The organism is Duganella paludis, from assembly GCF_054461335.1.
This window is the reverse complement of record NZ_CM136922.1, coordinates 6,702,768-6,760,438: the sequence shown is the minus strand read 5'-3', so window position 1 is coordinate 6,760,438 and position 57,671 is coordinate 6,702,768. Positions and strand designations below refer to the sequence as shown.

Annotated in this window: 48 protein-coding genes (2 of these 48 cut by a window edge); 28 read left to right on the top strand and 20 right to left on the bottom strand. The window is 64.4% G+C overall.

Annotated elements, in window-relative coordinates; all coding sequences use genetic code 11:
• From ACXZ1M_RS29675 to ACXZ1M_RS29630, 10 genes are all read left to right on the top strand, one after another.
• A protein-coding gene (locus ACXZ1M_RS29675) for an FAD-dependent oxidoreductase (protein ID WP_459051185.1) crosses the window boundary here: on the top strand, positions 1 to 102 show its 3' end. The gene continues 1,029 nt to the left of window position 1, outside the view; the window shows 102 of its 1,131 coding nt (coding positions 1,030-1,131); the start codon falls outside the window, past its left edge; it ends in the stop codon at positions 100 to 102.
• A gap of 11 nt (positions 103 to 113) precedes the next feature.
• Entirely contained in the window at positions 114 to 923 is an 810-nt protein-coding gene (locus tag ACXZ1M_RS29670; RefSeq protein WP_459051184.1) for an SDR family oxidoreductase, read from the top strand.
• Between the two features lie 8 nt (positions 924 to 931).
• Positions 932 to 2,515, top strand: coding sequence for a methyl-accepting chemotaxis protein (locus ACXZ1M_RS29665; protein WP_459051183.1), 1,584 nt, complete (start codon positions 932 to 934; stop codon positions 2,513 to 2,515).
• Between the two features lie 90 nt (positions 2,516 to 2,605).
• Positions 2,606 to 3,544, top strand: a complete 939-nt coding sequence (locus ACXZ1M_RS29660) for a VOC family protein (RefSeq protein ID WP_459051182.1) — start codon at positions 2,606 to 2,608, stop codon at positions 3,542 to 3,544.
• Positions 3,545 to 3,548: 4 nt separating this feature from the next.
• Complete coding sequence (locus ACXZ1M_RS29655; protein ID WP_459051181.1) at positions 3,549 to 3,899, top strand: Rieske (2Fe-2S) protein; 351 nt, start codon at positions 3,549 to 3,551, stop codon at positions 3,897 to 3,899.
• An 11-nt stretch (positions 3,900 to 3,910) separates the two neighbouring features.
• Positions 3,911 to 5,260, top strand: coding sequence for an aromatic ring-hydroxylating oxygenase subunit alpha (locus ACXZ1M_RS29650; RefSeq protein WP_459051180.1), 1,350 nt, complete (start codon positions 3,911 to 3,913; stop codon positions 5,258 to 5,260).
• Positions 5,257 to 5,763 carry an aromatic-ring-hydroxylating dioxygenase subunit beta gene (locus tag ACXZ1M_RS29645; RefSeq protein ID WP_459051179.1) on the top strand — a complete coding sequence of 169 codons (507 nt, stop codon included), beginning with the start codon at positions 5,257 to 5,259 and terminating at the stop codon, positions 5,761 to 5,763. Before ACXZ1M_RS29650 ends, ACXZ1M_RS29645 begins: the two co-directional genes overlap by 4 nt.
• A 29-nt stretch (positions 5,764 to 5,792) precedes the next feature.
• Complete coding sequence (locus tag ACXZ1M_RS29640; RefSeq protein ID WP_459051178.1) at positions 5,793 to 6,332, top strand: VOC family protein; 540 nt, start codon at positions 5,793 to 5,795, stop codon at positions 6,330 to 6,332.
• Between the two features lie 63 nt (positions 6,333 to 6,395).
• Complete coding sequence (locus ACXZ1M_RS29635; protein WP_459051177.1) at positions 6,396 to 7,586, top strand: MFS transporter; 1,191 nt, start codon at positions 6,396 to 6,398, stop codon at positions 7,584 to 7,586.
• Positions 7,587 to 7,610: 24 nt separating this feature from the next.
• Positions 7,611 to 8,243, top strand: coding sequence for a nitroreductase family protein (locus ACXZ1M_RS29630; RefSeq protein ID WP_459051176.1), 633 nt, complete (start codon positions 7,611 to 7,613; stop codon positions 8,241 to 8,243).
• A 13-nt stretch (positions 8,244 to 8,256) separates the two neighbouring features.
• On the opposite strand, the gene ACXZ1M_RS29625 is transcribed toward ACXZ1M_RS29630, so the two are convergent.
• The 12 genes from ACXZ1M_RS29625 to ACXZ1M_RS29570 all read right to left on the bottom strand — a co-directional run bounded on the left by ACXZ1M_RS29625 (position 8,257) and on the right by ACXZ1M_RS29570 (position 18,437).
• Positions 8,257 to 9,204 (bottom strand): PDR/VanB family oxidoreductase, encoded by a 948-nt coding sequence (locus ACXZ1M_RS29625; RefSeq protein WP_459051175.1) that lies wholly within the window; start codon positions 9,202 to 9,204, stop codon positions 8,257 to 8,259.
• Between the two features lie 10 nt (positions 9,205 to 9,214).
• On the bottom strand, positions 9,215 to 10,348 hold the full coding sequence (locus ACXZ1M_RS29620) for an FAD-dependent oxidoreductase (RefSeq protein WP_459051174.1): 1,134 nt from the start codon (positions 10,346 to 10,348) through the stop codon (positions 9,215 to 9,217).
• 24 nt (positions 10,349 to 10,372) lie between these two features.
• On the bottom strand, positions 10,373 to 11,389 hold the full coding sequence (dmpG, locus tag ACXZ1M_RS29615; protein WP_459051173.1) for a 4-hydroxy-2-oxovalerate aldolase: 1,017 nt from the start codon (positions 11,387 to 11,389) through the stop codon (positions 10,373 to 10,375).
• Positions 11,386 to 12,324 carry an acetaldehyde dehydrogenase (acetylating) gene (locus ACXZ1M_RS29610; protein WP_459051172.1) on the bottom strand — a complete coding sequence of 313 codons (939 nt, stop codon included), beginning with the start codon at positions 12,322 to 12,324 and terminating at the stop codon, positions 11,386 to 11,388. Before ACXZ1M_RS29610 ends, dmpG begins: the two co-directional genes overlap by 4 nt.
• A gap of 19 nt (positions 12,325 to 12,343) precedes the next feature.
• On the bottom strand, positions 12,344 to 13,135 hold the full coding sequence (locus tag ACXZ1M_RS29605) for a 2-keto-4-pentenoate hydratase (protein ID WP_459051171.1): 792 nt from the start codon (positions 13,133 to 13,135) through the stop codon (positions 12,344 to 12,346).
• Positions 13,136 to 13,137: 2 nt separating this feature from the next.
• Positions 13,138 to 13,959 (bottom strand): alpha/beta fold hydrolase, encoded by an 822-nt coding sequence (locus ACXZ1M_RS29600; protein WP_459051170.1) that lies wholly within the window; start codon positions 13,957 to 13,959, stop codon positions 13,138 to 13,140.
• Positions 13,956 to 14,417 (bottom strand): lipocalin-like domain-containing protein, encoded by a 462-nt coding sequence (locus ACXZ1M_RS29595; protein ID WP_459051169.1) that lies wholly within the window; start codon positions 14,415 to 14,417, stop codon positions 13,956 to 13,958. The genes ACXZ1M_RS29600 and ACXZ1M_RS29595 overlap by 4 nt, the downstream gene beginning before the upstream one ends.
• Entirely contained in the window at positions 14,414 to 15,316 is a 903-nt protein-coding gene (locus ACXZ1M_RS29590) for an alpha/beta fold hydrolase (protein ID WP_459051168.1), read from the bottom strand. The genes ACXZ1M_RS29595 and ACXZ1M_RS29590 overlap by 4 nt, the downstream gene beginning before the upstream one ends.
• Positions 15,313 to 16,287 carry a VOC family protein gene (locus ACXZ1M_RS29585; RefSeq protein WP_459051167.1) on the bottom strand — a complete coding sequence of 325 codons (975 nt, stop codon included), beginning with the start codon at positions 16,285 to 16,287 and terminating at the stop codon, positions 15,313 to 15,315. Before ACXZ1M_RS29585 ends, ACXZ1M_RS29590 begins: the two co-directional genes overlap by 4 nt.
• A gap of 108 nt (positions 16,288 to 16,395) precedes the next feature.
• Positions 16,396 to 17,328, bottom strand: coding sequence for a LysR family transcriptional regulator (locus ACXZ1M_RS29580; protein ID WP_459051166.1), 933 nt, complete (start codon positions 17,326 to 17,328; stop codon positions 16,396 to 16,398).
• A 19-nt stretch (positions 17,329 to 17,347) separates the two neighbouring features.
• A complete protein-coding gene (locus ACXZ1M_RS29575) occupies positions 17,348 to 17,950 on the bottom strand; it encodes a TetR/AcrR family transcriptional regulator C-terminal domain-containing protein (protein WP_459051165.1) in 603 nt (200 codons plus the stop codon).
• A gap of 76 nt (positions 17,951 to 18,026) precedes the next feature.
• The gene (locus ACXZ1M_RS29570; RefSeq protein WP_459051164.1) at positions 18,027 to 18,437 is read right to left on the bottom strand and encodes a DUF2061 domain-containing protein; all 411 of its coding nucleotides are present in this window, start codon (positions 18,435 to 18,437) and stop codon (positions 18,027 to 18,029) included.
• A gap of 222 nt (positions 18,438 to 18,659) precedes the next feature.
• Between ACXZ1M_RS29570 and ACXZ1M_RS29565 the strand changes: the two genes are divergently transcribed.
• Both ACXZ1M_RS29565 and ACXZ1M_RS29560 read left to right on the top strand, forming a co-directional pair.
• Positions 18,660 to 19,973, top strand: coding sequence for an endo-1,4-beta-xylanase (locus ACXZ1M_RS29565; protein WP_459051163.1), 1,314 nt, complete (start codon positions 18,660 to 18,662; stop codon positions 19,971 to 19,973).
• A 27-nt stretch (positions 19,974 to 20,000) separates the two neighbouring features.
• Positions 20,001 to 20,993: an aldo/keto reductase gene (locus ACXZ1M_RS29560; protein WP_459051162.1), complete on the top strand. Its 993-nt coding sequence runs from the start codon at positions 20,001 to 20,003 to the stop codon at positions 20,991 to 20,993.
• A 3-nt stretch (positions 20,994 to 20,996) separates the two neighbouring features.
• Here the strand turns inward: ACXZ1M_RS29560 and ACXZ1M_RS29555 are convergent, their stop codons facing one another.
• Positions 20,997 to 21,905 carry a CE1 family esterase gene (locus ACXZ1M_RS29555; RefSeq protein ID WP_459051161.1) on the bottom strand — a complete coding sequence of 303 codons (909 nt, stop codon included), beginning with the start codon at positions 21,903 to 21,905 and terminating at the stop codon, positions 20,997 to 20,999.
• Positions 21,906 to 22,088: 183 nt separating this feature from the next.
• Between ACXZ1M_RS29555 and ACXZ1M_RS29550 the strand changes: the two genes are divergently transcribed.
• Both ACXZ1M_RS29550 and ACXZ1M_RS29545 read left to right on the top strand, forming a co-directional pair.
• Positions 22,089 to 24,386 carry a TonB-dependent hemoglobin/transferrin/lactoferrin family receptor gene (locus ACXZ1M_RS29550; protein WP_459051160.1) on the top strand — a complete coding sequence of 766 codons (2,298 nt, stop codon included), beginning with the start codon at positions 22,089 to 22,091 and terminating at the stop codon, positions 24,384 to 24,386.
• A gap of 28 nt (positions 24,387 to 24,414) precedes the next feature.
• Positions 24,415 to 25,218 (top strand): DUF4198 domain-containing protein, encoded by an 804-nt coding sequence (locus ACXZ1M_RS29545; RefSeq protein ID WP_459051159.1) that lies wholly within the window; start codon positions 24,415 to 24,417, stop codon positions 25,216 to 25,218.
• A gap of 6 nt (positions 25,219 to 25,224) precedes the next feature.
• Here the strand turns inward: ACXZ1M_RS29545 and proX are convergent, their stop codons facing one another.
• A complete protein-coding gene (gene proX, locus ACXZ1M_RS29540) occupies positions 25,225 to 27,228 on the bottom strand; it encodes a glycine betaine/L-proline ABC transporter substrate-binding protein ProX (RefSeq protein ID WP_459051158.1) in 2,004 nt (667 codons plus the stop codon).
• Positions 27,225 to 28,436 carry a glycine betaine/L-proline ABC transporter ATP-binding protein ProV gene (gene proV, locus ACXZ1M_RS29535; protein WP_459051157.1) on the bottom strand — a complete coding sequence of 404 codons (1,212 nt, stop codon included), beginning with the start codon at positions 28,434 to 28,436 and terminating at the stop codon, positions 27,225 to 27,227. The genes proX and proV overlap by 4 nt, the downstream gene beginning before the upstream one ends.
• A 296-nt stretch (positions 28,437 to 28,732) precedes the next feature.
• Here proV and ACXZ1M_RS29530 point away from each other — a divergent pair, with 296 nt between their 5' ends.
• Positions 28,733 to 29,404: a hypothetical protein gene (locus tag ACXZ1M_RS29530; RefSeq protein WP_459051156.1), complete on the top strand. Its 672-nt coding sequence runs from the start codon at positions 28,733 to 28,735 to the stop codon at positions 29,402 to 29,404.
• Between the two features lie 3 nt (positions 29,405 to 29,407).
• Here ACXZ1M_RS29530 and ACXZ1M_RS29525 read toward each other — a convergent pair whose 3' ends face one another.
• Genes ACXZ1M_RS29525 through ACXZ1M_RS29505 form a run of 5 tightly spaced genes read right to left on the bottom strand, consistent with a single transcriptional unit; the run spans position 29,408 to position 38,266 of the window.
• Positions 29,408 to 33,205 (bottom strand): ATP-binding protein, encoded by a 3,798-nt coding sequence (locus ACXZ1M_RS29525; RefSeq protein ID WP_459051155.1) that lies wholly within the window; start codon positions 33,203 to 33,205, stop codon positions 29,408 to 29,410.
• A gap of 49 nt (positions 33,206 to 33,254) precedes the next feature.
• On the bottom strand, positions 33,255 to 35,063 hold the full coding sequence (gene kefC, locus ACXZ1M_RS29520; protein ID WP_459051154.1) for a glutathione-regulated potassium-efflux system protein KefC: 1,809 nt from the start codon (positions 35,061 to 35,063) through the stop codon (positions 33,255 to 33,257).
• Positions 35,064 to 35,105: 42 nt separating this feature from the next.
• Positions 35,106 to 36,470: a Dyp-type peroxidase gene (locus ACXZ1M_RS29515; protein ID WP_459051153.1), complete on the bottom strand. Its 1,365-nt coding sequence runs from the start codon at positions 36,468 to 36,470 to the stop codon at positions 35,106 to 35,108.
• Positions 36,470 to 37,168 carry a hypothetical protein gene (locus ACXZ1M_RS29510; RefSeq protein WP_459051152.1) on the bottom strand — a complete coding sequence of 233 codons (699 nt, stop codon included), beginning with the start codon at positions 37,166 to 37,168 and terminating at the stop codon, positions 36,470 to 36,472. Before ACXZ1M_RS29510 ends, ACXZ1M_RS29515 begins: the two co-directional genes overlap by 1 nt.
• Positions 37,169 to 37,180: 12 nt before the next feature.
• Entirely contained in the window at positions 37,181 to 38,266 is a 1,086-nt protein-coding gene (locus ACXZ1M_RS29505; protein WP_459051151.1) for a catalase family protein, read from the bottom strand.
• Positions 38,267 to 38,656: 390 nt separating this feature from the next.
• Here ACXZ1M_RS29505 and ACXZ1M_RS29500 point away from each other — a divergent pair, with 390 nt between their 5' ends.
• From ACXZ1M_RS29500 to ACXZ1M_RS29440, 13 genes are all read left to right on the top strand, one after another.
• Positions 38,657 to 39,367, top strand: coding sequence for a response regulator (locus ACXZ1M_RS29500; protein WP_373987244.1), 711 nt, complete (start codon positions 38,657 to 38,659; stop codon positions 39,365 to 39,367).
• 10 nt (positions 39,368 to 39,377) lie between these two features.
• Entirely contained in the window at positions 39,378 to 42,527 is a 3,150-nt protein-coding gene (locus ACXZ1M_RS29495) for a ligand-binding sensor domain-containing protein (RefSeq protein WP_459051150.1), read from the top strand.
• A 176-nt stretch (positions 42,528 to 42,703) separates the two neighbouring features.
• Complete coding sequence (locus tag ACXZ1M_RS29490; protein ID WP_459051149.1) at positions 42,704 to 43,810, top strand: hypothetical protein; 1,107 nt, start codon at positions 42,704 to 42,706, stop codon at positions 43,808 to 43,810.
• 1 nt (position 43,811) lies between these two features.
• The gene (locus ACXZ1M_RS29485) at positions 43,812 to 44,906 is read left to right on the top strand and encodes an acyltransferase family protein (protein WP_459051148.1); all 1,095 of its coding nucleotides are present in this window, start codon (positions 43,812 to 43,814) and stop codon (positions 44,904 to 44,906) included.
• Positions 44,907 to 44,913: 7 nt separating this feature from the next.
• A complete protein-coding gene (locus ACXZ1M_RS29480; protein ID WP_459051147.1) occupies positions 44,914 to 46,176 on the top strand; it encodes a glycoside hydrolase family 18 protein in 1,263 nt (420 codons plus the stop codon).
• Entirely contained in the window at positions 46,173 to 47,078 is a 906-nt protein-coding gene (locus ACXZ1M_RS29475; RefSeq protein WP_459051146.1) for a glycosyl hydrolase family 18 protein, read from the top strand. Before ACXZ1M_RS29480 ends, ACXZ1M_RS29475 begins: the two co-directional genes overlap by 4 nt.
• 287 nt (positions 47,079 to 47,365) lie before the next feature.
• Positions 47,366 to 50,029, top strand: a complete 2,664-nt coding sequence (locus ACXZ1M_RS29470) for a TonB-dependent receptor (RefSeq protein WP_459051145.1) — start codon at positions 47,366 to 47,368, stop codon at positions 50,027 to 50,029.
• 116 nt (positions 50,030 to 50,145) lie between these two features.
• Positions 50,146 to 51,756: a glycosyl hydrolase family 18 protein gene (locus tag ACXZ1M_RS29465; protein ID WP_459051144.1), complete on the top strand. Its 1,611-nt coding sequence runs from the start codon at positions 50,146 to 50,148 to the stop codon at positions 51,754 to 51,756.
• A gap of 20 nt (positions 51,757 to 51,776) precedes the next feature.
• Positions 51,777 to 52,667 carry an SMP-30/gluconolactonase/LRE family protein gene (locus ACXZ1M_RS29460; RefSeq protein ID WP_459051143.1) on the top strand — a complete coding sequence of 297 codons (891 nt, stop codon included), beginning with the start codon at positions 51,777 to 51,779 and terminating at the stop codon, positions 52,665 to 52,667.
• A complete protein-coding gene (locus ACXZ1M_RS29455; protein ID WP_459051142.1) occupies positions 52,664 to 53,302 on the top strand; it encodes a PulJ/GspJ family protein in 639 nt (212 codons plus the stop codon). Before ACXZ1M_RS29460 ends, ACXZ1M_RS29455 begins: the two co-directional genes overlap by 4 nt.
• Positions 53,302 to 54,288: a type II secretion system minor pseudopilin GspK gene (gspK, locus tag ACXZ1M_RS29450; RefSeq protein ID WP_459051141.1), complete on the top strand. Its 987-nt coding sequence runs from the start codon at positions 53,302 to 53,304 to the stop codon at positions 54,286 to 54,288. Before ACXZ1M_RS29455 ends, gspK begins: the two co-directional genes overlap by 1 nt.
• Before the next feature lie 73 nt (positions 54,289 to 54,361).
• The gene (locus tag ACXZ1M_RS29445) at positions 54,362 to 56,020 is read left to right on the top strand and encodes a beta-N-acetylhexosaminidase (protein WP_459051140.1); all 1,659 of its coding nucleotides are present in this window, start codon (positions 54,362 to 54,364) and stop codon (positions 56,018 to 56,020) included.
• Between the two features lie 10 nt (positions 56,021 to 56,030).
• A protein-coding gene (locus tag ACXZ1M_RS29440) for an MFS transporter (protein ID WP_459051139.1) crosses the window boundary here: on the top strand, positions 56,031 to 57,671 show its 5' portion. It continues 234 nt past the right edge of the window; only the first 1,641 of its 1,875 coding nucleotides appear in the window; the start codon lies at positions 56,031 to 56,033; its stop codon lies beyond the right edge, outside the window.

Below are 57,671 nucleotides of genomic sequence, written 5' to 3'. Positions count from 1 at the left end.
AACTCCGCGCAACTGGGCGAGATCGAGATCTGCGGCGGCGACAAGCAGGAACACGCGCGCATCATGCGCGCCTCCTTCGACGCACTGGCCCTGGCCATCTGATGGGAGCGGACATGCAATTATTAAAAGACGATGTGGTGTTGGTGACCGGCGGCGGTTCCGGGCTTGGCCTCGGTGTAGCGCGGCACTGCCTGCTGGAAGGCGCGCGGCTGGCCGTCATGGACGTTTCCGCCGCCAAGGTTGCCGCCTTGCGAGAGGAATTCGGCGACGGCGTTCTTGTACTGCAGGGCGACGTGACCAAGCTGGCCGACCTGCAGGCCTGCCGCGACGCGCTGATCGATCGTTACGGCCGGCTCGATGCGCTGATCGGCACGCAGGGCATCTTCGACGGCAATGTGCCGTTGCTGCGCATGGCGCCGGAGCGCATCGATGCCCTGTTCGACGAGATCTTCCACATCAACGTCAAGGGCTATATGTTGTCGGCCAGCGTATTCCATCCGCTGCTGCGCGCCAGCGGCGGGGCGATGGTGATGACCACCTCCACCGCAGCCTATGCGGCCGACGGCGGCGGCGCCGCCTATAGCGCCAGCAAGGGCGCCATCCGCAGCCTGGTGAACCAGCTGGCGTTCGAGTTCGCGCCGGATGTGCGGGTCAACGCCGTGGCGCCGGCCGGCATCGCCAACAGCCAGTTGCGCGGTCCGGGCGCGCTTGGCATGGAGGCGCAGCTGCAGTCGGACATTCCCAAGGACGCCTTCCTCGCCATGTTCCGCTCACTGAGCCTGATGCAGGAGCTGCCGACGGCGGAGGACCACGGTCCGCTGTACGCCTTCCTCGCCTCGCGCCACAACAAGCTGATGACCGGGCAGACGGTGGTGGCCGATCAGGGCCTTCTGAATCGCGCGGTCCTGACGCGTAAAGCCTAGGAGAATCCATGCGACTCAGGACATGGACGATAGGGGCGCGCATGCGCGCCGGCTTTGCGGTGATCCTGGTGCTGCTGGTGGCGGTGGCCGTCTTCGGCATCGGCGCCATGGGGCGCAACCAGGCGCGCATGGATGAAAGCACGGTGGTCAACAGCCACAAGGCGCGCGACGCGATGGCAATGCGGGACACCGTATTCCGCCGCATGATCGCCTTGCGCAATATCGTGCTGGTCGGCTCGGCCGCCGAGGTGCAGGATGAAATGACCGGCATCTTGCGGCAGGAGCAGCAGTACGCCGCGCGCAGCCAGCAGCTGCGCGGCATGCTGGACCGCCAGGGCACGCAGGAGCGTGCGCTGTTCGACAAGATTGCGGTGCTCGATGCCGCAGCCAGGCCGCTGACCGGCAATGTGTTCGACATGGTCAGGAGCGCGCAGACGGAAAATGTCTACAACTTGCTGACCGCGCAGTTGCTGCCGCTGCAGAGCCGCTGGCTGGCGTCGCTGGAGGAACTGATCGCGCTGGAAGACGCCCTGACCGCGCAAGCGATCGCACAGGCCAGGGACGAGTACCTGGCCACGCGCGCCATCATGGTGGCGCTGGGCTTCGCGGCATTGATCGCGGGAGTGGCGGTGTCAGTGCTGCTGACGCGCAGCCTGCGCATGCAGCTCGGCGGCGAACCGGTCTACGCGGCGCGCATCGCCGGCGAGATTGCCGGCGGCGACCTGGCCGGCGAGATCGCGCTGCGCCACGGCGGCGCCGACAGCCTGCTGGGCGCAATGAAGGGCATGCGAGACCGGCTGGCCGGCATCGTCGGCGACGTGCGCGCCAACACCGACACCATCGCCCTTGCCACCGGCGATATCGCGGCCGGCAACCAGGAACTGTCGCAGCGTACCGACGAGCAGGCCGGCCTGATACGGCACATCGTGCTGTCGATCGAAAGCCTGGCCGGCGCCGTCGCCAACAACGCCGATCATGCCCGCCAGGGCAAGCAGCTCACCGTGGCCGCCAGCGCTGTGGCGCAACGCGGCGGCCAGGCGGTGGCGCAGGTGGAACAGACCATGCAGGCCATTAGCGTGGCCGCCGGCAAGATCGAAGCCATCATCGCCGTCATCGACGGCATCGCCTTCCAGACCAATATCCTCGCCTTGAACGCCGCCGTGGAAGCGGCGCGCGCGGGCGAGCAGGGACGTGGCTTTGCCGTGGTGGCGAGCGAGGTGCGCCATCTGGCGCAGCGCTCGTCGGAGGCGGCCAAGGAAATCAAGGGGCTGATCGGCGACTCGGTGCAGCAGGTGCGCAAGGGCGGGGAACTGGTGGAGCAGGCCGGCGCCACCATGGACGACATCGTCGTCAGCGTGCAACAGGTGAGCGCCATCATGGCCGAGATTTCCGCCGCCAGCGAGGAGCAACGCGCCAGCATTGAACAGATCAACGGTTCGGTGGCGCACATCGACCACGTGACGCAGCAGAACGCCGCGCTGGTGAAGGATGCCGCCGCAGCGGCCGCCAGCCTGTGCGGGCAGGCGCGCGAGCTGGCCGCGCTGGTGCAGGTATTCAAAGTGGCCGAACCGAGATATCTACCGCTTGCATAGCTGCTTTACCGGCCTGCCGCTAGCTCGGGCCGGCGGGCGGACATACAGTGAGGCACATAGGCTGGACAAAATAACCAAGGAGATAGACAAATGAACATCATCGGACTGGACGCACTGGTATTCGGCGTCGACGACATGGCCGCCGCACGCCAGTACCTGGGCGACTACGGCCTGGCCCCGGCCGCCGCTGCCGGCGACCGCTTCGAAGCGCTGGACGGCACCGCCATCGTGATCGCGGAAAAAGACGATCCCTCGCTGCCTCCGGCGCTGGACAACGGCAACGCGCTGCGCAAGACCATCTACGGCGTGGCCGATGCCGCCACCGTGGAAGCGATCGCCGCGGAACTGGGCAAGGACCGCGAAGTACGCCGCCTGGCCGACGGCTCGATTGAAGCGCTGGACGATCTGGGCTTCTGCCTGGGCTTCCAGGTCAGCGCGCGCCGCGCCATCGAGCTGGCGGCGGAACCCATCAACGCCGCCGGCGCCAAGCCGCAGCGCGCGCCCAACCAGCTCGGCGTGCAGGCGCAGGCCGCAGCACCCAGCCTGCGGTCGCTGTCGCATATCGCCTTGTTCGTGCCCAGTGCAGACAAGGGCGAAGCGTTCTACGTGAAGCGCCTGGGCTTCCGTTGCACCGACCGCCTGGTCGGCGCCGGCCCGTTCCTGCAGCCGGCCGGCACGCTGGAACACCACACGCTGTTCCTGATCCAGACGCCGCCGCACATGCAGGGCATCGAGCACCTGGCCTTCCACCTGGGCGGCCCGAACGAAGTGTTCATGGCCGGAACCCATTTCGGCGGCAAGGGTTACCAGAGCTTCTGGGGGCCGGGGCGCCACACCATGGGGTCCAACTGGTTCTGGTATTTCAACAGCCCGTTCGGCTGCCGTTTCGAATACGACGCCGACATGGACCTGCACGACCAGAACTGGGTGCCGCGCGAGCTGCCGGCCAAGGCCGACAACACCCAGGTCTACCTGTTCCAGGCGCGCGAGAAATGGGCGCCGGTCGGCGGCCCGCCGCCCGGCCACTAAGGCCATGGGACGCGCCGTGATCCTGTGCCATGTGGACGACATCGCCGATGGCGCGGCGCGCGGCTTCGACCCGGAAGGCACGGGACACGACACGCTGTTCGCGGTGCGGCGCGGCGACAACATCTACGGCTGGTACGACCGCTGCCCGCACGAAGGCGATACGCCGCTGCCGTACAAACGCCACGCTTATCTGAACAAGGCCGCCACGCGCATCGTCTGCTACGCCCACGGCGCGCAGTTCGATATCGCCAGCGGCGCGGGACTGGCCGGCCCTTGTCTTGGGCTGGCGCTGAGCAGGGCGCCGCTGGCGGTGGATGCCAACGGCTATGTAGTTTTAAACAATGATAACCAGTAGGAGACAGTGCTATGTATAAGTTCATTCCCATCTCATCGGGCGGCCAGACCTCCGACCTCGACGCCCTGGTCGACCGCGTCGAAAGCGGCATGGACGAGGGTTTGCTGCCGGTCGACGTGTTCTGCGACGATGCCGTGTTCCGCGCCGAGATGGTGCGCATCTTCGGCCAGGCCTGGGTGTTCATCGGCCACGAAACGGAGATCCCCAACACCGGCGACTTCGTGCAGCGCAAGATAGGACTGGATTCGGTCATCGTCACGCGGGACGCCGAGGGCGGCGTCAACGTCATGCTCAACCACTGCCGCCATCGCGGCACGGAGCTGTGCCACGAGGACAAGGGCAATACGCGCCACTTCAAGTGCCCTTACCATGGCTGGACCTACAACTTGAAGGGCGAATTCGCCGGGGCGCCGCACTTCAACGACGCCTACGAAAACTTCGACCGCAAGGAATGGGGCCTGCGCAAGGCGGCCAAGGTCGAGAGCTTCCACGGCTTTATCTTCGCCTCGCTGTCGGAGGACGATACCACGCTGCGCGGCTACCTCGGCAACGCCGCCTGGGCGCTGGAAGCCATCGTCGGCCTGCATCCCAAGGGCATGCGCGTGCTGGGCGTGCCGGAGCGTTTCCAGGTACGTGCCGACTGGAAGAGCGGCGCCGAGAACTTCTGCGGCGACGCCTACCACGTCAGCACCGCCCACCTGTCGGCCGGGCTGACCGAATTCATTCCGGACGTGCGCCAGGTCAGCACCATCGCGCGCGGCTACGAGTTCGACAACGGCCACAGTTTCATCGGCCACGAGCTGACCCAGTGGGGGCCGGACTTCGAGATGTGGGCCTATCCGAAGGACGTGCGCGAACAGTTCGACCTGTCCGGCCTGGACGAAGTGCAGCTCGACATGATCAAGAACACGCCGCCGACCATCGGCACCATCTTCCCCAACTTCAGTTACCTGCGCTTCCCGCAGCCGGCTACGCTGGGCGGCCGTCCGGTGCCGTTCACCATGATACGCATGTGGCAACCGGTGGCGCCGGGCGTGATGGAACTGTGGACCTGGCAGATGGAATACGACTTCCTGCCGGAAGAGCAGAAACAGGAAGCCTACCTGGCCGGCCAGTTCGGTTTTGGTTCCGGCGGAATCTTCGAGCAGGACGACACCGCCGTGTGGGAAGGCATCGCCAAGGCCGCAGCCAGCCCGTGGAACCGCCGCGATGGCGTGATGCTGCACTACCAGCAGCGCCGCGCCGGACCGGACCCGGACTGGAAGGGGCCGGGCAAGTTCCATAAATCGATTTACGGCGAATACCTGCAGGAGCTGTTCTGGCGCCGCTGGGTCAAGGATATGCGAGGAGAAGCGAAATGAGTGCGTCGAATTTTGAACTGACCATGATGGCGCAGGAGTTCCTGGCCAGGGAAGCCAAGATCCTGGACGAGCGCCGCTTCTGGGACTGGTACGCGCTGCTGGACGACGGCCTGTCGTACAACGTGCCGATCCGCCAGTCGCGCATGGACTTCAGCGAGGAAGTGGAAGCGGGCTCCTACCGCATCTGCGACAGCAAGCGCCACATCCTGGTACGCCTGAAACGCATCGACAGCGGCGCCGGCTGGGCCGAAACACCGCCATCGCGCACCTTGCGCGTGGTGGGCAGCGTGCTGGCCGAGCGTACCGACAGCGCCGATGTCATCGCCGTGGAAAGCGCGCTGCTGCTGTTCCGCCAGCGCGGCCACGACGAACGCGGCGACGTGATTCCGGTGCGCCGCCAGGACCGGCTGCTGGTCACCCCGGATGGCCTGCGCCTGCTCAGCCGCACCGCGCTGCTGACCGAGGCGGTGCTGACCACGCCGAACCTGGGCGTGTTCGTCTGAGCGCATACACAACACAAAAAGGAGGAGACATGAACGCAGCAACGAAGACTTACCTGGGCCGCAAGTTCGACCAGATCTGCTTTGTCGTCAAGGACATCGACAAGGCGGTGGACTTCTGGCGCAAGGCCAACGGCGTGCAAGCGTGGAACGTGGCGCTGGACCTGGCCAAGGAGCAGACCGACAAGGAGTACCTCGGCAAGCCGGGCGACTTCCAGTTCAGCTGCGCCTACGGCTTTGCCGGCGAAACGCTGATCGAACTGGCGCGTCACGACGGCGGCGAGAGCATCTACAACGACTGGCTGGAAACGCATGGACCGGGGCCGCACCACATCGGCTTCCGGCTCGATAACGAGGAAGAGTATTGGCAGGCGGAGCGCCATTACCTCGGCCTGGGCTTGAAGAAGTCCATGGGCGGCTTGTTCCAGGGGCCGTTCGGCAACTGCCGCTGGGCCTACTTCGACACGCGCGACGCCATCGGTTGCTATACCGAGCTGTATTACGTCGACGGCGACATCGCCGCGCGCATGGAACGCCTGAAGCAGGGCGAAAACGTCAGCATCACCTCCTAGCATCTCCTGCGCCGCCCGCACGCCGGGCGGCCGCCAACGCCTCAAGAATCTCGAAAGCACATCATGCAAAATGCCACTGAAACGACGGCAGGCCCACGCGCGCCCGCCGTTTCGTCCTTATCCGCCGGCGACGGCTACACGCGCGCCAACATCGCTTCACTGCTGGCCGGCCATTGCGCCGGCATGCTGGACCTGGTCGCCTTGCCGGTCTGGGTCGGCGCCAGCCTGGTTGGCTGGTTCCATCTCGATCCGCAACAGGCCGGCCTGTTGGCCACCCTGTTCCTGGGCGGTGAAGTATTGAGCAGCATGCTGCTGGCGCCGCGCTTCGGCCGCGTGCCGGCGCGGCTGGTGGCGGTGTGCGGTTACAGCGTCGCCGCACTGGCCTTCCTGGCGCTGTCCGTGGTGGGCGGGAACTACCCGGCGATGGCGGCGCTGCACCTGCTGGGCGGCATCGGCGCCGGCTGCGCCCTCACCATGGTCCACGGCACCATGGGCCGCAGCGCGCGTCCACACCGCATGTTTGCCTATGCCGGTTTCACGCTGGCGTGCTTCGGCATCGTGGTGCTGGGCAGCGGCCCGGCGATATTGGCGGCGGCGGGCGGCCATGCGCTGTTCCTGGTGTTTGCGGGGATCATGACCATTGCAGCGCTGCTGGCGGCGCTGGCGTTTCCGCCGCCGAAGGTGCAAGCCGCGCGCAAGGCCGGCGATGGCGAGGCTCCGCTGTCGCCGCGCATCTGGTTCGGCATGGCCGGCATGGGCGTGTTCTGCATGGCGCAGTCGATGATTTTTCCGTTTGTAGAGCGGATCGGTGTCGATCGCGGTTATTCGATCGCGCTGGTGTCGTCGGTGCTGATGGCGATCGGTTTCTCCAATCTGCTGCCTACGCCGCTGGCGGCCGCGCTGGAACGACGCATCCGCGCCGAGTCGGCGATCTTCTTCGGCGTGCTGCTACATGCCGTCATTATTTTGATCATCACGCAGCTGCCGGACGCGCGCAGCTATGCGGTGGGCGTCGCCGTTATCAGCACGCCGCTTCTGTTCGTGCATACCTTCCTATTCGGCCTGCTGGCCAGGCTGGACCCCAGCGGGCGCTCGGTCGCCGCCACGCCGGCCATGGTGATGATCGGTTCGACCATCGGACCGGTGTTGGGCGGCACCTTGGTCATGACGGTCGGTTATGCAGGTTTGGGCCTGGGCGTAGCCGGCTTCGGCCTGCTAGCCGCCGCCTGCTTCTACAAGATGGGACGCACTTAGATTTTTTTTGAAAGGGAGTACAGCATGGATTTACTGGAATTATGCCGGTGGCGCTACGCCACCAAACGCATGGACGGCGCCAAACGGGTGCCGCGAGCGCAGCTGGACCGCATCCTGGAGGCGGTGCGCATGGCGCCGTCGTCGAGCGGTTTGCAGCCTTATGAAGTGATCGTGATCGAAGATCCGGCCGTGCGGGAGCGTATCAAGCCGCTGGCCAAGGACCAATCGCAGATCGTCGACTGCAGCTATTTGCTGGTGTTCGCGGCCTGGGATAACTATACCGCCGAGCGCATCGAAGCCGTATTCGCGCAGACCGAAGCCGATCGCGGTCCGCCGTCCGAGTATTGGGACAACTACCGCAAGTTCCTGCTGGCGAAGTATCCGGCCCGCAGCGAACAGGAAAACTTCGACCACGCGGCTCGCCAGGCTTATGTCGGCCTGGCGTTTGCGTTGATGGCGGCTGCCGGAGAACAGGTGGACTGCACGCCGATGGAGGGCTTCGATCCGGCGGCGCTCGACGAGTTGCTGGCGCTACGCGAGCGCGGTCTGAAAAGTGTGTTGCTACTGCCGCTGGGTTATCGTGACGCGCCCAACGACTGGCTGGCCGGCTTGAACAAGTCGCGCCGGCCGTTGCAAGAAATGATATCGGAGATGTAGGAAGGAAGCTGGATCAGAGATCCAGCACCAGCTTGTCGGCTGTGCTGCCCGAGCAGCACAGCATGATGGTGTCGCCTTTGCTTTTCTCACGCGGCGACAGGTAAGAATCGCGGTGGTCCGGCGTGCCTTCCAGCACGCGCGTCTGGCAGGCGCCGCATACGCCTTCCTGGCAGGCGTAAGACACGTCCACGCCGTTTGCCAGCAGCACATCGAGGATGCTCTTGCCGGCGTCGATGCGCAGGGTGCGCTGCGAACGTTGCAGCACAACGTCGTAGCCGCCTGCCACCGCCGCTTCCTGCGAGGCCGAGAAATACTCCACGTGGACATGGCCGGCTGGCCGCCATGCGGTCGCTTTTTCGAACGCCTGCAGCATCGGCAACGGGCCGCAGCAATACAGGTGCGCGTCCAGCGCCACGGTATTCACCATGGCCGCGATGTCGGGCACGGCGCCGGCGCGTTCGTCGACGACATACAGCTCGACGATGCCGCGCGATTGCTCGGCCAACGCCATGATCTCCTTGATGTAGGCGCATTTGGCGCGGGTGCGCGCGCTGTAGAACAGCCGCCATGGACGGCCCAGCGCCGCCAGGCGCCGGATCATGGACAGCAGCGGCGTGATGCCGATGCCGCCGGCCACCAGCGCCACCAGCGGCGCGTCCTCCACCAGCGGGAAGTGATTGCGCGGCTCGGACACGGTGATGACCTGGCCCGCGCGCAGCGATTCGTGCACATGGCGCGAACCGCCACGGCTGGCGGGGTCCTTGTTGACGGCCACCACGTAGCGCAGGCGCTCCGCCGGATCGTTGAGCAACGAGTAGCTGCGCACCAGTCCCGGCGCCAGATGCAGGTCGATGTGCGCGCCGGCGGTGAAGGCGGGCAGGGCGCCGCCATCCCGCGCGGCCAGTTCCAGCGCGACGATATCCTCGGCCGGCGTGTCGATTGAACGGATGATCAGTTGCATGGCGGCGTCCTCAGATCGGTTCCATCAGTTTTTTCAGGGCGCGCTGCACCACGGCGGTCTGCTCCGCGATCGGCGCGCGCATCTGCTCCAGGCGGCCTATTTCCAGCGAGCTGTCGACGATGATGCGGCATCGCTCTTCGCGCCGCGCCATGAAGGCATCCAGCGCTTGCGGCACATTGGCGGCGCGTGACAGCTCGTCCGCCAGCACCAGCGCGTCTTCCACCGCCATGCCGGCGCCGGAGGCCAGCTGCGGCGTGGTGGGATGGGCGGAGTCGCCGATCAGCACCACATGGCCGCGATGCCATGGCGTCGGCAGGTAGAAGCTTTCCAGCGGGCGGTAAACGATCTGCGTGTTCTCGTCCATCTGGTCGCGCAGCTTGGCCACCAGGCCGCCGTAGCCTTCCAGCAGCGCCTTGAGCGGCGTATGCAGGCCGGTGGCTTCGCGCCACACCTTGGGGCCTTTCTCCAGCACGAACAAGTACATATGCGTCTTCGACACCGGCGTAAAGCCGACCTTCAGCGGGCCGCCGAGGAAGTAGTGGCGGCGGTCGATCTCGGGCGGACGTTCGAAGCTCGCGCGCCACGAATTCTGGCCGGTGAACTCCGGCTGCGGCGCCTCGGGGATGATCAGCTGGCGCACGCGCGAGTTGACGCCATCGGCGCCGATCACGAGGTCGTAGCGGCCTACCTCGCCGTCGCTGAACGTGACTTCGACGCCGTCGGCCAGCTCGCGGAACGCCTGCACCGTAAGGCTGAGCCGCACTTGCGCGCCGGACTGGCGCACGCGGTCGGCCAGGATTTTGTGCAGGCCGGGGCGGGTGAAACCGCCGCTGCCCGGCACGCCGGAGCCGGCCGGCATCGGCGTGTCCAGCTCCTGCAGTAGATTGCCCTCGACATCGCACACCTTGATGCCCTCGCCGGTATAGGCGTGTTCGATGATTTCATCCAGCACGCCAAGCTCCTTGAAGGCGCGCAGCGTAGGGCCGGTGATGGTGATGCCGGCGCCCGACACGCCCCATTTCGGATCGATGTCGATCAGGTCGATGGCGGCGCCGATCTTGCGCAGCGTGATGGCGGCGGACATGCCGCCGATGCCGCCGCCGACGACCAATGCCGTCAGCGCTTTGTTTGTTGTGGTTGACATGCTTGTCTCCTGTTGTTGATGTAGTTATGCGGCGCGGCGCTTGAGCAGGTCCAGCGCGACGTCGACGATCATGTCTTCCTGGCCGCCCACCATGCGGCGGCGTCCCAGCTCGACCAGGATGTCCATGGTCTTCAGGCCGTACTTGCGCGCCGCCGCCTCGCTGTGGCGCAGGAAGCTGCTGTACACGCCGGCGTAGCCCAGCGCCAGCGTTTCGCGGTCCACGCGCACCGGGCGGTCCTGCAGCGGGCGCACGATGTCGTCGGCCGCGTCCATCAGCTTGAACAGGTCGGTGCCGTGGTTCCAGCCCATGCGTTCGGCCGCAGCGATGAACACTTCCAGCGGCGCGTTGCCGGCGCCGGCGCCCATGCCGGACAGGCTGGCGTCGATGCGGTCGCAACCTTCCTCGACCGCGACGATGGAGTTGGCCACGCCCAGGCTCAGGTTATGGTGGGCGTGCATGCCGGTCTGCGTCTCCGGCTTGAGCACATCCTTGAAGGCGCGGAAGCGGTCGCGCACATCGTTCATGCTGAGCGCACCGCCGGAATCGACCACGTAGCAGACGGTGGCGCCGTAGCTTTCCATCAGCTTGGCCTGTTGCGCCAGGCCTTGCGGCGTTTGCATATGGCTCATCATCAGGAAGCCGACGGCCTCCATGCCGAGGTGGCGTGCGTATTCGATGTGCTGGCGCGAGACGTCGGCCTCGGTGCAATGAGTGGCCACGCGCACGATGCGGGCGCCGGCGTCATAGGCGGCGCGCAGGTCGTGCACGGTGCCGATGCCGGGCAGGAGCAGGGTGGCGATTTTGGCGTGTTTGACCACGCTGGCCACCGCTTCTATCCATTCCAGGTCGGTATGGGCGCCGAAGCCGTAATTGAAGCTGCCGCCCTGCAGGCCGTCGCCGTGCGCCACTTCGATGGAATCGACCTTTGCTTCGTCCAGCGCCCGGGCGATCTGCTTGGCCTGTTCGATGCTGTACTGGTGGCGGATGGCGTGGCTGCCGTCGCGCAGGGTGACGTCGGAGATGTAGAGTTTCTTGTTCATGCTTGATCCTTCAGGCGTTCGGCCATGCGCTCGGCGGTGCGCAGCGCGGCGCTGGTCATGATGTCCAGGTTGCCCGCGTAAGCTGGCAGGTAGTGGGCGGCGCCTTCCACTTCAAGGAAGATGGAGGTCTTCAGGCCGGTCATGGCGCGGCCGACGCCGGGAATGTTGATGGGCTGCTCGATGCGGTCGAACTGCACTTTCTGCTTCAAGCGGTAGCCGGGCACGTAGGCTTGCACCGCCGCCGCCATGTGCTCCACCGAGGCGGAAATTTCATCTTCCGAGGCGAACTCGCTCAGGGTGTAGACCGTGTCGCGCATGATCAATGGCGGTTCGGCCGGATTGAGCACGATGATGGCCTTGCCCTTGGCCGCGCCGCCGACCTGCTCGATGGCGCGCGAGGTGGTCTCGGTGAATTCGTCGATGTTGGCGCGGGTGCCCGGGCCGGCGCTCTTGCTGGAGATGGAGGCGATGATCTCGCCGTAATGCACCTTGGCCACGCGCGCCACCGCCGCCACCATCGGGATAGTGGCCTGGCCGCCGCAGGTGACCATGTTGACATTGGGCGCATCCAGGTGGACGTCGCCGTTCACCACCGGAATACAGTAAGGGCCGATGGCGGCCGGCGTCAGGTCGATCATGCGGATGCCCGGCTTGAGGCCGCGCAGCAACGCGTCGTTCTTGACGTGGGCCGAGGCGCTGGTGGCGTCGAATACGATGTCGATGTCGGCGAACACCGGCATCCGCGTCAGCCCTTCCACGCCTTCGTGGGTGGTCTGCACGCCCATGCGGGCGGCTCGCGCCAGGCCGTCGGAGGCCGGGTCGATGCCGACCATGGCGCCCATTTCGATATGCCGTCCATGGCGCAGGATCTTGATCATCAGGTCCGTGCCGATATTGCCGCTGCCGATGATGGCGGCTTTCAGTTTCTTGGTCATTGCATGCTCGCTTTAAAGATCATTCGGTGTCGAAGACGGCGGTAACGCTGCCCAGCCCCTCGATGGCGGCGCTGTAGGCGCGGCCGGCCTGCACCGGCACCATCGGGCCAAGGGCGCCGGAAAGTACAACGTGTCCGGCCTTCAGCGGGGCGCCGTTGCGCGCCATGGTGCGGGCCAGCCACACCACGGCGTTGAGCGGGTGCGACAGGCAGGCGTTGCCGATGCCGGAGGAGAGCAGCTCGCCGTTGCCGTGCAGGCGCATGGAGCAGTTGCGCAGGTCCAGCTCCGACAATTTGCGCGGACAGCCGCCAACCACGAAGGCCGACGACGAGGCGTTGTCGGCCACGGTGTCCACCAGCTTGATCTTCCAGTCGCGGATGCGGCTGCCGACGATCTCCAGCGCCGGCAGCGCGAACTCGATGGCGCGCAGCACGTCGACGATGCCGGGATGCTCCATGTCCAGGTCGCGCCCGAGCACGAACGCCACCTCGGCTTCGATCTTGGGCTGGTGCAGCGCGGACATCGCAATCGGCAAGCCTTCGCCATAGGCCATGTCGTCGAACAGCATGCCGAAGTCCGGCTGGTTCACGCCCAGCTGCTTCTGCACCGCGGTCGAAGTCAGGCCAATCTTGGCGCCGACGATTCGGGCGCCGGCCGCCGCGCGATGTTCGGTATTGATCAACTGGATGGCGTAGGCATCGTCGATGTCCAGCGCCGGATACTGGTCGCTGAGCGGGGCGATCGCCACGCCGCTCTGCGCCGCCTGGCGCAGAGCGGCGGCCGCGTTGAGATGAATATTATTGGGAGCCATGTTCATGCCTCTTTCAGGAAGTCGCGTACCAGGCGGCTGAAGGCCGCCGCGTGTTCGATCTGGGTCCAGTGGCCGCAGCGGCTGAAGACGTGCAGCTGGCTGTTGTCTATCCACTCCAGCATGGTCATGGAGGTCGACAGCGGAATCACCTTGTCATCGCGGCCGTGCACCAGCAGGGTAGGATGCGGCAGGGCGCGGATATCCTGCTCCGCGTGGGACATGGCGTCCACCCAGCGCTGGCGCGGCGACGGGAACATGCCGGCGTAGGCTTCCTGGATGCCGGGACGGATGCTGGCCTCGTAGCGCAGCTTGACCAGCGCGTCGCCGACCAGCGACTGGTCGTAGGCGAAGATGCGCATGATGGCCTGCATGTTCTCGACCGACGGCTGATAGCCCCACACCGCGTCCAGGCCCGGCGTGAGTTCGAACGGCACGCCCACGCTGCCCATCAATACCAGCTTGTTGACGCGCTCCGGGTGGGCGATGGCCAGCGCCAGCGCCATCGAGCCGCCGAAGGAGTTGCCGACCACGTGGGCGCGTTCGACGCCCATCGCATCCATGAAGCGCACGATCTGATCGAGCCAGCTTTGACGCGTATGCACCATGTCCGGTGGCGACTGGCTGTAACCGAAGCCGGCCAGGTCCGGCGCCAGCAGGCGGAACTCGCCGCCCAGGCTTTGCAGCGCCAGGCGCCAGTTGGCATAGGCGCTGACGCCGGGGCCGGAGCCGTGCAGCAGCAGTATCGGTTCGCCTGCGCCCACGTCCTGGTAGTTGGTCAGCACCGGGCCGCAGGCGACCGATTTGCCGATCTCGGGATTGCTCATGGCTGGCCTCCCGCCGGTTCTGCCGATACATGGCGGCGCCATACCAGGCGCGCGGTGCGTGCCTGCGGCGTGTCCGCTTCCAGCCTGGCCTGCAGCGCCAGGGTGCCGTCGTCCTGCACCACCAGCTTGCGTTTCTGCTCGCCGCCTATCCAGTTGGGGAACAGGCTGGCCTGCACCTGGTGGGTGATGGTGTCGCCATCGACGCGATAGCGGCCGCTGTAGCTCAGCATGGAGTCGTAGGCGCGGGCTTTCTCGGCGTCCGGCGCGTTCCACTGGCCGCCTTGTTCGAAGGGCTTGCGCCCGGCCTTGCTGATCATGCAGACCATGTCGCCGTCCGGCAGGTAGCGGATAAAGCCCTCCAGCTGTTCGCCCATCGGCAGCTCGCGGCGGCCGTCGTCGTACAGCTGTTCCCACGAGACGATGTCCCAGCGTCCCACCAGGTTGATCGAGAGTGTCAAGATAATGTCTCCTGTTTGTTGTCGGCCGCGCCGCGCAGGAATTGCGCGACCACCGTGTTGTGTTCTTCTGCGCTTTCGAATTGAGCCCAGTGGCCGGTGTCCTGCGCGCAGTGGAAGCGGCCGTCGCGCACCTGCTGCGACAAGCGCTGTCCCAGCGCCGGCGGCGTGCGGTTCTGGTCACCCCAATAGACCAGCACCGGCTGTTCAATGCGGCGCAGGTCGGCGTCGGTGACGATATGTTTGCGGATGGTGTTCCCGCTCAGGTACTCGGTGATGAAGCGCGCCTGCACGGCGGCCAGCGCGGGCTGGCGGTACAAAGCCTGGCGCACCTGGATCGCTTCCGCAGTCAGGCGCTCCGGCTTGGCCAGGATGCGGGCCATGCGCGTGTGGACGTTCTCGTAGCTGGGATCGCGCAGCACTTCCAGCGAGCTGGGAAGATTCTTTTCCCAATCCGGCTCCAGGTAGCCGGGGATCGATTCCGGGTCCGGCTGGTAGCCCATGGTGGTGGTCAACACCAGTTTCGATATGCGCGACGGGTGGCGCAACGCCAGTTGCATGGCGACCCAGCCGCCCATGGACTGGCCTTCCAGCGCGGCGCTGTCTATGCCCAGCGTGTCCATCACGTCGATCACCTGATCCACCAACTGCGGGATCACTTCATGATCGAAGCCTTCGGTTTGCGACATGCCGTGCCACAGGAAGTCCAGCGCGATCACGCGGAAGTGCCGGGACAACGGCATGATGTTGCGCGCGTAGTTTTCCAGATGGCCGCCGGTGCCGTGCAGCAGAATCAGCACCGGGCCGCTGCCGGCTTCCAGTACGCGGCTGCGGTAGCGGCCCTGCACGATGCGGGTGCTGGCCGCCAGCAGCTCGACCCAGTAGCTCGCTTGCGCGCTCATTTGACTTCCTTGCTGGCGGAGATGGGCCCGCGTAGGCGGCCGTCCGATTTCTCCAGGCCGAAGGTCCATTCGGAGAAGATGTCGGCGGTGGCCGCGAAGTCCTGGGTCTCCCAGGTTTCGGTGACGATGTCCTCGTCGGCGGCGTACTCCCACGAGCAGCCCAGCGGCGTGTTGAAGTACCAGAAGCAGGCCGACGACACGGTGTGGCGGCCCGGTCCCGCGAACGTGGTCCAGCCGCGCGAGTCGATGTACTGGCCGCCGCCGATCACTTCGTGCACGTCGCGCACCTTGAAGGCCAGGTGGTTCAGGCGTGTGCCGGGCTGGCGGCCGTTCAACAGGAACAGGTGGTGGTGATTGCCGGCCGGTGCGCAGCGCATGAAGACGCCGCGATTGGCGTAGCGGTCCGAGATGATGAAGCCCAGGCGCTCGATGTAGAACGCCGAAGCGGCGCCGGCATCGTCGACGCCGATGGCGATGTGGCTGATTTCATGCGGTTGCGCGCGCTGGTAGCGCACCGCGCGGCGGTTCAGGCGGTCCGGCTGTCCGGGGCCGTTGAAGCGGGTCGGTTCGGCGGGGCTCTGGTGACGGCGCACCATGCGGAACGCCAGGCCGATACCCAGGTCGTCCAGGCATCGCAGCGTGCCGTCGACATCGACGCTGACGGCGCGGTCGCGGCCCAGCTCTTCGGCCAGGTCGCGCAGGCCTTGCGGATCGGTGACGCCCCAGGTGATTTCGCACAGGCCGCTGCTATTGCCGACTGGCGTGCGGCCCGGTACGGCGGGATCGGCCTCGACGATTTCGACTTCGGAACCGTCCACTGTGCGGTACAGCAGGGCGCCGTCGGCGGCCGCCTGGCTCAGGCCCCAATCGGCGGCGAAGCGGCTGGCGTCGTCCAATGCGGTGACGGCGAACTTGACGCGCTCGATGCCGCTGATGTGAAAGCGGTTGGCGCTGCTCGGTATCTGCTTCATATACAGGCTCCTTGTGTAGATGCCTGTACTGTATAAAACGGTGCGGTCCTGAGCTAGGAGCCGCCTGCGAAAGCAGATATCTATTCGCTGGATAGCTCCTGTTTGTCCTTATGCGGCGGGCTTCATCAGCGTCGGCACTACTTGCACGATCAGGCGCTGGACCTCGCGCGTGGCCAGCGTGTGCGGGCGGCGCAAGGTGGTGCTGAGCACCACGCTGCGCAGCAGGTCGGGCTTGACGATGCGGGCGCTGGCCAGGCGTGGATCGTTGCGCAGTTCGAACAGGCCGGAGGTGATGGCGTAGCCGCCGCCCACCGCCGCGATCTCGTGCTGCAGCCGGATCGAGTCCGCCTCCACCGCGAAATTCAGGCGCAGGCCGCGCGCTTCGGCCAGCGTGTCTAGCCGTGCGCGCAACAGGTGCGGAGGGCTGGGCACCACCAACGGCAGGCCTTGCAGCGAATCCAGCGTGATGGTGCCGTTTTCCAGCAGCGGGTCGCCGCGCTGGCCCACCAGCTCCAGCCTCGTTTGCGCCAGCACGGATTCGCCAACGTCGGACACCGGCCCTTCGCGCAGCAGCAGGGCCATGTCGACGCGGCCATCGCGCAGTTGTTCTTCCAGCTGGGCGCTGGAGCCGTCGCTCAGGTGCAGGCGCACGCGCGGGAAGCGTTCGCGCACCAGCGAAAACAGCTTGCTGGCCAACATCGGCACGGTGGATGGCAGCATGCCGACGCGTACTTCGCCGGCCGGCGTGCCGCCGGTGGTGCGGATCGCGTCGGTGATGCTGTCCGCATCGGACACCAGCGCGCGCAGGCGCGGGAACAGTTCTTCGCCAAACTCGGTGAGCACCACGCCGCGTCCGGTGCGGCGGAACAGGCGCGAGCCGCACTGCATTTCCAGCTGGTTGATATGGCGGCTGACCATGGACTGCGGCACGTCCAGCACATCGGAGGCGCGCGTCAGGCTGCCTTGTTCGGCCACCTCGATGAAGAACAGCCACTTCGGGTCGAGGATCGATTGCATGGGGGGATTCTGGTTCTGCGGCATGGCAGCCTCCGGGGAAAAATCAGACGGGGCCGTATGCGGCCATGAAAACCGCCACGGCGCGCGCGGCGGTGCCGCTGGCCTCGGTGCTGCTGACCTGGCTGACGGTCTGGAACGTGACACTGTCGCTCCACTCCGCGTCGAGCAGGCCTTTCAGGTGCAGGCCGGCGATGCGCGGATCTGCGCGCCGCAGCTTGCCGGCATCCATGGCCTGGGCCAGGAAAGCGGCGACCGCTGTTTCGCTGCGGGCTGGGCCCAGTTCATAGCAGCGTCGTCCCAGGTCGGACCGTCCCGCTTCGGAGACGATCAGCCGGCGCGCCGAGCGTACCTGGGGTGAATAGATGAAACTCAGCAGACGCTCGCCAAAGGCCTGGAGCGCCACCGCGATGTCGTCGATGGCCGGGTCAAGCGCGCCGTGGGTCGCCTGGAACTGGGCTTCCGTGGCTTCCACGACAACGTTGAAAAATAGCTCTTCCTTGGAACTGAAGTAGCTGTAGAGCGTGGCTTTTGAGTAGCCCGTCAGGTCGCTGATGGCGGACATCGAGGCCCGTTCGAATCCTGCTTCGAATACTTGCGCCGCCGCCAGCAGAATGGCCTGGCGGCGTGTCTCGGTTCGTTTCTTCATGACTTGATGTTCTAAAATGAACTAGTAGGTTCAGTTTAGTTAGGTTCTAGATGAAAAGCAACCAAAACCGGATTTGTCATCCAGGTACAGACTGACTTTGCGACAGGTACTTGGTATTGCCGGCTTGCAGACGGTCCCACAGGCGGTCGTGGTAGGGCAGGATCACCACGTTGAGGATAGGCTCCAGCACCGCTGCCACGCCGCCGAAGGCCAGCGAGCCGGTGAACGCGTAGACCACGACGAAGGCCACCGCGAAATGCAGCCCCGCCTGGCTGGTGCGCTCCGCCGCGACGGCGAATTGCGTGGGGAAGTGGGAATGAAGGCGCTGCCAGGCGCGCTCGTGCAGCGGCAGCAGGGCGACGTTGATCAGAGGTTCGATAATGACGGCCAGTCCGCTGAAGGCCAGCGAACCGGTCAGCGCGTACATCAAGCCGAACGCAATCGCCGTGTGGGTGGCAACCTGGCTTAATTTTTTAGCGACGATCATGACGGCCTCTGCAGTACTGTGGAAGAAGTTACATGGTAATGATTCTCATTTAAAAAAGATAGTTGGCAATGTTAATCGCTGCGGTTGAGTTTTTCTATCCCAGTCGTGGGGCCGGCGTGAAGCGCTGGCTGTATTGATGGATAGCGCGGCATTTCCGTCGGCGCCGAATGGACCGAGACCAGCGTCCCCTTTGTACTGGAGCGGGACGCCACACCGGAGGACATGCAGCTGTCGATAGAACTGGACGGCTACCAGCAAAGTTTCGAGATTGCCGACCTCACGCTGCAGAACTACGGTCCCGGCGTGGCCCTAACCTCCTTGCCCCGCTCGACGGTGCGCTATCCCGGTGACGCGCCGGACGCCGCATGGCGCAGCGAGGCGCAGGCCCGCATCGAGAAGCTGCGCAAGGGCGACCTGCAAGTCAAGGTGGCGCGTCCCGACGGCAAACCGCTGCAAGGAGCCGAAGTGGAAGTGCGCATGACGCGCAACGCCTTCAACTGGGGCACTGCGATCACGTCGAAGAATCTGCTGGCCGACACGCCGGACGGCGCCCGCTATCGCGAGGTCGTCGCCAAATATTTCAACCAGGTGGTGTTCGAGAACGAGGCCAAAGCCAAGTATTGGTTCAGCCAACCGGAAGAGCGGCGAGCCAGCGGCATCGTACAGGCCACGGCATCGCTGCGCGATCACCACATCACGGCGCGCGGCCACGTCATGGTGTGGCCGTCGTGGCAGCACAGCTCACACCTGGCGCCGCTGAAGAACGATCCGGCGGCACTGCGCAGCAGCATCCTGCAGGGCATCGCCGCGCAGACCGGCGCGCTGAAAGGGCAGTTCCAGGAATGGGACGTGGTGAACGAACCCTATGCGCATCACGATATCCTGGATGTACTGGGCAAGCGCGAAATGCTGGATTGGTTCAGCGCGGCGCGTGCGGGAGCGCCCGACGTGCGCCTGTTCCTCAACGACTACACCATGTTTCATGGCTCGGGGAAGGGTAGCCCCAGCCAGTCCTTCTTCGACACGGTCGCATGGCTCAAGCAGAACGGCGCGCAGGTCGACGCCATCGGCGAGCAGGCGCATATCGGCGGCACGCCGCCCGGCATTCCGTTTGTGCTGGAACGGCTGGATTACTTCGGCAAGCTGGGATTGCCCATCCAGATTTCCGAGTTTGACATCAATAGCAACGATGATGGATTCAAGGCCCGCTACCTGCGCGATTTTCTGACCGCGATCTACAGCCATCCCGCCACGGTGGGCTTTGTGCAATGGGGCTTCTGGGAAGGCGCGCACTGGTTCCCGGTGGCCGCGCTGTGGAACAAGGACTGGACCTTGCGCCAGCACGGCGAGGTGTATGCGGAATTGATCGGCAAGACCTGGCGCACGGACTTCAGCGGCGTCACCGGCCAGGGCGGAGTCAGCTCGGTACGTGCTTACACTGGCGAGTACGAAGTGACCGTGCGTTATCAGGGTAAAACGGTCAAGCAGACCTACACGCTGACCAACAGCGGCGGCACCGTGAACATCACGCTTTGAACACCACCACAGCCTGAGAGAGTATGAATGAACTATATCGCAGATGAATCCCGCTATGACGTCCAGCCTTACCGCCGCTGCGGCGCCAGCGGCCTGCAGCTGCCCAGCGTGTCGCTGGGCCTGTGGCACAACTTCGGCGCCGATGCGGATGAAGCCAAGGTGGCCTCCTTGTTGTGCGGTGCGTTCGACCGTGGCATCACCCACTTCGACCTGGCGAATAACTACGGTCCTCCCGGAGGCGCGGCGGAGCTGGCATTGGGCCTGGTCCTGGGCGACGAGCTGCAGTCGCACCGCGATGAGCTGATCATTTCCAGCAAGGCCGGCTACCGCATGGGGCCGGGACCGTATGGCACCGGCGGTTCGCGCAAGTACCTGGTGTCCAGCCTCGATCAAAGCCTGGAGCGGCTTGGCCTGGACTACGTCGATATCTTCTACCATCATCGCCCGGACCCGGATACGCCGCTGGAAGAGACCATGTCGGCGCTCGACCACATCGTGCGCAGCGGCCGCGCGTTGTATGTGGGCGTGTCGAACTACAGCGCGGAGCAGACGCGCGATGCGGCGGCGCTGCTGCATCGCCTCGGCACGCCCTGCGTTATTCACCAGCCGCGCTACAACATGCTGGAGCGCGATATTGAAGCGGAGCTGTTGCCGACGCTGGCGGCGGAGGGCATAGGCTGCATCGCCTTTTCGCCGTTGGCGCAGGGGATACTGACGAACCGCTACCTGGACGGCGCGCTGCCGGCCGATTCGCGCGCCGCGCGCGGTGGCTTCCTGAATCCTGCCGACCTGACGCCGGCCCGGCTGGCGGCGGTGGGCAAGCTACAGCAGATCGCGCAGCAACGCGGGCAGAAGCTGGCGCAGATGGCGTTGGCGTGGGTGCTGCGTCATCCCGGCATGTCGTCGGTGCTGATCGGCGCCAGCCGCCTGGAGCAGCTGGACGATGCGGTGGCAGCCGCCCGATGCGCCCCGTTCAGCCATGAGGGACTGCGCGCCATCGACGCCGCGTTGGCCGATTAGGACTTAGCGGCCAACCTTCAGCAGTTTGCCGTCCGCCGCGCGGGCGTAGCTGGCGAAGAAGGCCCACATCACTTCGTCGTCGGCCACCCAGGTGTGGCCGCCACCTTCGGTGACGTAGGCGGTTACTGCGGCGTCGTCCCGGCAGCCGTCGTAGAGTTCCTGGTACACCGTCGGCGAGATCCGGCGTGTGACGGCGGCGTGCTGGCATTGATTGAGCGCCGCCCAGCGCTGTTCCGCGGCCTGCATGGAGTACTGCCAGTATTTCGATCCGCCGCCTTCCATCGGATTGGTGGTGTCGCGATCGCCGGCAAACGCGATGACAGGGAGCGGCGATTCAGGCCGGCAGCTATCCGGATCGGGCCGCGCCGGGTCCGACTTGAGCGGTGCGCCGGCGCGCAAGCCGACGACGGGGGCAATCGCGGCGAACCGCGTCGATGCCACGCATCCCATCCAGCTTGTCATGCGTCCGCCGCCGGAGATGCCGGTGATGTAGACGCGGCTGCGGTCTGCGAGACCTTGCTTGGCAAGCAAATCCAGGATGGATAGCAGATATTGGACATCGTCCCTATCGCCAGCGCCGGGCGCCGCGCCGCTGGTGGTGACCACGCCCGGTACATTCCATGCGAATCCTTGCGCGAGGCGGATCGCGCCGGTGGGCGCCGCAATGATGAATCCGTGCTTGTCGGCCGCCGCTTTCAGGCTGGAGCCGGCGAGCATGGCCACGCCTTCGCCCGAACTGCCGTGCAGCAGGAAGACCAGCGGCGCAGGCGCTCCCGCGTTGATTGAGGAAGGGCGATATAGGGCGAATGGCGCTGCGCCAGGCACCTCGAATTGCGGTGTGGTTTGTCCGGCTTCCCGTGCCTCCGCCGTCGACAAGCCGCAGGTCAGCGTGCACGCGATCAATACAGCCACATACGTTTTAAAAGTGCGCTTGCTTGTCGTCATTCAGTTGTCTCCAAATTAGATTTTTATCAATTGTAGTATAAAATTTAAATGCAAATGATTCTCATTTGATATATGATTGCTTGCCAGCCAGAAATCCCTGCAACAACAATGAAGGAGGTATCCAGCCAAAAACAAGTATGAAGAGGTTATATGTTTGGATACGCTTTACGCACGCCGCTGGCTTGCGCCATCTCCACCATGTTCCTGGCATCGGCATTTGCTCAGGAAACCAGCAACGACGCATCGGCCGTCACCCCAGTACTGCCGCAGATCGACGTGACCGAGCAGCCCGAACCCGGCACATCGACAACCATCAGCGGCGACGCGCTGGATCGCGCCAACAATATGAAGGACGTGGTCCGCAATCAGCCGCTGGTGTCCGCACCCGGGACTGCGGCCGGCACCACGCGCAACCGCAGCAGCTTCGACCGCTCCGGCACCACCGGCTACAACATACGCGGCATCGAAGGCAATCGTGTCGGCATGGATGTCGACGGCATTGAGATGCCGGATGCCACCACCCGCCCGTACGTGAGCCGGGTCGGCGTCAACACGTTTGGCGCCGGCCGCGACTTCATCGATCCGGAAATGTTCTCGGCGGTGAATATCCTTTCCGGCACCACGTCGGCCAAGCGCTCGGCGGGCGGCATCGGCGGGGCGGTCAGCTTCAAAACCAAATCGGCGGACGACTATCTGGCCAGCGACAAGCGCTCTTATTTCGGTGGAAAAATCGGCTACGATTCGGCCGATCGCTCCTGGAACGAGAGCGTGACCGCCGCAGGCAAAAGCGGCAACACGGACGGCCTGATCGCCTATTCGCGTCGCGACGGCCACGCCACGCGCAACAACAGCGATATCGTCGACAGCATGGCGAACGACTGGAACTCCAATGCATTGCTGCTCAAGGGTGGACTGCGCATCGATGCCGCCAACCGCCTCGAACTGTCCGCCGATCTTTACCGGCGCAAGAACGACACGTCCTTCTTCGGCTGGGACACGACCAGCACCAGCGTCATTGAAAATTCGCAGCAGCGCAGCGACACCAGCCGCAACACGCTGCAGCTGATGCACCAATGGACGCCGAACAGCACCTGGCTCGATCACGTGGATACGCGCTTGTACTTCCAGAGTACCGATACCGAAGACCAGACCGATACCACGACCTTGTCCACCAAAGCCACGGTGCGCAATGTCTCCGAAAACAAGACGCGGACCTGGGGGCTGTCGAGCGTGGCCGCCAAGCGGTTCGATAGCCACCATGTCAGCTATGGCCTGAACGTATCCGAGCAGGACGTGGAGCGGCCATGGAACGTGGCCGGCTACATGAAGCCGCAGCCCGACACAACCACCGAGCGGGCCGGATTGTTTGTGCAGGATGACATCAGCTTCGACGTCGACGGCCATCGCCTGGTGCTGATGCCGGCACTGCGCGGCGACTACGTCAAGATCAAGATGCGCGACATCGGCAACTTCGCCTCCGGCGTGCTGACGCCGGCCGATGTGGAAAAGATGTACGGCAGCCCGAGCGCGACCATCTGGAGTCCTAGCCTTGGCCTCAGCTACGACATAACGCGCAACCTGCTGGTCTATGCGCAGTACAAGCGCAGCGGACGGGCGCCGGCCGCCGGCGAGATCTTCGGTTCGTGGAACCTCGCCAGCAACTACCTCACCGGCAACCAGTACGCGCTGGTCGGCAATGCAAAGCTGAAAGAGGAAACCAGCGATGCCTTCGAAGTCGGTTTCAAGGGCCATCCAACGCAGGGCGTGACCTTGAACACCTCGCTATTCTACACGCGTTACAACGACTTCATCGCCTACACCCGCTACACCCGCGCGCTGCATCCGGCCATGTTCACCAACGTGCCGGCGCACATCGGCACCATCTATCAGGCCGAGAACCGCGACGACGCCAAGATCTACGGCTTCGAATTCAGCGCACGGGTAGACCACGGCCGATGGAATCCCGATGCCAAAGGCTTCTACAGCACCTGGGCCATGGGATTGAGTCGCGGCACCGCCAAGTCCAATTACGACGGCGACAAGGACGTCCCGCTTGAATCCGTGTTGCCACGCAAGGCCGTGATCGGCGCCGGCTACGATGCGCCGCTGAAAACCTGGGGACTGAACCTGACCGGCAGTTTCGTCGCCGGCAAGCAGGCGGTGGCCACCAATCGCGATGCCTACACCAACGCGGGCACCGGACTGACCGACTCCACGACGGCACTGTTCCGCGTGCCGGGTCATGCCTCGTTCGATCTGATCCTCTACTGGCAGGTCAACAAGAACATGCGTCTCGATGCCGGCATCTACAACCTTGGCGACAAACGTTACTGGGACTATTCCAGCGCGCGCAGCCTGCAACCAGCGGTCGCACGCGACCGGCGCGACATCGAACTGCTGACCGAACCAGGTCGTACCGCAGCGCTGTCACTGAACCTGACATTCTGAATTTCACAACAAACCAATGGAGAAAGTCTTGAAACGACCATTTTTGCTACGCACGGCATTCGCCGCATCCTGCCTCGTCGCGCTGACTGCACACGCCCATACACCGTACCTGCTGCCGAGCAGCTTCGATGTCCAGCCCAAGGAAATCATCGGCGTCGATGCCGGCTTCACGGAGAAATTCTTCGTGCCGGACGTGGCCTTTGGTGAAACCGCATTCACCATCGTCACGCCGGAAGGCGAGCGCATTCCGTTCGGCGATATCCGTCAGCTCAAGCAACGCACGGTGGCCGAGCAGAAACTGCCTGACGGGAAGGGCACCTATCGCCTAAGCACCGGCCCGCGACTGGGCGCGGTGTTTCGCACCTGGGAGCGCAACGGCAAGACCGAGTCCGTGCGCGATCCGCAGCAAGTCATGCCGGCGGATGCCAAGCTGCTGAGCAACTATCAGTCGCTGTCCATTTCCGAGGCCTATGTCACCGCCGGCAAGCCATCGGCGAAAGCGCTGGCGCCGGTGGGCAAGGGCTTGGAAATCGTCGCCGTCACGCATCCGAGCGATTTGTTCGTCAACGAGAAATTCGACTTCGTCGTGCATTTCGACGGCAAGCCCTTGCCGAACCAGAAGGTCAGCGTTTATCGATCGCCGATGGATCTGGCCAGCCAGGCCACGGTCCAGAATGTGTCCACCAATGCCGACGGAAAAATCGCGCTGCCGCTGACGAAATCGGGCATTTATCTGGCCTTGATTCGCTATCACGCACCGGCGCCGGCTGGCGCCGCCGCGCCGGTGTACGGTCACAACTACACGCTGACGTTCCGCGTGCTGGACCAATAAACGGCATCAGGGCTGCGCTGCGGCCCGCGCCTGGGTGATCCAGGCGTCGAACACCTGCTGGTGGTATTTGATCCAGCCTGCCGTATGGCGGGCGATGTCGGCTTGCGTGTTTTCGCCATGGCGCATGCGCTCGTTTTGCGCGTCGATGTCGGCAATCGGCAGCCGCATCATTTCAAACAGCTTGACGGCGGCCGGATTGCGCTCGGCCCAGGCGCGGTTCACGACGATGCGCGTGGTGTTGACGGCAAAGCCGTAGTCGCTGTCGTCGTCGAGGCGGGTGTTGGCGTGCGCCGGGTTGGATGAGAAGGGCACTTGCAGCCACACCACATCCTTGCCCGGTACCAGCACGCCGCTGACCCAGTACGGCGTCCACGTGTAGTACAGAATGGATTCACCGCGCTGGTAGCGGCCGATGGTGTCGGCGATCAGGGCGGCGTAGCTGCCCTGCACGTGCTGGACCGTCTCGCGCAACTTGTAGGCGTCCAGGTGGTTTTCGATCATCGCTTCGCAGCCCCAGCCGGGATTGCAGCCGGTCAGGTCGGCCTTGCCGTCGCCGTTGTGGTCGAACAGCTTGGCCAGGCCCGGATCGCGCAACTGTTCGATGTTGGTGATGTGGTACTTGTCGGCCGTGGCCTTGTCGATCAGGTAGCCTTGCGCGGCCGGGCCTGCATACTGGCCGGTGCGCAGCAGTTTGGCGTCGCCGCCGGCGTTGTTGTAGTAATCCTTGTGCAAGGGATCCCAGTGCACCGCCAGGAAGGTGGCGTCGCCATTGGCGATGGCGATGTGCGCGGCCGGATAATCGACTTCCTTGATAGGCTGCGGCTCGTAGCCCAGCGCTTCCAGGGCGCGCTCGACCAGCATGGTCTGGAAGGTTTCCTCGGCGATGGCGCTTTGCAGCGCCTGCACCTTGATGCCCTTGCCGGGCAGGTCGGCATTCTGCGCCATGGCCAGGTTGGTGACCAGTACCAGGGCCAGGACGGCCACTGCGCCCTGGACGGGGGCGCCGCGCATCAGGTGCAACAGACGCAGGGCCAGGCCGGCGGGGCCGGTCTGGTACCAGTGGCGCACGCCACGGCGCGGTTGGCCCATCGCTTGTGTTAAACGATCCAGCGTGATGGCCAGCAGCACGATGCCGAGGCCGCCGACGGTGGCCAGGCCCATGTCCAGGCGGCCGATGCCGCGCAACACCATCTGGCCCAGGCCGCCTACCGCGATCATCGAGGCGATCACCACCATGGACAGCGACAGCATCAGCGATTGGTTGATGCCGGCCATGATGGACGGCATGGCCAATGGAAACTGCACGCGGGTCAGCAACTGCCACGGCGAAGCACCATAGGCGCGCGCCGCTTCGATCAAATCGGGACGCACCTGGCGAATGCCGAGATTGGTCAGGCGCACCAGCGGCGGCAGGGCGAAGATGATGGTGACGATGACGCCGGGCGCGTTGCCGATACCAAACAGCATCACCACCGGCACCAGGTACACAAAGGCCGGCGTGGTCTGCATGGCGTCCAGCAGCGGGCGCAGGAGGTTTTGCGCGCGGTCGCTGCTGGCCAGGAATATCCCCAGCGGTAGGCCGATGAGCAGGCAGAAAGCCAGCGAAGTCAACACCAGCGACAAGGTGATCATGGCGTCCGGCCAGATGCCCAGCATCGATACGATCAACAGCGCCAGCACGGTGCCGATGGCCAGCGCGCGGCTGGTGAACTGCCAGGCCAGCAGGCCGATGATGGCGATCACCGTCAACGACGGCGCGGCCAGCAGTAGCTGGCTGACGGTGTCCAAGGTGGCGTCGATGGGTGCGCGCGCGGCCTGGAAGAACGGACGGCAATGCTCGACCACCCAGCCCAGGCCCTGGTTGATCCAGGATTGCAGCGGCAGCGAACCGTCAAGGATTTGCGACAGGTGCGGGTCGCCGGTGTGCTGCGGCGTGGCGGCAGGGGCTGCGGCGTCGAGCCAGGTGGTATCGCCCGGCGGGGTGGGGAGCCATGGATTGACTTGATTCATGCGTGTCCTTTCTGCGTATCTCGATCGAGGAATTTCAGCAAGGTGGTCTTGCTGATGGCGCCCCGGAAGCTGCCATCGTTGGCCACCACGGGCACGCCGTATGGCTGTTGCGCCACCTGGCCGAACAGGCCGGCGACGGGTTCATCCGCATCGATGGTCTGCACCTCCGGCAGGTAGGCATGCGCCAGGCCCAGCGGGCCGCTGTGGCCGTCCAGCGCAGTGCGCAGCGAATCGGCCGACACCAGGCCGAGGAAGCGGCGTTGCGGGTCGACCACGTAGGCGTAGGCCCGGTCCTGTTCTTCCAGCATCGACAGCGCCGCGCGCGCACCGCGTGCAGGCGATTCCGACACCACGATCTGGCTCTTGCGCGCAATGTCGGCGGCCTTGAAGACGGCCGCCGCATCGACGCCACGCACGAAATTGCGCACGTAGTCGTTGGCGGGCTTGCGCAGGATTTCTTCCGGCGTGCCCACTTGCACCACGTGGCCGTCCTTCATGATGGCGACGCGGTCGCCGATGCGCATGGCCTCATCCAGATCATGCGAAATGAAGACGATGGTGCGGCGCTTGATCTGCTGCAGGCGCAGCAGCTCCGATTGCATCTCCGTGCGCATGATGGGATCGAGCGCGGAAAACGCCTCGTCCATCAGCAGGATGGACGGATCGCAAGCCAGCGCGCGGGCCAGGCCCACGCGTTGCTGCATACCGCCGGACAATTCATCCGGATAACTGGCGGCATAGCCGGCGAGGCCGACCTGTTCAAGCGCTTGCTGCGCCAGCGCATGGCGTTCGGCTTTGGGCATGCCGGCCAGCTCCATGCCGAAGGCTGTGTTGTCGAGCACGGTCAGTTGCGGCAGCAGCGCGAACGACTGGAACACCATGCTGATGTCCTTGCGGCGCAGCGCGCGCAACTGCGCGTCCGGCAGGGTATTGATATCGTTGCCGTCGATCAGAATGCGGCCGGCGGTGGGCTCGATCAGGCGGTTCAGCATGCGCACCAGGGTGGACTTGCCGGAACCGGACAAGCCCATGATGACGAAAATCTCGCCGGCCTCAATGGTGAAGGTGGCGTCGAACACGCCGATGGTGCATGCGGTGCGGGCCAGGATATCCTGCTTGCTGGCGCCCTGGTGGACCAATGCCAGTGCGTCTTCGGGCTGATCGCCGAATACTTTGAAGACATGGTCAATGATGATTTGTTTAGCCACGATGTGGTTCTCCTTCGATTTGACGAATGGAATGAAACCCAGCAAGCCAAGGGACTTACGGCGGGAATCAGCGACCTTGTGCCGCGATGGCGCGGGAGCGCACGCAAGTGGCAAGCAAGGGAGGCACGCGGGGTGCCAGGATGCGGGCGCATGGCCCAATGGGGGCGTAGCAGAGGCGCTACGGAAGACTTCTGTTGTAAATATACGTCATTATAGCAAGGAAACATGCAAAAGTCTAATGACGGTTGGCATTGAAATGTGTTACGTCTTCGAGTATCCGAAAGATAAAGAGGCCCATGGTGAAATTACTCCACGCCTTGGCGGCGCTACTGCTGGCGGCAAGCTGCTGGGTGGCCAACGCCGCCGACAGCGCACCGCTGCGCATCGGCGTGGTCGGCCTGACCCACACGCACGTGCACTGGCTGCTGGGGCGCGAGCAATTGAAAGATATCGAGATTGTCGGCATCGTCGAAAAAAATCGTGACGACCTGCTGCGCGCCGGACACATCGGCGACGTGCGCAAGGTGGTCGTGCACGATGGTCACAAGGGGCCGAAGAAGTTGGGCGTCAACCAGGAATTCCTCGACTGGCTGGGCGACCCGGTCGACGAAGCCACCATCATCCTCACCTATCCGCAGGCCCAGGCCATCGTTCAGGCCTCGTGGAACTGGCCGGTGGCGCGCAAGGATCTGGAAATCTACGGCGTGCAGGGCCAGTTGATGGCGGATAACCGCCACCAGCTGCGCACCCGCTTGTCGGAATCGGCGGAAGAAAAGACGTTGACGCTACCCGAGCGCACCTACCCGGACAACGATCCCTTCGCCTACTTCAAGGCGCTGATCGACGGCCGCATCACGCCCGGAAAATACGACCCGTCCTCGATCGACAACAACATGATCGTGATGGAAATCCTGGACGCCGCCGCCCGCAGCGCCAGGCAGGGCAAGACGATACAGCTCAAGCCTTAGCGGCTAGCTTCCTTGATTCGCAATCTCATCGAGCAAAGACATGAGTTGCGTCACGTCGGCCGGCTTGGTCAGGTGATGATCGAAGTCGGCGGCGGTCGAGCGCTGTTTGTCCGAGTCCGTGCCCCAGCCGGTCAGCGCGATCAAGGTCGCCTTGTCCATGCCGTACATGCTGCGCAGCCGGGGCGCCGCCTCGTAGCCGCTCATGTCCGGCAGGCCGATGTCGAGAAACACCACTTGCGGCGGATCGGAGGCCACACTGGCCATGGCGGAGGCGCCATCGTGCGTTACCGTTACCTGATGGCCGCCGTATTCCAGCAGCGCGGCGAGGATTTCCGCCGCATCGACATTGTCATCGACGACCAGAATGCGCAGCGTGGACGATGCTGCCGCCTGGGATGCTGCCGGCGCTTCCGGCACCGGCGCCGCCTCGGCGCTCTCCAGTGGCAAAGGCAGCCAGACGGTGAAGCAAGTCCCTTGGCCTGTGCCGCCACTTTCGGCGCCGACGCGGCCGCCGTGCAATTGCACCAGCTGGCGCACCAGGTTCAGCCCGACGCCCAGTCCGCCCTGGGCCATGCGCTCGGCCGCCGGCACCTGGGCATACATGTCGAATATGGTCGGCAACAGCCCGGCGGCGATGCCGATGCCGTTGTCGGCCACCATGATCGCCAGTTCGTCGTTGCGCGCGACGGCGGCGATCTCGATATGGCCGCCGGGCGGGGTGTACTTAGCTGCGTTGTTGATCAGGTTGCTCAACACTTGCGTGATGCGGTGCGGATCGATATGCAGCGTCAGCGACGGCGACGGCAGGCTCACGCTCAGGCGGTGCTGAGCGGCGTCGATCAGCGGCGTGCTCATCGCGATCGCATCCTGCACCACCTCGGCCAGCGCCACATTGGCGCGCTGCAGCGTCACTTTGCCTTCGGTCAGGCGGGCCATGTCCATTAGGTCGTCCACCAGGTGCACCATATGGTCGACCTGGCGCCGCATCACGGTCTGGATTTGTTCGGCCTTGGGCGTAGCGGGCACGGTGCGCATCAGCTCCAGCCCGGCGCGGATCGGCGCCAGCGGGTTGCGCAATTCATGCGCCAGCGTGAACAGGAACTCGCTTTGCATGCGGTTCTTTTCCGTCAGCTCAAGCGCCAGGCTTTGTTGCGATTCTTGTAGCACGATGCGGTCGTGGATGTCGATCACGCTGCCGACAAAGCCGACGGCTTCGCCGGCGTCGTCGGTGTGGGGCATGCCGGCATCGACGCACCAGCGGTATTCGCCGTCATGGCGGCGCAGCCGGTAATCCATCGAGAACGGGGTGCGTGCCGCATTCGCCGCCAGGAAGATGCTGCTGGAGCGTTCAAAGTCATCGGGATGGATATTTTCCAGCCAGCCCAGGCCCAGGTCCTGGGGCGGCGTGCGGCCGGTGTAGTCGTACCAGCGCTGGCTCAAGTACGTGCACTGGCCGTCGACGTCGGTGGTCCAGAGGATCGCCGGCGAGGTGTCGATCAGCGAACGCACGTAGGCGTCGCGGGCGCTGGCCTGGCTTTGTTGCAGCTGGCGAGCGCGCCCCAGCGCGATCTGTCGTCGTACCCGCGCCAGCAGTTCGCTGGTGGAGAAGGGCTTGACCAGGTAGTCGTCGGCGCCGGCGCGCAAGCCTTCGACCTTGGCTTCCTCGCCGGCGCGGGCGGATAGCAAGATCACCGGCAACTGCCGCAGCGCGTCGTCAGCCCGGATACGGGCGATCAGGCCGAAACCGTCGAGCTTGGGCATCATCACGTCGCTCAGCAGCAGGTCGGGCTGTTGCTGCGATAATTGTTCGAAGGCGGCTTCGCCGTCGCCGCATACGGTCACGTCCGCGTGCGGCGCCAGCAGTGATTTCAGGTAGGCGCGCATGTCGCTGTTGTCGTCCGCGATCAAAATGCGCGGGCGCTCGGCGGCCGGCTGCAGCAGCGTCAGGCTGTGTTCGGCCGCAGGCTGACTGTGACCCGTCTCCTGGTCGGGCAGCCAGCGCAGGGCTTCCTCCAGGAAGGCGGCGCCCATGCGCGGCGTGCCGGCCTCCGCGTCGGCGATGCGATCCGCCGGCAAGTGGCTGTGGCCGAACTGAAGATCGACGTCAAAGCGGCTGCCGACACCGAATTCGCTTTGCACACTGATGGCGCCGCCGTGCAGCCGCACCAGTTCCTGGATCAAGGCCAGGCCGATGCCACTGCCCTCCAGGCTGCGGCCCGATGCGCCTTCGATGCGATGGAAGCGCTCGAATACGCGCGGCAGTTCATGCTCCGGAATGCCGCTGCCGGTGTCGCTCACCGACAAGCGCGCCATGCCGTTGTGCTCGCCCAGCGTCACGTGCACGCCGCCTTTTAGCGTGAACTTGAAGGCGTTGGACAGCAGGTTCAGCACGATTTTTTCCCACATGTCGCGGTCGACGTAGACTTTCTCCGGCAGCGGTTGCAGATCCAGCGTATAGGTCAGGCCGCCTTTTTCCATCGCCGATTCAAACACGCTGGCCAGGTCCTTGGTCTGCTGCGTCAGATCGACCGGCAGGTAGGTGGCGCGGACCCGGCCGGCCTCGATGCGCGAGAAGTCCAGCAGGGAATTGACCAGCTTCAGCAGGCGCAAGGCGTTGCGGTGGGTAGTTTCGATGCGCTGGCGTTGCGGCGCGGAGAGTCCGTCGCTGGCCAGGGCGTCGTCGAGCGGGCCGAGGATCAGGGTCAGCGGCGTGCGGAATTCGTGCGACACATTGGAGAAGAAGGCGGTTTTGGCGCGGTCAATGCGTGCCAGCTCCTCGACGCGGCGTTGTTCCTGCTCATAGGCGGTGACGTTGCCGACGGCGGTGTTGAAGGCCGCCGTCAGGAGCGCGAAGAAGTTCAGGTACGGCGCATCCAGCGCGCGGCGGGCGCTGACGCCGGCCACCACGAATCCGAACGGGTGCTGCTGGCCGGGCAGCGTCAGCGGCAAAATCATGGCGGATTGCGGCGCTTCCTCGTAGGGGCCGCAGCTTGTGCCCTCAAAGCGCGCGGCCAGGCCGTCCTGCTGATGCATCTCGCGGCTGGCGGCGGCGCGCGCGAACGGCCAGCATTCGTCGTCGAAGGCGAGTGTTTCCGGCGCCAGCGGGCTGCCGGCGGCGATGCCGTTGGCGCCGCGCAGATGCAGTTGGCCGGCTTCGCCGTCGAGCTGGTAGAACAACAGGAAGGGCAAGTCGAGCGCCAGATCGCCGCCGTGAGCGCTCAGTTGGCGCCCAATGTCGTCCACCGTGCGCGCGCCGTCGATGGCGGCGCTCAGGTCGCGCAAGCTTTGGGTGCGGCGGGCGTTCAGCACGACTTCCGTGGTTTCCGTGATCGGGTGGAAGATGCCGCCGACCTCGCCGGACTCGTCGCGAATCGGCGAGAAGGAGAACGTCATGAACGCCTCTTCCAGATAGCCGTAGCGGTCGAGGAACATGCGTTGGTCGCGGATATACGTGCCTTCGCCCTGTTGCGCGCGGTCGAACTTGTCGCCGACCACGGGCAAGGCGGTGGCCCAGCACACTTTGAATGGCTCGCCCATCGAGGCCGGATGCTTGCCGCCGCAGATGGGGCGGTAGGCCTCGTTATAGATCTGGATGTATTCCGGACCCCACGCCACCAGGATGGGGAAAGTTGACGACAGGCACAGGCTGACCGTGGTGCGCAAGCTTTGCGGCCAGCTGTGCAGCGGACCCAGCGGGGTCTGCGACCAGTCGATATTCCTGATGAGCTCCGCCATCTCGCCACCGCCGCTGAGCCAGCTGACATCGTCGGAATTTACTGGCGGCGGATGGTGCTGGGGCATGTGCGGATCAAGCGGGAGCTAAGGGAATGCTCATTTTAAAGCATATTGCCTAAGCTTCCGCTTTTGTCGCCGTGCCGGCCTGATTGAACGCGGCCGCATCGCCGGCGAACATTTCCTCCAGTTCCAGCCGGCCCTTGCGCGTCAGCGAGATGATGGTGTCCTGGTCCTGCTGGTGCGGATAGACTTCCATCAGCATTTTCAGGTTGTGGGTGCGGAACACGCTGGCCGCATGCTGTGCGCGCTCCGGCGCGAAGCCGAGTTGCTGCAGCACGCTGGCGCCCAGCTGCAAGGCCGCCTCGAAAGTTTCGCGCTCGATCAGGGTGACGTTGCGGTCAAGCAAGTCGTAGTAGTGGCTGACGTTGCGCGCCCGCGCCAGGATGGTCAGCGACGGTAAGCGTTCACGCACGGCGTCGATCAATTTCAAGCTGGCGTCGACGTCATCGACCGCCACCACCAGCGCCCGGGCTTTGCCGATGCCGGCCGCTTCCAGCAGGTCGATGCGGGTGGCGTCGCCGTAGAACACCTCGTAGCCGAACTTGCGCAGCAGTTCGATCTGGTCGGGATCGTGGTCCAGCACGGTCACGCCGATGCGGTTGGCCGCCAGCAAACGGCCGATGATCTGGCCGAAACGGCCGAAACCGGCGATGATGACCGGGTTTTCGACCGCGATGGCGTCCGGCGCGCGCTTCTTTTTGGCGGTGCGCAGGTGCGGCGCCACCAGCTTGTCATGCGCCAGCAACAGCAGCGGCGTGGCCACCATCGACAGCGTCACCACCATCACCAGCATGGCCGACACGTCCGCCGGCAGTACCTTGGCTTCCGTCGCGGCGCCGAACACCACGAAGGCGAACTCGCCGCCCTGCGACATCAGCAAGGCAAAGAACAGGCGCTGGCCGCGCGGTATGTCGAACCAGCGGCTCATGCCGTACAGCAGGGCGCCCTTGCACAGGATCAGGGCGGCGGCCAGCGCCGGTACCAGCAGCGGATGGTCGCGCAGCACGCCAAAATCGGCCGACATGCCGACCGCCATGAAGAACAGGCCGAGCAGCAGTCCCTTGAACGGCTCCAGGTCGCTCACCAATTGGTGGCGGTACTCCGAATCGGCCAGCAGCACGCCGGCGGCGAAGGTGCCGAGCGCAAGCGACAGGCCGACCCATTCCATCAACAAACAGATGCCGATCACCAGCAGCAGCGCAAACGCGGTGAACAGTTCGCGCAGGCCGGTGCGGGCGATGAAGCGCATCACCGGATTGACCAGGCAGCGGCCCACGGCGATCAAGGTCAGCATCACCGCCACCAGTTTGACGGCGCGTTGCCAGCCGGCGCCGTCGTGGTCGGAAGCGACGCCCGCCAGCAGCGGCACCAGCGCGATCATCGGAATCGCCGCGATGTCCTGCAGCAACAGGATGGAGAAACTGGCCGAACCCGCCGGGCTGGGCATGAGCTTGCGTTCGCCCAGCGTGGCCAGCACGATGGCGGTGGACGACAGCGACAGCCCGAGGCCGGCAACGATGGCGACCTTGCTGTCGACGCCGAAGGCCAGCGCCAGGCCGGCCAGCGCGGCGCTGACGATCAGCACCTGGGCGCCACCCCAGCCGAAGATGGGACGGCGCAGCGCCCACAGCTTCTTCGGTTCCAGTTCCAGGCCGATCAGGAACAGCATCAGCACCACGCCGAATTCGGAAATGCTCAGCACGTCTTCCACATTGCCGATCAGCGACAGGCCCCACGGGCCGATCATGGCGCCGGCCATCAGGTAGCCGAGCACGGCACCCATGCCGGTGCGTTTGGCCAGCGGCACCAGCAATACCGCCGCCGCCAGGTAAAACATCATGTGTAGCAGTATGCCGTGGGCCATGTCCGGGTCCGTGTGAGCAGTAAGAGGGCTGATTTTAGCCCATTAGTGCTCTTTCGCAATCCATCGTAAGGCGCTGAGCGATGGCATGAACAGATATTCGCCGCCACGCAGCTGGTTGAAGGTGTTGATGCCGGCTATCCTGCGCCGCACCGGCGTTTGCGGAATCGTGAAGCTGCCCGGCGTTTCCTGCAAGCCCACCATGGGATCGCGCTCGGCGCCCAGGTCGATGAAGTTGCCGCGATTGATCCATTCCTGCTGGAAGAACTCGATGGTGTCGTAGGCGCGTGCGCTGATGAAGATGAAGAAGATGCCGCGTTCGCCGTTGTCGTCTTGCGCCGTCAGTTCGCGTTTCCATTTCGGACCGAAGGTGGAGGAGCGGCGGATGATGCGGTGGATATTCACATCGGTCAGGATGGTCAACTGGCTGTCGCGCGGATTCAGGCGGCGCATGTGGGCCGCGTGCGGGCACATCAGGCCGCGCGGATCTTTGGAGAAATCGAAGTCGTTGTTGCGCGCCGGATCGGCGCCCAGGGCTGGATCATCGTGCTCCGGCGCCAGCGTCAGCGGTGCGCCGCTGCGCCAGCGGCCGACTATCTTGGCCGCCAATAATTCCTCGCCGGCCTCATCGTTCGCCTGGCTGCGGATGTAGTCATTGAAGGCGCCGACCTTGCTCTCGTATTTACGCAGCACCACGAAGGAACCGTTCTTGCCTAGCTCGGGCGGCTCTGGCATGGCGACCGGTGCGCCGGTTTCGCTGTTTTCGCCGAGGATGAACTCGCCCGCTGCGATGGAGCGTTCCTGGCCGGGCAGCGCTGCGACGCCGCTGCCGGCGATGGCCGGCTGCGAAATCGAGTCGCGGAAGCCGAACGGGTTCTTGGCGTCGGCATCGGCGCCAAAGCTGTGCTTGCCCACCAGGGTGACGCCGTGGGAGCGTTCCAGCTCGCCCATGGCTTTGTCGATTGCCACGTCGAGCGCGGCTTCATCGCGGGCGTAGATCGTCAGGGCGATGTGGCAGGCGCCCGGCTGGAAGGCGTCGTCCCAATGCTCCGGCGCGTTGTCGCCGACATCGCGCAACTGCTCGGTGCGCTGCGCCATGCCTTGCTGGAACGGCAGCGGTAAGCTTGACAGCGAGGCTTCCGGCACGCCGAGCGCTTTCAGCCCCTGGAAACTCAGCGCCATGCCCATCCAGGCGTCGCGGTCGTCGGTCCATCCGGCGGCCGATGGAATATGCTCGGCCATGCGGCGCAGCAGGTCGCGGCCGCCAGCGGCGTCATCGATGTGCAGCATGGCGTGCATGCCCACATAGGGTTCCGGCCGCGAGCGCAGGATCAGGGCCTGGATATCGTCCAGCGCCAGCGTGACGTGTTCGCGCGTGAAGCGTGCTTTGAGGTCGGTGAGAAAAGTCATCAGTAATCCACTCCCTGCGGTTGCGCCAGCGCGGCGCTCAGCGCATCGAGCGCTTTGCGCGTGGCTTCATCCTGCGGCGGGTTGGCGGACATCTGGTCCAGAAACGTGGTCAGCGCCTTGTCCATGCGCTGGAAGCGGCGCGTGTCCACCACGGTCACCTGCGGATTGGCGACGAACCAGCCAGCCGCGTCGATCTGGTGGCTGGCGATGAAGTCCTTCACGGCCGGGCTGTCGATGCCGGGCCAGCCCTCGATATTCGCGAACAGCAGGTCCATCAACTCGGGAATCTTGGTGGCGAAGTCGTTGATGTAGCTGTCCCAGTCGCCGTCGTAGGTGGTGGCGAACAGGATGCGCGTGTCGTTGTCGAAGAACACGAAGCGCATGTCGTGCAGGGTGGAGACGCGCTGCGCGCCGTCCATATTGCCGTTGGTGAGATCGAAGATGCGGCGCAGGCGCTCGGCGCCGCCCGGTTTCAGCGGTGCGATGGCGGTCAGCTCCGAAACGTTGCCGGACTGCTTGCCGACGCGGCCGGCGGAGTTGGCCGTGCCTTTCAGGTCGGGATTGTGCTTGCGCACCATGGCTTCCAGCGCGATCTTGGCGAGGTGGGGAGCGTCGTGGGCGACGGCGCCGATCTTGCGGCGGATGGCTTCGAGGCGTGTTTCGTCGGCCAGGCGCGGGTCTTGATTGTGGTCGGTCATGGGAGTGTCCTTTTAATCTGGGATGTCGGAAGCTTGGGTTGGCTCGATGCGCGGCCGCGCGTTCATGGCGTGGCGGAAGGCGGTCGAACGTTCGTAGGCGGCGCGGCGGATGCGCATGATGCCGCCGAGCGGCTGGTGCGCGGCGATGCCGTTCCACGGATTGAACGACAGCAGGTCGTCGCCGTAGACCTGGCGGGTGGGATGCGCGGTCGATTGCGGCGCAAAGCGCAGAGTGGCGATGGCGCGTTGCGGGGACAGTTCCTCCGGCCAGGCGATGGCCGCGTCTTCCACCGGCATCCTGGATAGATCGGTGCAAAGTTGCGCCGACAGCGTGTATTCGGCGCCGTGCTCGGCAAAGTGCGCGCTGACTGCATCGCGCATGCTCGCGTACTGGACGTTGTCGACCGGCTTGCCGGTCAGGCTGCGCACGCTATCCGAGCTTGGCTGCAGCGCCAGCTTGGTGACGTAATCGCCGAAGCGGATCGCAGCCTGGGTGTGGTAGCTCTCGCCGAGCGGATGGTGGTTGTCGCGCGCAAGTCCGTCCAGCGTGGCGCCGGGCGTGCCGCCCAGGCTCTCCAATACCTGTTTGGCGCCGTGCGCGGTACCAGCCACTAGGCGCTGGAAGGTGTCCGGCGCGTGGGAGTTGGCCTCCAGCAGCGTCAGCATACGCTTGTATTTGGCGATGGTGCCGAAGGCGAGGGCGGGGAAGTTCACCATCAGGAAGTCCTGGTTGTTGCCCGCGATATCAGGCGACAGGCGTTCGCCGTCGACGCCGATGATCTTCAGCGCGAAGCCGCGCGCCGCCGGGATTTCGTCGGAGTGGATGTCGCTCGGCGCGGACGACAGGCGCGCCACCACCTGATACACGCGCGGCTCGGCGAATACGCCCTGGCGCAATTCGGCTGGCAGGTCCGCATGGATTTCCAGCTCGCCCTTGAGCAAGCCGTTCGACTTGGCGTGCGCGTCGCGGATTGCATGGCGGTGGCGTTCGAAGGTGCAGCGCGACGACGTCGCCATCTGTTCCACGATTTGTTTGGTCAGCTCGACTTCGTCGTCATCGATGAACTCAATGTCGGATGTGTAGGGTATTGGGTTCAAGGTATCCTCATATAAAAGAACGATTGTGCTATTTTAGTTTTATTAAAATATCACTCTTTTCAAAAAGGCAGCGGACGATAGCACTTTTTTGTTAAGTTTTGTAAGCCGTTGGCGGGGCTGTCGCGGTGATTGGCACTGCGGGCGGTAGCGCGGGTAAGGAAATGTAATGCGTCAAAGCCATTTCCTATAAAAATCAATGCCTTGCGGGAGGTTCGCCAAGCCGGAAAGCCGGTGATAGAATAAATTTGCAATATGGAATCACCTATCCCTCCTGTTGGTGCTGTGGTTCCTTCTTGGCCGGTGCCCCGCCGGGCGCCGGCTTTTTCTTTCTGCCGTCTTGTGGTTATACTAAGGCGCGATTTGAATTGAACCCATCGGACAGGAAGCGGCATGCGCAAGATATTGATTGCGGAGGATGACCAGAAGGCCGGCGCGCTGCTGAAGACCTATCTGGAAAAACACCAGTTTGAAGTGACCCTGGCCCCGGACGGCCTGACCTTTCAATCTGAGTTTTCCCGCTTGGCCGACCAACTGGCGCTGGTGATCCTCGATGTGATGCTGCCCGATACGGACGGCTTTGTGCTGTGCAAAGAGGTGCGGCGCCGCTCCAACCTGCCAATCATCATGCTGACCGCGATCTCCGACGGCGCCGACCGCATCGTCGGCCTGGAGCTGGGCGCCGACGATTACATCGGCAAGCCCTACGACCCGCGCGAGCTGCTGGCGCGTATCAAGTCGCTGTTGCGCCGTGCCGGCATCGACACCCAGAACGTCACCCGCTATTACCGTTTTGTCGGCTTCACGCTGGATCTGCTGGAGCGCACCGTGACCGACAGCGCCGGCGCGCTGGTGCCGCTCACGGGCCTGGATTACCAGTTGCTCAAATACTTCGTCGAACATCCGGGCGATATCCTCGACCGCAGTGTGTTGTGCGAACAGACGCGCGGCCGCGACGCCGGTCCACTCGATCGCTCGCTGGATGTCCAGATCAGCAAGCTGCGTTTGCGTTTGAATGACGACGGCAAGCAGCCGTCGCTGATCAAGACCGTGCGCGGCGCGGGCTATGTGTTCTCGGCCGATGTCGCGGTCTCGCCGGCGTAAGCCGGCTGCCATGTTGCGCCATGCCTTGCTGCTTTGCTGCGCGTGGCTGCTGCACGTCACGGCACTGGCGGCGGTGCCGCACACCCTCAACTTCGAGCAGCTGAGCGTCAAGGACGGCCTGGCGCAGGAAACCGTCACCGCCATCGTGCAGGACCAGCAGGGTTATATGTGGTTCGGCAGCCAGCATGGCTTGAGCCGCTACGATGGTTATCGCGTCACCGTCTATCGCACCATACCCAACGACTCGCGCAGCCTGGCCGACAACTGGGTGCAGGCGCTCCACGTCGACAAGAAGAACCGCTTGTGGGTAGGCACGCGCGGCGGCTTGCAGCGCTTCGATCCAGCCAGCGCCGACTTCACCAGCTTTCCCGCCACCGACGCTCCGGGACGGGCAGGGCGGCAGCAGGTGCAGGCCATCATCAGCGACGGCTATGGCCAGCTGTGGCTGGGCACCAGCGACGGCGTCCACCACTTCAATCCCGAATCGGGCCGCTACAAGGTGCTGCGCCATGATCCCGCCAACGCCGCCAGCCTTGGCAACGACCAGGTGAATGCGCTGGCGCTCGACGCCGAGGGCGGATTGTGGGTGGGCCTGAAGCAGGGGCTGGACCGCCTGGCCGCCGGCGCCAGCAGCTTCCAGCACTTCCGCATCGATACGCCGACCAAGCCCAATGCGCCGCTCAACGAGGTGCAGCAACTGCGCATCGACCAGCGCCAGGTGTTATGGCTGGTGACCATGGATGGACTGGTCAGCTGGCAGCTGGGCGTGCCTGGCATGCCGCGCCATGTATTCGGACCGGCCGATGGACTGGCGCCGGGACTGGTGACGGCGCTGGTGCAGGACCGCGACAATACGCTGTGGCTGGGCACCAATACCAACGGCCTGCATCGCTGGGACGCGGGCCTGCGCCGCTTCGTCACGATACCGGCCGATCCGCACCAGAGCGCGGGCAACGAGGTTTCGAGCCTGTTCCAGGATCATAGCGGCACGCTGTGGGTGGGCAGCTGGACCGCCGGCGTGCGCCGCGCCGACCTGGCCAGCGGTGGCTTCAGCCGCTACTTCCACATCCCCGGCGATGCGCATACCTTGCACGACAACCGCATCTATGGCCTGTGCAGCGACGGCAAGGGCGGGCTGCTGCTGGCCGGCATAGGCGGCATCGACCGGCTCGATCCCGCGACCGGCAAAGTCACGCGGCTGCGTGGCGATGCCCGGCTGGAGCGGCATATGAGCAACAAGGAGATCGTGCTGGCGTTGTATCGCGACGCGCGCGGCGTCACCTGGATCGGCAGCAGCGCCGAACTGGGACGCTTCGATCCGGAGCGCGGCACCTATGCGGCCCACGATTTCGACAGCCCCGATGCGAACAGCAATTCGATCACCCACATCACCGGCGACCGCGCCGGCAATCTGTGGGTCGCCAGCCGTGGCGGCTTGCACCGCGTCGATAGCGCCGGTGGCCCGGACCGCAGCTTCCGCCACGACAGCCGTGACGCGGCCAGCCTCAGTGACGACTGGGTGCGCATGACGGCGGAAGACGCCAACGGCGCGATCTGGGTCGCCACCGACAATGGATTGAATCTGCTGGCGGCGGACGGCCGCAGCTTCCGCCACTTCCAGCATGACCGGGCCGATATCACCAGCATCAGCAGCGACCGGGTGCAGTCGCTGTTCCTCGACCGCCAGGGCACGCTGTGGGTCGGCACCAACGGTGGCTTGAACCGCGTGGTGCGCGAGGCCGGCGGCGCGATACGCTTCCATCGCTACACCACGCGCGAAGGGTTGGCCGACGATTCCATCGGCGCCATCCTGCAAGCCGACGACGGGGCGCTGTGGCTCAGCACCGCCACCGGCATCTCGCGCATGGAGCCAGAGGCGGCCACCTTCAAGAACTACTCGGCGCGCGACGGCATGATCGAGGGCTATTATTTCTCCGGCTCGGCCTACCGCGAGCGCGATGGCACCATGTATTTCGGCGGCGTCAATGGCCTGACCGTGTTCCATCCTGCGGCCATCCGCGACAATCCCTATCCGCCGCCGGCCGTGGTCACCTCCATGCAGGCCGGCGGCAAGCCTTTGTCTCTCGATGGCGCCAGCATGCGGCTGGGGCACGACGCCGCCGCGCTGACTTTCGAATTCGCCGCGCTGCATTACAGCGACCCGCAGCGCAACCGTTTCCGCTACAGGCTGGCCGGCTACGACCGTGACTGGACCGCCAGCGACGCCAGCAAACGCATCGCCACCTACACCAATCTCGATCCCGGCCGCTACGAATTCCAGGTGCAGGCTGCGAGCAAGGACGGCGTCTGGGGCCAGCCTTCGCCGCCGCTGGTGTTCGAGATCGCGCCGCCGTACTGGCAGCGATGGTGGTTCCGGCTGGCGGTGCTGCTGTCCGTTGTGATGCTGATATGGGGCGGCCACCGCACGCGCGAACGCATGCATGCTCGGCGCCGGCGCGAGCTGGAGGTGCAGGTCCGCACCCGCACGCAGGAACTGGAACAGGCGCAGACCCAGTTGCAGCGCTACGTGGCCGACCGCGAACGGCTGTTCCTCTCGATCTCGCACGATCTGCGCACGCCGATCACGCGCCTCAAGCTGCGCTCCGAGCTGCTGAACAATGACGAGGTGCGCCGCGAATTCCACGACGATCTGGATGACCTGGACATGATGGTCAAAGGCGCGCTGCAGACCGTAAAGGACAGCGACATCTACGAAAACACCACGCCGGTACGGTTGGATGCGCTGATCGGCCGCATGCTGCGCAGCGCCCAACTGGCCGGGCATCAGATCGGCTACACGCCGGCCGGTCAGGTGGTGCAGGCCAAGCCGCTGGCGCTGAAGCGCGCCATCGGCAACCTGCTCGACAACGCGCTGTTCTACGGCGGCAGCGCCGATGTGGCAACCGAGGAGTACGAGGGCGTGGTGCATATACGCATCCGCGATCATGGACCCGGCGTGCCGGCGGAGAAGCTGGCGCAGTTGTTCGAGCCGCATGTGCGGCTCGATCATGGCCGCGCCCAGAACGCGGCGGGCCTCGGGCTGGGGCTGGGCATCGCGCGCGGCATCATCGAAGAAAGCGGCGGTGAGCTGGTGCTGCAAAACCATCCCGAAGGTGGCCTGGTCGCCACGATCATCCTGCCCGGCGCCACCAATTCGTAATGATTTGTGAGTTTGCACTGGCCGGGTGCAGGCGTTATGGGGCGATGCAGACCACTTGTGTAAAGAATCGTAAGCGGACTTCCTTGGTTTTTATGGATAGTCCAATGTAATCAAAGACTTGATGTGTAAGTGGCGTTGCATTGCGGGGCTGGACAGGCGCATGTTAGTGTCTGCCCATGCTGATAAAAACTCCCCCTGACCTGCCGCGCCAACGCATTATCGCCATCGATGCGCTGCGCGGGCTGACCTTCTTCGTCATGCTGTTCGTGAACTGCCTGTCCGGCGCCAACGGCATCCCTTACGGAATCCACCACATGGCGGCCAGTGTCGACGGCATGAGCCTCGCCGACGTCGTGTTCCCGGCGTTTCTGTTTGTGGTCGGCACCTCCATTCCTTTTGGCCTGAGCCGCCAGACCTTGTGGCAGGTGGTCACGCGGGCGTCAGGCCTGATCGTGATTGGCCTGTTCATGGTCAATACCGAGGAGGCGTATAACGAAACGGCGATGGGCATCTCGATACAACTGTGGGCATTGTGCTTTTACGCGGCGGCCTTGCTGGTGTGGGGCACGCGCAGCAACCGTTGGCTGCGCTGGTGCGGCGCGGCGGCCATCGTGGTGCTGGCGCTGATGTATCGCAGTGGCCCGGATGGTCAGGGGTGGATGCAGACGTCGTGGTGGGGCATCCTGGGCTGCATCGGCTGGGCGTATCTGGTTTCCAGCCTGATTTACCTGGCCGGGCGCGGACGGCTGCTGGTGCTGGTATTGGCGATCGTCGCCTGCTTGCTGTGGTACGTGCTTGGTGATCGCGACGTGTTCGCAATGCACGCCACGCATACCTCCATCGTGTTGTGCGGGGCCGTGTGTGTGCTGCTGTTCTTCGGCGGCAGGCCACGGCCGGCTGCGGGTGTGGCTCTGACGCTGGTGTTGGCGCTGTCGGCCTGGCTGCTGCATCACTTCTACCCCATCTCCAAAATCGGTGCGACGCCGCCGTGGGCGCTGTATTGCGCGGCGCTGTGCAGCGGGCTGTTTGTGCTGCTGTACTGGCTGATCGAAATACGCAAGGTCACGCGCTGGACCGCGCTGGTGCAACCGGCTGCGGCCAATCCCCTGGTGACCTATCTGCTGCCGGTGGTGCTGGCCACGCTGATGGGCTATCTGCATCTGCACTGGTGGCCGGTGCTGATGCACGGCGGCGTCGCCATTGCCTTCGCTCTGCTGTTCTCCGCTGCCATGGTGGCGGTGGTGGCTGTCCTGAATACCTACAACGTCAAACTGAAACTCTGAGATGTCGAATTCTGCTTCCCAACGCTATCTGGCCCTGGATGTCTTTCGCGGGCTGACGCTGGCGTTGATGATTATCGTGAATACGCCCGGCGGCGAAAGCAACTACGGCCCGCTTGAACACGCGGTCTGGCACGGCTTCACGCTCACCGATCTGGTGTTCCCATCGTTCCTGTTCGTGGTGGGCGCGGCCATGAGCCTGAGCATGAAGAAGTTCGCCGCTCATGACGAGGCGTATTTTCTCAAAAGCGTGATCAAGCGCGGACTGCTGATTTTCCTGTGCGGCTATCTGCTGTACTGGTTCCCGTTCTTTACGCCGGACTTTGCGCTGGCGCCGTTCGCCAATACGCGGGTGATGGGTGTCTTGCAGCGCATCGGCCTGTGCTACCTGTTTGCCGCGCTGATCGTGCGCTACACCGGCTTGCGCGGCGCGGCGATATTCAGCGTGGTCGCTTTGCTGGGCTACTGGTGGATACTGGCGTCCTTCGGCGACTACACGCTGAGTGGCAATGCGGTGCTCAAGCTGGATCTGGCCGCGCTGGGTGCGCCGCACATGTATCACGGTGAGGGCATTCCTTTTGATCCCGAGGGCATCCTCAGTACCTTGCCATCCATCGTCAACGTGCTGGCCGGTTACGCCGCCGCTGTCTGGCTGCAGCGCGGCCAACGCACGCTGGCGCCGCTGGTGGTGGCCGGCGCCGCATGCCTGTTGCTGGCTTATGGCTGGGATGCGCTACTGCCGATCAACAAGAAGCTGTGGACCAGCTCCTTCGTCGTCTGCACCGTGGGCTGGGACCTGATCATTCTCGCGGTGCTGGTCGGCGTGATCGACATAGCCGGCCTGCGCTTCGGCACCTACTTCTTTGAGGTGTTCGGCAAGAACACCCTGTTCATCTATCTGCTGGCCGACGTGGCGGTGATTGTGCTGGCACGCCTGCACGTGGACGGCGTGATGCTGTACCGCTGGCTGTATCAAGTGCTGTTCCTGTCGTGGGCATCGCCGTACAACGCCTCGCTGCTGTTTGCGGTGGCCTACATGTTGGCCTGCTGGCTGGTGGCGTATGCGATGGACCGAAAAAAAATCTATATCAAACTCTGAGGAGACTATGCGTACACGTTTATCTTGTCTGGCCCTGGCTGCGGCCATGCTGGCCGGCGGCGCCCATGCGGCCGAAGTGGGTTCCTACTACACCGGCTGGAGTATAGGGAAGGGCTTCCGTCTCAAGCAGCTGGACCAGTCGGGCGCCGCTGCCGGCTACACGTATCTGGTGTACGCCTTCGAGAATGTTTACAAGATGCCTAATGGCGGCGTACGCTGCGACAGCGGCCATGATAGCGAAGATGTCGCCAATGGCATGAACGCCACGCTCGATTACGCGCGCCGCTTCACCGCCGATGAATCGGTGGACGGCAGCGTCGACAAGGCGGGCCAGCCGCTGGCCGGAAATTTCAACCAACTGGCGCAACTGAAGAAACGCCATCCCAAGCTGAAGGTGCTGGTGGCGCTGGGCGGCGGAGAATGGTCGCATCATTTCCCGGCCGGCGCGGCCACGCCGGCCGGACGCAGCGCGCTGGTGTCCTCGTGCATCGATCTTTACCTGCGTGGTAATCTGCCCAAGCTGGATGGCCACGGCGGCGCCGGCGCTGCCGCCGGCGTCTTCGACGGCATCGACCTGGATTGGGAACATCCAGGCCCGAATGACAAAGCCGCCTTCACGCTGCTGCTGGAGGAATTCCGCCGCCAGCTGGACGCGCTGGGCAAAGCCAATGGCAAGCACTATCTGCTGACCGCCGCCGTCAACAGCACCGACGACAAGATGCGCTACACCGATCCCGCCGCCTACAGCCGTTCGCTGGACTGGATCAACCTGATGACCTACGACTTCCACGGCGCCTGGAGCAAGCAGGGGCCGACCGGCTTCCAATCCAATCTGTACAGCGATCCAGCCAGCGGCGATGCCAGCCCGCGCAGCGTGGAGGCGGGCGTGAAGCGCTTCATGCAGGCCGGCGTCCCGGCCGACAAGATCGTGGTCGGCGTGCCGTTCTATGCGCGCGGCTGGAGCGGCGTAGGCTCAACCAACAACGGTTTATATCAACCGGCCACCGGCCCGGCGCAAGGCTTCGAAGAGGGTGCCGAGCAGTATTCCACCATCGCGGCGCGCGGCCTCACCGCTCACTACCATCCCGTCACCAGGCAGCTTTGGACCTACGATAAAGGCACCTTCTGGACTTACGACGATCCGCGCGTGATCCGCGAAAAGGCTGACTACGTGCGTGCGCAAGGCTTGCGCGGTCTGATGTCCTGGTCGCTGGACCAGGACGACGCCACCTTCTCGCTGTCGCGCGCGATGCAGGAAGTGCGAAAGTGAAGTTGCGCCACCTTGTCGCCGGCGTGTGCATCACCGCTGTTGTCGCGACGGTCGGCGCCACGCTGGGCATGAAAGGTCCGGCGCCCAGTGGCTTGCCTGCACGCGTACTGGCCGGCTACTATCCGGCGTGGTACGAAGCGCCGGTGCGCCTGCGCGACATCGATCCGCGCTATGGCCTGGTCTATCTGTTTGCAGCGCGCCCGGTCGGTGGCGCACCGGGAACCACCGGCGCCGTCTACTGGAAAGCACCGGGCGATGGCCGCGGCGCGGCCGCGCACTTCAAGGACGACCTGCAGTTCGCGCGCCGCGTGCAAGGCCGCAAGATCGTCTTGTCGGTCGGCGGCGATGGCAACGGCATGAGTTTTCCCGACCGCGCCAAGTCGCGCGCCTTCGTCGCCAGCATCGCCGAGTTGTATCGCGAGTTCGGCGGCATCGATGGCCTGGACTGGAATACCTTCCAGGCCAACCAACGTCCAGATACCGTCGAAATGATCTGGATCAGCCTTGAGCTCAAGCGCCTGTATCCGGGCTTTATCATCAGCGCGCCGCCGGCGCCGTGGAGCGCCATCGACCAGCGCTTTTGCCGCGACATGCTGAATGCCGGTGCGCTCGACTACTGCGCGCCGCAATACTATGACGGCCCCAATCTCGCCGATCCCGCTTACGTGACGGCCAATGTCGACCAGTGGGTCAAGCTGCTCGGCGCATCACACGTGGTGGTCGGCTTCGGCATCAACAACGCCCCCAATTTCATGAGCGACGCGCAGGTAGCTACCACCTGGCGTGAACTGCAGCGCCGCCATCCGGACCTGCGCGGCGCCTTCAATTGGGAGCTGGCCACCGACGAACGTCAGGGCTGGCCTTTCGCCCGCAAGGTCGGCGCGCTGGTGTTGGGACGTTGATGTTGCAGGCGCGGTACAGCATCTCTGTAATGAATTGTAAGAGTTGACGAGAATTTTTCAGCGATTCCGGCGGCATCAGGGCTGTGACGGAATGCTGCGTAAGGAAGTGTAAAAGCGGTTTTTGGAATTTACGAAAATAGCCAATAAATTCAGAAGCTTATGTGTTTATTGGTCGTGTGGGACGACGGTTTGTGATGGCTGTGAATGCAATGTTAGTGTTGAAACACGGCTGCAGATAAATGCAAGCAGCTGGGATTTCAATCAACAAGACAACAAGAGGAAAGAGCATGTTTGATTTGAACCGCAAGAAGACCCTCATCAGTTCCGCAGTTGCCGGTGCATTGGCAATGCTGGCCGCAGCACCGGGCCACGCGCAGGACGAGACCACCACGACAAAATCCGCCGACACCATACAGGAGGTGATGGTGACGGCAACGCGCTACAGCACATCGCTGCTGAAAACGCCGGTAGCAGTCACCGCAGTCACGCAGGAAGACCTGACCCGCCAGGGTGCGGTCAACGTCAAGTCGCTGTCCGGCGAAGTGCCCAACCTGCAGCTGGGCGGCGCGGTGGACGGCAGCTCGGGTGTGCAGATCGCCATACGCGGCGTGTCGAATTCAGACTTCACCGAAATCGGCAATCCTGCCGTCGGCCTGCACGTGGCGGGCATTTATTCGCCGCGTCCACAGGGCGCGCTGGCCTTGCTGTTCGACCTGGATCGCCTGGAGATTCTGCGCGGCCCGCAAGGCACGCTGTTCGGCCGTAACTCCACCGGCGGCAGCATCAACGTCATTCCGAACAAGCCTGTCATCGGCAGCAAGGAAGGCAGCGTAGAACTGGACCTGGGCAATTACAACCATCGCCAGTTGAATGTGGTCCAGAACATTCCGGTGACCGATGATTTCGCATTGCGCTTCACCGCCATGGGCGTCAAGCGTGATGGCTGGCTCAATCAGACGCAGGACAAATACGACGTCAACATGCCATCCAAAGGCTTCCCGGCCGACGGCATTCCGGACACCGACCAGCGCCGCAACCGCAAGCTCGATAAGAGCGACTACTACAGCAACCGCAATCAGTGGGCGGCCCGCATGTCCGGCCTGTGGAAGGTGAACAAGGATCTGCAATGGCTGGTCTCCTACGAGAACTACCAGAACAATGACGCCGGCGACCTTGCGATCAAGGACTGCGGACAGGCGGCCGGCACGCCATACGCCTGCAAAGGCGGCAAGTACGACGTGGCGATCAACGTGCCGGGCGTCACCGACATGTCGATCCGCACGCTGCGCTCCAACATCGTGTGGAACGTGAACCAGCAGACCGATATCGAATACAGCTACGCGCATGCGATCCAGCGTCGCTTCCAGCAGCAGGACAGCGATGCCGGTTACCAGAACATCGAGGCCGACGTCAACGCCACTGCGGCAGCCGGCGGCGACCACTGGCCGGTAGTGGACAACGCCACCTACACGCTGGGATCGAAGTTCGCGTCCGACGTCCATGAACTGCAACTGCGCCAGAACTTCGGCAGCTTGCGTTACGTGGCGGGCTTGTTCTACATGAAGGAGAAGAACAATATCGACTTCGGCCAGGACTTCCTGAACCAGGGACCGAGCGGCTTCCCGTACTCGAACTACTACCACCAGCCGGATCGCCGCTCCGAATCCAAGGCCGCATTCGCGCAGTCGGACTGGCAGTTCGCGCCGACCTGGAACTTCACCGCCGGTGTCCGCATGAGCAAGGACTCGCGCGCCGACAACAACGGCCAGTTCTGGGAATCCTACGGCAAGGACTACTTCAACGGCATCCTCGATCCGGGCGGTCCGGGCACGCCAGGCTACACCGGCGTCAATTCCGGCCTGCTCAAGCCGGGCATGGGCGCGTACTACGGAAGCGGCGTGTTCCCGGCGGCGTCGGCGATCAGCAATCACGCGGAATCGTGGAGCAAAACCACCGGTCGCCTGGGCCTGACCTGGCAGCTCAACTCGCGCAACATGGTCTACACCTCGCTGTCGACCGGCTATAAGGCCGGCGGTTTCAATGACCGTTTCAACCTGTGCGGCAGCGAGCTGGATGCCAATGGCAAGCCTTACGATTGCGCTTCCGGTCCGCCAGGGCCGCAGTATTCCTTCCTGCCGTATAAACCGGAGACCGTCACCAATCTGGAATTCGGCTACAAGGGCAAGCTGCTGGACGACCGCCTGACGCTGTCGGCCACGGTGTTCTACAGCCGCTACAAGGATATGCAGGCCACCGGCCAGCATACCGTGGGCCGCAGCAAACGTACCTGCGATGCGGACCATCCGGCCTGCGACGCGGTGATCAGCTGGTGGTCGACCCAGAACATCGGCCGCGCCGACATCAAGGGCCTGGAACTGGAAGGGCAGTACCGTCCGTGGCGCGATGCGCATATCAGCTACTCGGCCTCGCTGCTGAGCGCGAAAATTGCGGACTATCCGACCTACAGCGACGATATCGGCTGCAACGCCCGTGCCGCGCAAGGCGTGACGCCGTGCCCTGACTACTACACCGGCACCGATCCATCGCTGGCGCAGCTGCGTCCCTACAACGTGGTCGGCAACCATCTGCCGTATTCGCCGCCGAGGACCATGAACCTGAGCTTCTCGCAGGACTTCTACTTCAACGAAGGCTGGTCGCTGACGCCTTGGGTCCAGTGGCGCTGGCAGGACAAGATGTACTTCTCGCTGCGTAACCTCGATACGCCGCACCTGTCCGACGCGCAGCAAGCTTACAACCAGGTCGATGCATCGCTGCGTCTCAGCTCACCGGGCGGTTCAAAACAGCCGTGGCATGCCGAAATCTATGTGCGCAACGTCGGCGACGTGCGCGCCAAGACCTGGGCCGGCATCGGCGGTCCTCAGCAGACCTTCACCGTTGCGTCGTACAACGATCCTCGCATGTTCGGCATCCGCGTAGGCACCGAGTGGTAAGCGTTTCACTGGCCTGACTCACACCTTAGTAGTGCAGCAAACGGCGGTCCCTGTGCGGACCGCCGGGGGCGAACTCGCCCAGTCGTTCCTGTTCATAACTCAACCTGGAGACTTTCGTGATTGCTACCAAATTAGTTTCGACGCGGCTGCGCACCCTGGCCGCATCCGTGGCCCTCGCTGGCGCCGCCCTGAGCGCGGATGCTTCCGCCGCCGCCTTCGTGCTGGCCTACACCGATGGCCAACTGACCCAGTCCTATACCAACCTGCAGGCCTACTACAGCAACCTGTCGGCGGTGGGCCTTGGTTCGTCCTACGCCATGCTGGCTAACGGCAGTATCGACAGCAGCGGCGTTACGACCACCACCAACAGCATCATCACTTTCGCCAAGGGTAAAAGCCTGCCGCTGTACCCAACCGTGTCGGACTACAGCAATTCCTACGGCGGCTTCGATCCTTCGGTGAGCAATGGTTTCCTCGCTACCGCCAGCGGCCGCGCCACCGCCGTGACCAATCTGGTCAACCTGGCCGTGAACAACGGTTTTGCCGGTATCGACATCGACCTGGAAGCCGTGCAGCCGGCGATGAAGACGCAGATGTCGTCCTTCATCAGCGCGCTGGCGACGGCGCTGCACAACCAGAACAAAAAGCTCATCATCAGCATTCCACCGATGAGCGGCGATGGCCAGCCCACCTACCTGGCCGGCTACGACTACGCGGCCATCGGCGCGGCGGTCGACTACTTCCAGTTGATGACGTATGACGAAGTCGGTCCGGGCTGGTCTTCGTCCACTTCCGCCACCTGGCCGGGACCGGAAGTGGGCCTGGACTGGATGAAGTCGAAACTGAGCTACGCCGTATCGCGCGTGCCGGCGGCCAAGGTGCTGCAAGGCTTGCCGACCTACGGATATGACTACAGCACCGGCGTCATCGCCTACTGGAAGAGCGCCAACGGCGTGTCCGGCTACAACGACATCATCGCCGCCCACAGCGCCACCAAGAAGCGCGACACCGCGTCGGCCACGCCTTACGCCACCTGGGGCACGGTGGTGCAGCAGCCGGATGGCACGGCGTGGAGCACCTCCAACAAGCAGCCGGTGCTCTGGTACGACGATGCGCAAAGCATCACCGCCAAGGCCGCGCTGGTGAACACCTATGCGCTGGGCGGCACCAGCATCTGGGCCATGGGCTATGAAGACGGCACTTTCTGGAGCGCGGTCAGCGCCGGCCTGGGAAATGGTGGCGGCGGTACAACAGACAGCAATATTGCCAACACCGGCACCGGCTACGTGTGGACCGCTAATACCACTTCGACCGCCAACACCAATAAAGCGGCATCGACGGCGGTCAACGACGGCAACGTCAGCACCAGCCTGACCATCAACGGCGCGGGGGAAGGCGGAACGCAGAAATGGCAGGCCGCCGGCGTGACCTTCGCAGCGGCTAAGACCATTTCGTCGGCCAAGTTCATTAACGGCGCGCTCGACACCTACGGCAACGGCTATTTCGAGTCCGGCGTGAGTTTGCAGTACACAACGAACGGCACGACTTGGGTAGACTCGGGATGGGCGGTCACCCCCGCCTATCCGAACAGCGCCTCGGCCGCCAGTGTGACCTACACCTTCAGCGGCACCGGCATCAGCGGCGTGACCGGCGTGCGGGTGGTGGGACGCACCGGCGCTTCGTCGTGGAGCGGTTCGGTCAAGGAACTGCAGGTGCTGGGTCATTGATTTAATTTGAGGAGTTTTGCATGCGTTGGATGATTGCGTTTCTGCTGTCGGTATCTTTGCCTTCTGTGGCGGAGGATTTGTTTGTCGCTACGCCGCTGACAGCGGAACGCAGTTTCACCGCCGGCATAGAAGGGCCGGCGGTGGACGCGGCAGGGAACATCTATGCGGTTAATTTCGGCCGCCAGCAGACCATCGGCATCGTCAGTCCGCTGGGCGAGGCGCGCGAGTTCGCGGTGCTACCCGGCGACTCGGTGCCGAATGGCTTGCGATTCGATCGCGCTGGTGCGCTGTATGTGGCCGATTATGTCGGTCACAATATCTTCCGCATTGCGGCGGGCAGCACAACGCCGCAGCTGTATGCGCACGATGCGCGGATGACCCAGCCGAACGACCTGGCCATCACGGCGGACGGCGTGCTGTATGCCAGCGATCCAGACTGGGAGCACAACACCGGCCGCGTGTGGCGCATCGCCCGCGACGGCAAGGTGACGCTGGCGACGGATGGCATGGGCACGGCCAATGGCATCGATGTCAGCCCGGATGGCCGCACCTTGTATGTGAACGAAAGCGTGCAGCGGAATATCTGGGCATTCACCATCGGCGCGGATGGCGCGTTGTCGGACAAGCGCTTGCTGCATCGATTTGAAGATTTTGGCATGGACGGCATGCGCGTCGATGTCGACGGAAATTTGTACGTGAGCCGGTTCGGCAAGGGCACGGTGGTCAAGCTGGCGCAGGAGGGCAAGCTGCTGCAGGAAATTCGTCTGCCGGGTGCGCGGCCGAGCAATTTGTGTTTTGGCGGGCCGGATGGCCGTACTATGTATGTGACTGAAGTCGAGCATCAGCAACTGGTGCAGTTCCGCGTTGACCGTCCGGGCCTGGAGTGGCAGCGCATGCAGGGGCAGAAGTGAAACGAGCGCGCGGCATGTCGCTGGTCGAGCTATTGGTGGCGATGCTGCTGCTATCGCTGATGACCGTGATGGGCTGGCGCGCACTGGATGGCATCCTGGCCTCGCGCGTGGCGTTGACCGCGCAGCTGGAGGGTATGCGCGGGCATCAACTGGCGTTTGCACAATTGGAAGCAGATTGCGCGCAGTTGATGCGCAGTACGGCGGTGGATGGACTGCCCACTTTGTCGGCCACGCAGGGGCGGCTGGTGCTGCTGCGTAGCGTGAGCGGTGAAGGTGGCGCCGATCAGATGCAGGTGGTGGTGTACCAGTCCGACGGCGCGCAGCTGACACGCAGCGCTTCGGCGGCTACCCGTGATTTCGGGCCGCTGCGGGAGGTATGGAAGGCTGCGGTATCGGGCGCAGCGACGCTGGCCGGTGCGGCGCTGGACCAGCAGGTGTCGGCTTTTGAGCTGCGAACCTGGAATGGCGGCGCGTGGCAGCCCGTCGCTGCGGCGGCTAATGCTGCCGGCCCCCGGCTGCGCACGCGTCGCGTGGTGCGGCCAGCGGTGACGGACGCGCCGGGGTTGCAAGTGATCTTGCGTCCGGCTGACAGCGTTGCGCCGTTGACGCGCATGTTCATGTTGGGAGGCGGCTGATGCGCGTCCATCGGCAGCGCGGCATCGCGTTGGTCACCGCGCTTTTGATCACCACGCTGGCGGTGAGCGCAGTCGCCAGCCTGTTCTGGCACCAGCAGGTGCAAGTGCGCGCGATGGAAAACCAGCGCCTGCATCTGCAAACGCAATGGACGCAGCGCGCCGGCCTGGATTGGAGCCGCGAGATTCTGCGCGACGACGGCGCACGCTCGCCGGAATTGACCGCACTGGACGGCGCATGGAATACACAACCGCCCGAGATCCAGCTGGGCCGCTACTTCGACCGCGACGCAGCGGCGGCAACAGCGGCGGAGACGGCGGAGACAGCGGCAGAAGCGGCGGATGGCGCCACGCACGCCAGCCGCGTCGTCGAGGCGCCGCGCGCCACACTCGCCAGCCGCATCATCGATGCGCAGTCGCGCTACAACCTCGCCAACCTGGCCAGCGGCCGTGCCTTGAACCTGGCCGAAATCCGTCTGTATGAACGCTTGCTCACCAGCCTGCACCTCGATCCGGCACTGGCCTTGCGCACCGCGCTGGCGGTCGCCGCCAGCCAGCAGGGCGAGGGCGGCATTCCGCAGCAGGCGGCGCTGAAGCGCTTCGATGAACTGTCCATTATGCCGGGTTACACGCCGCCGGTGCTGGCGATGCTGGCCGCCTTTGTGGTCCTGCTGCCCGCGCCCGCTGACCTCAATCTGAATACCGCAGCACCCGAACTGCTGGCAGCGGCGACGCAACTCTCCCTGCCGCAGGCGCGCCAACTGGCGGACCGTCGGCGCCAGGGCTACTTTCGCAGCATGGCGGAACTGCGCGCAGCGCTCCCCGTCGGTGCCGTGCTGGATGGCCTGCGCGTCGGCCTGCGCAGCGACTATTTTCTGGTCGAGAGCAGGATAGAGCTCGACCGCGCCGAACTGGATACCGTTTCACTGCTTTACCGGCCGCGCGGGAGTGCGGGCGCCATTGAGCTGGTCTGGTCCCGCGAGGAATAACCGGCTCTGTTTTCATTTTACGTTTGAGGTGAGTATGCGTTTACGAGTTCTTGTTTCATGTTTGCTTGGGTTGATGGGGGCCGCACAGGCCCAGGAGATCGTGCCGCTGCCTGCGCACCTGCAGCGCAATGCCGGCGAGTTTGCGTTGACATCCGCGACCCGCATCGTCGCCGATGGCGCAGCGCAGGCCGAAGCGCAGACGCTGCGCGACTATCTGCGCCCAGCCACCGGCTTTGAACTGCCGCTCTCCGCGCGCGACGGCGCCAACGCCATCCGCCTCAAACTAGACAAGAAACAGAGCAAACTAGGTAAAGAAGGCTACCGCCTGGTCAGCGATGCGCGCGGCGTGACCATCACCGCCGCCGAACCGGCAGGCCTGTTCTACGGCGTGCAGACGCTGCGCCAGATCCTGCCCGCCGATATCTACCGCAAGGCGCAGGTGAACCGCAGCTGGCAACTGCCTGCCGTCACCATCGAAGACCAGCCGCGCTTCGGCTGGCGCGGCAGCCATCTGGATACGGTGCGCCACTTCATGCCGAAGAGCTTTGTGCTCAAGCATATCGAGCTGCTGGCGCAGAACAAGATGAACGTCTTCCACTGGCACCTGACGGACGACCAGGGCTGGCGCATCGAAATCAAGCGCTTTCCGCTGCTCACGAAGGTGGGCGCATGGCGCAGCGAGACCCAGTTGACGCCACGTCCCGGCGATCCACCAGGTTTGCGTTACGACGGCCAGCCGCACGGCGGCTACTACACGCAGGAAGACATCCGCGAAGTGGTGGCCTATGCCGCCGCGCGCCACATCACGGTGGTGCCGGAGATCGAAATGCCCGGCCATGCGTTGGCCGCGATTGCCGCTTATCCTGAGCTGGGCAATCAGCCGGACAAGAAGCTGCCGGTCGGCCGTGAGTGGGGCGTGATCACGCAGGTCTTCAGCCCTGAGGAAAACACCGTGCGCTTCCTGCAGCAGGTGATGGACGAGGTGTTGACGCTGTTCCCAAGCCAGTATATCCACGTCGGCGGCGATGAGTGCCCGAAAATCGAATGGGCGAATTCGCCGGCGGCGCTGGCGCGCATGAAGACGCTGAAACTGGTGCCGGCGTCAACCACATTGGACGACATCCAGAACTACAAGGACGCACAAGGCAAGCCGGCTGAGCATCCGGCGCTGCACCAGCTGCAAAGCTGGTTCATCGGCCAGATGGATGTCTACCTAGCGCAAAAAGGCCGTCGCCTGATCGGCTGGGATGAAATCCTGGAAGGCGGCCTGGCGCAAGGCGCCACCGTGATGAGCTGGCGCGGCGAGGAAGGCGGCTTGAAGGCCACCAGCGCCGGCCACGATGTGGTGATGACACCGGAGCGCGACACCTATCTCGATTACGCCCAAGCCCCGGCCAATACGCCGGGCTACCGCGAGCCGCTGGGCGCGCGTGCCGTCAACACGCTGGACCACGTCTACGCCTACGAACCGTTGCCGGCTTCCATGCCGCCGGAATTGGCGAAGCATGTACTGGGCAGCCAGGCGCAGTTGTGGACCGAGTACATGCAAGGTCCGCGCGAGGTTGAGTACATGGCCTGGCCACGTTTGCTGGCGATGGCGGAGACGCTGTGGACGCCGAAGTCGCTCAAGGACTACGCCAAGTTCCAACAGCGCCTGCCATCCTCCTTGCAGCGTCTCGATGTACAAGACGTCAATTACCGCACCGCCGACGGCCCGCGTTGGCCGCGTTGAAAGAGACGCCATGACTTCACAAAAAACCTATCAGATGTTTTTGGCCGTGGTCAGCGGCCTGGCGGGGCTGCTGTACGGGATCGATATCGGCATCATCGATCCGGCGCTGCCGTATTTGAATCGCTCCACCAGCCTGTCCGAAGGCCAGTTGTCGCTGGTGGTGGCGGCGGTGCTGGCCGGTTCCATTCTGGGATCGGTGGTGGCGGGCGCGCTTGCCGATTGGCTGGGCCGCAAGCCGATGATGGTGGTCAGCGCGCTGATGTTCGTCGGCAGCGTGGCGGTCATCTATCTGTCGCAGTCCTTCGTGCCGCTGATGCTGGGTCGTCTGCTGCAAGGCATGAGCGGTGGCGTGATTGCGGTGGTGGTGCCGCTGTATCTGGCCGAGTGCCTGCCCGCCGCGCAGCGCGGACGCGGCGTGGCGGTGTTCCAGTTCATGCTGACGACCGGTATCGTGCTGGCAGCCTTCGTCGGCAACCACTATCTGGGCAATGCGGAGCTGGAGATACAGGCGGCCGGCGCCGATCAGCTGCGTATCGTGGCAGCGGCCGATCACGCCTGGCGCAGCATGTTCCTGACCGTGATGTATCCGGGCGCGCTGTTTTTCATCGGCAGTTGCCTGGTGTCGGAATCGCCGCGCTGGCTGATACGTCATGGACGGCCTGAGAAAGCACGTGCCGCCTTGGCGCGTCTGCTCCCACAGGCGAGCGCCGAGACGGAGTTCAACGAGATCGGCAACGCGCTGGCGGTGGAACGCGCGCGGCCGAAGCTGGCGCCGATGGCGGCCGTGACCGAGATGCTGACCGAGCGCCGTTATGTGCTGCCGTTTATCCTGGCCTGCATCATCCTCGGCTGCAACCAGGCCACCGGCATCAACTCGGTGCTGCAGTTCATGTCCACCATTTTGCAGAAGGCCGGCCTGGACCCGGTGGCGGCGGCCGGCTACGGCACGGTCATCAAGATCCTCAATTCGGTGATGACGGTGGTGGCGATCGTGCTGGTCGAGCGCAAGGGCAGGGTGTTCCTGCTCAAGCTGGGCACGGGCGGCATCATCGTGTCGCTATGCCTGCTGGCTGGATTGTTCTACCGCTTCGAGTCGCAGCGCGTGGATGTGCGCGCGGACGTGGCGGCGCTGGTGAAGGACAACCGGCTCGATTTCAATCTGGCGGATTCACGCTGGGCCGGACAAGGCGCGGTGCAGCTCAGCATCCTGTATCAGTATGGCGATCACCAGCAGGTGGCGGAGGCGTACACGCCGACCGAGGCGTCGCAAGCCGTGTTGAAGCGCGCGGCCGATGTGACGCAGGCCTTGCCGGCGGACCAGCGCACCTTGCTGGAGCAGGCGCAGCTGGCATGGAGCGGGCGCGGTGCGGCCGCTGCGGCGGATCAGGCGCAGCAACTGATCGCCACGCTGCCGCCGGCATCACGCGAGGCGCTGAACGCGGCGCGGCGCGTGCACGCGGCCCAGCATGTGAAAGTGCAGGCCATCAGCGCGGCTGCGGGCCAGGCGCCATTGCAGATCCTGCGCGCCAGTGTCGGGCCCACGCCGAGCCGCACGACCGGCCTGTTGGCGGCGCTGTGCATCGGCGGCTTCATCGCCTTCTTTTCGATCGGGCCGGGCGTGTGCGTCTGGCTGGCGCTCTCGGAACTGATG

Coding starts and splice junctions, on each gene's coding strand:
- ACXZ1M_RS29590 (WP_459051168.1), bottom strand. CDS start 15,316: ATGAGCGCGCAAGCGAGCTACTGGGTCGAGCTGCTGGCGGCCAGCACC.
- ACXZ1M_RS29500 (WP_373987244.1), top strand. CDS start 38,657: ATGCGCAAGATATTGATTGCGGAGGATGACCAGAAGGCCGGCGCGCTG.
- ACXZ1M_RS29660 (WP_459051182.1), top strand. CDS start 2,606: ATGAACATCATCGGACTGGACGCACTGGTATTCGGCGTCGACGACATG.
- ACXZ1M_RS29630 (WP_459051176.1), top strand. CDS start 7,611: ATGGATTTACTGGAATTATGCCGGTGGCGCTACGCCACCAAACGCATG.
- ACXZ1M_RS29610 (WP_459051172.1), bottom strand. CDS start 12,324: ATGACCAAGAAACTGAAAGCCGCCATCATCGGCAGCGGCAATATCGGC.
- ACXZ1M_RS29570 (WP_459051164.1), bottom strand. CDS start 18,437: ATGATCGTCGCTAAAAAATTAAGCCAGGTTGCCACCCACACGGCGATT.
- ACXZ1M_RS29585 (WP_459051167.1), bottom strand. CDS start 16,287: ATGAAGCAGATACCGAGCAGCGCCAACCGCTTTCACATCAGCGGCATC.
- ACXZ1M_RS29485 (WP_459051148.1), top strand. CDS start 43,812: ATGTCGAATTCTGCTTCCCAACGCTATCTGGCCCTGGATGTCTTTCGC.
- ACXZ1M_RS29605 (WP_459051171.1), bottom strand. CDS start 13,135: ATGGCTCCCAATAATATTCATCTCAACGCGGCCGCCGCTCTGCGCCAG.
- ACXZ1M_RS29550 (WP_459051160.1), top strand. CDS start 22,089: ATGTTTGGATACGCTTTACGCACGCCGCTGGCTTGCGCCATCTCCACC.
- ACXZ1M_RS29565 (WP_459051163.1), top strand. CDS start 18,660: ATGCAGCTGTCGATAGAACTGGACGGCTACCAGCAAAGTTTCGAGATT.
- ACXZ1M_RS29640 (WP_459051178.1), top strand. CDS start 5,793: ATGAACGCAGCAACGAAGACTTACCTGGGCCGCAAGTTCGACCAGATC.
- ACXZ1M_RS29470 (WP_459051145.1), top strand. CDS start 47,366: ATGTTTGATTTGAACCGCAAGAAGACCCTCATCAGTTCCGCAGTTGCC.
- ACXZ1M_RS29650 (WP_459051180.1), top strand. CDS start 3,911: ATGTATAAGTTCATTCCCATCTCATCGGGCGGCCAGACCTCCGACCTC.
- ACXZ1M_RS29655 (WP_459051181.1), top strand. CDS start 3,549: ATGGGACGCGCCGTGATCCTGTGCCATGTGGACGACATCGCCGATGGC.
- kefC (WP_459051154.1), bottom strand. CDS start 35,063: ATGGCCCACGGCATACTGCTACACATGATGTTTTACCTGGCGGCGGCG.
- ACXZ1M_RS29600 (WP_459051170.1), bottom strand. CDS start 13,959: ATGAGCAATCCCGAGATCGGCAAATCGGTCGCCTGCGGCCCGGTGCTG.
- ACXZ1M_RS29560 (WP_459051162.1), top strand. CDS start 20,001: ATGAACTATATCGCAGATGAATCCCGCTATGACGTCCAGCCTTACCGC.
- ACXZ1M_RS29510 (WP_459051152.1), bottom strand. CDS start 37,168: ATGACCGACCACAATCAAGACCCGCGCCTGGCCGACGAAACACGCCTC.
- ACXZ1M_RS29460 (WP_459051143.1), top strand. CDS start 51,777: ATGCGTTGGATGATTGCGTTTCTGCTGTCGGTATCTTTGCCTTCTGTG.
- gspK (WP_459051141.1), top strand. CDS start 53,302: ATGCGCGTCCATCGGCAGCGCGGCATCGCGTTGGTCACCGCGCTTTTG.
- ACXZ1M_RS29665 (WP_459051183.1), top strand. CDS start 932: ATGCGACTCAGGACATGGACGATAGGGGCGCGCATGCGCGCCGGCTTT.
- ACXZ1M_RS29525 (WP_459051155.1), bottom strand. CDS start 33,205: ATGCCCCAGCACCATCCGCCGCCAGTAAATTCCGACGATGTCAGCTGG.
- ACXZ1M_RS29445 (WP_459051140.1), top strand. CDS start 54,362: ATGGGGGCCGCACAGGCCCAGGAGATCGTGCCGCTGCCTGCGCACCTG.
- ACXZ1M_RS29575 (WP_459051165.1), bottom strand. CDS start 17,950: ATGAAGAAACGAACCGAGACACGCCGCCAGGCCATTCTGCTGGCGGCG.
- dmpG (WP_459051173.1), bottom strand. CDS start 11,389: ATGAACAAGAAACTCTACATCTCCGACGTCACCCTGCGCGACGGCAGC.
- ACXZ1M_RS29495 (WP_459051150.1), top strand. CDS start 39,378: ATGTTGCGCCATGCCTTGCTGCTTTGCTGCGCGTGGCTGCTGCACGTC.
- ACXZ1M_RS29490 (WP_459051149.1), top strand. CDS start 42,704: ATGCTGATAAAAACTCCCCCTGACCTGCCGCGCCAACGCATTATCGCC.
- proX (WP_459051158.1), bottom strand. CDS start 27,228: ATGAATCAAGTCAATCCATGGCTCCCCACCCCGCCGGGCGATACCACC.
- ACXZ1M_RS29645 (WP_459051179.1), top strand. CDS start 5,257: ATGAGTGCGTCGAATTTTGAACTGACCATGATGGCGCAGGAGTTCCTG.
- ACXZ1M_RS29580 (WP_459051166.1), bottom strand. CDS start 17,328: ATGCCGCAGAACCAGAATCCCCCCATGCAATCGATCCTCGACCCGAAG.
- ACXZ1M_RS29530 (WP_459051156.1), top strand. CDS start 28,733: ATGGTGAAATTACTCCACGCCTTGGCGGCGCTACTGCTGGCGGCAAGC.
- ACXZ1M_RS29620 (WP_459051174.1), bottom strand. CDS start 10,348: ATGTCAACCACAACAAACAAAGCGCTGACGGCATTGGTCGTCGGCGGC.
- ACXZ1M_RS29670 (WP_459051184.1), top strand. CDS start 114: ATGCAATTATTAAAAGACGATGTGGTGTTGGTGACCGGCGGCGGTTCC.
- ACXZ1M_RS29635 (WP_459051177.1), top strand. CDS start 6,396: ATGCAAAATGCCACTGAAACGACGGCAGGCCCACGCGCGCCCGCCGTT.
- ACXZ1M_RS29480 (WP_459051147.1), top strand. CDS start 44,914: ATGCGTACACGTTTATCTTGTCTGGCCCTGGCTGCGGCCATGCTGGCC.
- ACXZ1M_RS29515 (WP_459051153.1), bottom strand. CDS start 36,470: ATGACTTTTCTCACCGACCTCAAAGCACGCTTCACGCGCGAACACGTC.
- ACXZ1M_RS29625 (WP_459051175.1), bottom strand. CDS start 9,204: ATGCAACTGATCATCCGTTCAATCGACACGCCGGCCGAGGATATCGTC.